This is a genomic window from Gottfriedia acidiceleris (assembly GCF_004138285.1).
Lineage (GTDB): Bacteria > Bacillota > Bacilli > Bacillales > Bacillaceae_G > Gottfriedia > Gottfriedia acidiceleris_A.
Genome location: NZ_SCFN01000007.1, coordinates 230,686 through 288,356 on the forward strand (window position 1 = coordinate 230,686; position 57,671 = coordinate 288,356).

58 protein-coding genes and 2 pseudogenes (2 of these 60 only partly in view) are annotated in these 57,671 nt (G+C 32.3%); 13 read left to right on the forward strand and 47 right to left on the reverse strand.

What is annotated here, in order from left to right:
- From EP747_RS13095 to EP747_RS13115, 5 genes are all read right to left on the reverse strand, one after another.
- On the reverse strand, nucleotides 1–1,463 hold the 5' portion of the coding sequence (locus EP747_RS13095; RefSeq protein WP_129690576.1) for an aldehyde dehydrogenase family protein. 10 nt of this gene lie to the left of the window's left edge; 1,463 of the gene's 1,473 nt are visible here — the first part of the coding sequence; the start codon lies at nucleotides 1,461–1,463; the stop codon falls past the left edge of the window.
- Nucleotides 1,464–1,517: 54 nt separating this feature from the next.
- Complete coding sequence (locus EP747_RS13100; RefSeq protein WP_056471818.1) at nucleotides 1,518–2,246, reverse strand: TenA family transcriptional regulator; 729 nt, start codon at nucleotides 2,244–2,246, stop codon at nucleotides 1,518–1,520.
- 220 nt (nucleotides 2,247–2,466) lie between these two features.
- Nucleotides 2,467–3,921, reverse strand: a complete 1,455-nt coding sequence (locus EP747_RS13105) for a hypothetical protein (protein ID WP_129690577.1) — start codon at nucleotides 3,919–3,921, stop codon at nucleotides 2,467–2,469.
- A gap of 27 nt (nucleotides 3,922–3,948) precedes the next feature.
- Entirely contained in the window at nucleotides 3,949–4,719 is a 771-nt protein-coding gene (locus EP747_RS13110; RefSeq protein ID WP_129690578.1) for a creatininase family protein, read from the reverse strand.
- 112 nt (nucleotides 4,720–4,831) lie between these two features.
- The gene (locus EP747_RS13115) at nucleotides 4,832–5,164 is read right to left on the reverse strand and encodes a 2Fe-2S iron-sulfur cluster-binding protein (protein WP_056471809.1); all 333 of its coding nucleotides are present in this window, start codon (nucleotides 5,162–5,164) and stop codon (nucleotides 4,832–4,834) included.
- Between the two features lie 281 nt (nucleotides 5,165–5,445).
- On the opposite strand from EP747_RS13115, the gene EP747_RS13120 reads away from it, so the two are divergent.
- On the forward strand, nucleotides 5,446–5,781 hold the full coding sequence (locus EP747_RS13120; RefSeq protein ID WP_129690579.1) for a hypothetical protein: 336 nt from the start codon (nucleotides 5,446–5,448) through the stop codon (nucleotides 5,779–5,781).
- A 123-nt stretch (nucleotides 5,782–5,904) separates the two neighbouring features.
- On the opposite strand, the gene EP747_RS13125 is transcribed toward EP747_RS13120, so the two are convergent.
- Nucleotides 5,905–7,281: a hypothetical protein gene (locus tag EP747_RS13125; RefSeq protein WP_129690580.1), complete on the reverse strand. Its 1,377-nt coding sequence runs from the start codon at nucleotides 7,279–7,281 to the stop codon at nucleotides 5,905–5,907.
- 454 nt (nucleotides 7,282–7,735) lie between these two features.
- On the opposite strand from EP747_RS13125, the gene EP747_RS13130 reads away from it, so the two are divergent.
- Complete coding sequence (locus EP747_RS13130; RefSeq protein WP_129690581.1) at nucleotides 7,736–7,891, forward strand: DUF1540 domain-containing protein; 156 nt, start codon at nucleotides 7,736–7,738, stop codon at nucleotides 7,889–7,891.
- Between the two features lie 150 nt (nucleotides 7,892–8,041).
- On the opposite strand, the gene EP747_RS13135 is transcribed toward EP747_RS13130, so the two are convergent.
- From EP747_RS13135 to EP747_RS13185, 11 genes are all read right to left on the reverse strand, one after another.
- Complete coding sequence (locus EP747_RS13135) at nucleotides 8,042–8,368, reverse strand: antibiotic biosynthesis monooxygenase family protein (protein ID WP_129690582.1); 327 nt, start codon at nucleotides 8,366–8,368, stop codon at nucleotides 8,042–8,044.
- Nucleotides 8,369–9,006: 638 nt separating this feature from the next.
- Nucleotides 9,007–9,144, reverse strand: a complete 138-nt coding sequence (locus EP747_RS24245; protein ID WP_165347037.1) for a hypothetical protein — start codon at nucleotides 9,142–9,144, stop codon at nucleotides 9,007–9,009.
- A 124-nt stretch (nucleotides 9,145–9,268) separates the two neighbouring features.
- Nucleotides 9,269–10,429, reverse strand: a complete 1,161-nt coding sequence (locus EP747_RS13145; protein WP_129690584.1) for an MFS transporter — start codon at nucleotides 10,427–10,429, stop codon at nucleotides 9,269–9,271.
- A gap of 126 nt (nucleotides 10,430–10,555) precedes the next feature.
- Nucleotides 10,556–10,927, reverse strand: coding sequence for an ArsR/SmtB family transcription factor (locus EP747_RS13150; RefSeq protein WP_129690585.1), 372 nt, complete (start codon nucleotides 10,925–10,927; stop codon nucleotides 10,556–10,558).
- Nucleotides 10,927–11,352, reverse strand: a complete 426-nt coding sequence (locus tag EP747_RS13155) for an SRPBCC family protein (protein WP_129690586.1) — start codon at nucleotides 11,350–11,352, stop codon at nucleotides 10,927–10,929. The genes EP747_RS13150 and EP747_RS13155 overlap by 1 nt, the downstream gene beginning before the upstream one ends.
- A gap of 340 nt (nucleotides 11,353–11,692) precedes the next feature.
- Complete coding sequence (locus EP747_RS13160; protein WP_129690587.1) at nucleotides 11,693–12,184, reverse strand: GNAT family N-acetyltransferase; 492 nt, start codon at nucleotides 12,182–12,184, stop codon at nucleotides 11,693–11,695.
- Nucleotides 12,185–12,311: 127 nt separating this feature from the next.
- Nucleotides 12,312–12,602 (reverse strand): hypothetical protein, encoded by a 291-nt coding sequence (locus EP747_RS13165; protein WP_129690588.1) that lies wholly within the window; start codon nucleotides 12,600–12,602, stop codon nucleotides 12,312–12,314.
- A gap of 196 nt (nucleotides 12,603–12,798) precedes the next feature.
- Nucleotides 12,799–13,992 (reverse strand): CapA family protein, encoded by a 1,194-nt coding sequence (locus EP747_RS13170; protein ID WP_129690589.1) that lies wholly within the window; start codon nucleotides 13,990–13,992, stop codon nucleotides 12,799–12,801.
- A 328-nt stretch (nucleotides 13,993–14,320) separates the two neighbouring features.
- A complete protein-coding gene (locus EP747_RS13175; protein ID WP_129690590.1) occupies nucleotides 14,321–15,358 on the reverse strand; it encodes a hypothetical protein in 1,038 nt (345 codons plus the stop codon).
- An 88-nt stretch (nucleotides 15,359–15,446) separates the two neighbouring features.
- Nucleotides 15,447–16,904 carry a sensor histidine kinase gene (locus tag EP747_RS13180; RefSeq protein ID WP_129690591.1) on the reverse strand — a complete coding sequence of 486 codons (1,458 nt, stop codon included), beginning with the start codon at nucleotides 16,902–16,904 and terminating at the stop codon, nucleotides 15,447–15,449.
- A complete protein-coding gene (locus EP747_RS13185; protein WP_098861482.1) occupies nucleotides 16,901–17,590 on the reverse strand; it encodes a response regulator transcription factor in 690 nt (229 codons plus the stop codon). Before EP747_RS13185 ends, EP747_RS13180 begins: the two co-directional genes overlap by 4 nt.
- Nucleotides 17,591–17,851: 261 nt before the next feature.
- Here EP747_RS13185 and EP747_RS13190 point away from each other — a divergent pair, with 261 nt between their 5' ends.
- Nucleotides 17,852–18,184 (forward strand): hypothetical protein, encoded by a 333-nt coding sequence (locus EP747_RS13190; protein ID WP_129690592.1) that lies wholly within the window; start codon nucleotides 17,852–17,854, stop codon nucleotides 18,182–18,184.
- Between the two features lie 53 nt (nucleotides 18,185–18,237).
- Here the strand turns inward: EP747_RS13190 and EP747_RS13195 are convergent, their stop codons facing one another.
- On the reverse strand, nucleotides 18,238–19,083 hold the full coding sequence (locus tag EP747_RS13195; RefSeq protein WP_129690593.1) for a methyltransferase domain-containing protein: 846 nt from the start codon (nucleotides 19,081–19,083) through the stop codon (nucleotides 18,238–18,240).
- A 68-nt stretch (nucleotides 19,084–19,151) separates the two neighbouring features.
- Entirely contained in the window at nucleotides 19,152–19,871 is a 720-nt protein-coding gene (locus tag EP747_RS13200; RefSeq protein ID WP_129690594.1) for a toast rack family protein, read from the reverse strand.
- Nucleotides 19,872–20,161: 290 nt separating this feature from the next.
- Between EP747_RS13200 and EP747_RS13205 the strand changes: the two genes are divergently transcribed.
- Complete coding sequence (locus EP747_RS13205) at nucleotides 20,162–21,604, forward strand: flavin monoamine oxidase family protein (protein ID WP_129690595.1); 1,443 nt, start codon at nucleotides 20,162–20,164, stop codon at nucleotides 21,602–21,604.
- 170 nt (nucleotides 21,605–21,774) lie between these two features.
- Here the strand turns inward: EP747_RS13205 and EP747_RS13210 are convergent, their stop codons facing one another.
- The 4 genes from EP747_RS13210 to EP747_RS13225 form a co-directional block, all read right to left on the reverse strand.
- Nucleotides 21,775–22,278, reverse strand: coding sequence for a GNAT family N-acetyltransferase (locus tag EP747_RS13210; RefSeq protein WP_129690596.1), 504 nt, complete (start codon nucleotides 22,276–22,278; stop codon nucleotides 21,775–21,777).
- Nucleotides 22,279–22,301: 23 nt separating this feature from the next.
- Complete coding sequence (locus EP747_RS13215) at nucleotides 22,302–22,871, reverse strand: nucleotidyltransferase domain-containing protein (protein WP_129690597.1); 570 nt, start codon at nucleotides 22,869–22,871, stop codon at nucleotides 22,302–22,304.
- 62 nt (nucleotides 22,872–22,933) lie between these two features.
- Entirely contained in the window at nucleotides 22,934–23,197 is a 264-nt protein-coding gene (locus EP747_RS13220; RefSeq protein WP_129690598.1) for a hypothetical protein, read from the reverse strand.
- Nucleotide 23,198: 1 nt separating this feature from the next.
- Nucleotides 23,199–24,449, reverse strand: a complete 1,251-nt coding sequence (locus tag EP747_RS13225) for a helix-turn-helix domain-containing protein (protein ID WP_129690599.1) — start codon at nucleotides 24,447–24,449, stop codon at nucleotides 23,199–23,201.
- Nucleotides 24,450–24,903: 454 nt separating this feature from the next.
- Here EP747_RS13225 and EP747_RS13230 point away from each other — a divergent pair, with 454 nt between their 5' ends.
- A complete protein-coding gene (locus tag EP747_RS13230; RefSeq protein WP_129690600.1) occupies nucleotides 24,904–25,401 on the forward strand; it encodes a hypothetical protein in 498 nt (165 codons plus the stop codon).
- A 314-nt stretch (nucleotides 25,402–25,715) separates the two neighbouring features.
- On the opposite strand, the gene EP747_RS13235 is transcribed toward EP747_RS13230, so the two are convergent.
- The 4 genes from EP747_RS13235 to EP747_RS13250 all read right to left on the reverse strand — a co-directional run bounded on the left by EP747_RS13235 (nucleotide 25,716) and on the right by EP747_RS13250 (nucleotide 28,127).
- On the reverse strand, nucleotides 25,716–26,177 hold the full coding sequence (locus EP747_RS13235; protein ID WP_129690601.1) for a hypothetical protein: 462 nt from the start codon (nucleotides 26,175–26,177) through the stop codon (nucleotides 25,716–25,718).
- 66 nt (nucleotides 26,178–26,243) lie between these two features.
- Entirely contained in the window at nucleotides 26,244–26,531 is a 288-nt protein-coding gene (locus EP747_RS13240; RefSeq protein WP_129690602.1) for a hypothetical protein, read from the reverse strand.
- A 246-nt stretch (nucleotides 26,532–26,777) separates the two neighbouring features.
- Nucleotides 26,778–27,497, reverse strand: coding sequence for a YebC/PmpR family DNA-binding transcriptional regulator (locus tag EP747_RS13245; protein WP_129690603.1), 720 nt, complete (start codon nucleotides 27,495–27,497; stop codon nucleotides 26,778–26,780).
- A 177-nt stretch (nucleotides 27,498–27,674) separates the two neighbouring features.
- Nucleotides 27,675–28,127, reverse strand: coding sequence for a hypothetical protein (locus EP747_RS13250; RefSeq protein ID WP_129690604.1), 453 nt, complete (start codon nucleotides 28,125–28,127; stop codon nucleotides 27,675–27,677).
- A 241-nt stretch (nucleotides 28,128–28,368) separates the two neighbouring features.
- Here EP747_RS13250 and EP747_RS13255 point away from each other — a divergent pair, with 241 nt between their 5' ends.
- Nucleotides 28,369–28,890 (forward strand): cupin domain-containing protein, encoded by a 522-nt coding sequence (locus EP747_RS13255; protein ID WP_129690687.1) that lies wholly within the window; start codon nucleotides 28,369–28,371, stop codon nucleotides 28,888–28,890.
- A gap of 694 nt (nucleotides 28,891–29,584) precedes the next feature.
- On the opposite strand, the gene EP747_RS13260 is transcribed toward EP747_RS13255, so the two are convergent.
- Complete coding sequence (locus EP747_RS13260) at nucleotides 29,585–30,112, reverse strand: SH3 domain-containing protein (protein WP_129690605.1); 528 nt, start codon at nucleotides 30,110–30,112, stop codon at nucleotides 29,585–29,587.
- A 206-nt stretch (nucleotides 30,113–30,318) separates the two neighbouring features.
- On the opposite strand from EP747_RS13260, the pseudogene EP747_RS13265 reads away from it, so the two are divergent.
- Nucleotides 30,319–31,872 (forward strand): annotated as a pseudogene (locus EP747_RS13265) (catalase); the annotation flags it as partial.
- A gap of 162 nt (nucleotides 31,873–32,034) precedes the next feature.
- Nucleotides 32,035–32,469 carry an SRPBCC domain-containing protein gene (locus EP747_RS13270; protein WP_129690607.1) on the forward strand — a complete coding sequence of 145 codons (435 nt, stop codon included), beginning with the start codon at nucleotides 32,035–32,037 and terminating at the stop codon, nucleotides 32,467–32,469.
- A 197-nt stretch (nucleotides 32,470–32,666) separates the two neighbouring features.
- Here EP747_RS13270 and EP747_RS13275 read toward each other — a convergent pair whose 3' ends face one another.
- Nucleotides 32,667–32,861 carry a hypothetical protein gene (locus EP747_RS13275; protein ID WP_129690608.1) on the reverse strand — a complete coding sequence of 65 codons (195 nt, stop codon included), beginning with the start codon at nucleotides 32,859–32,861 and terminating at the stop codon, nucleotides 32,667–32,669.
- A gap of 162 nt (nucleotides 32,862–33,023) precedes the next feature.
- Nucleotides 33,024–33,929, reverse strand: coding sequence for a phosphotransferase enzyme family protein (locus tag EP747_RS13280; protein ID WP_129690609.1), 906 nt, complete (start codon nucleotides 33,927–33,929; stop codon nucleotides 33,024–33,026).
- 238 nt (nucleotides 33,930–34,167) lie between these two features.
- Between EP747_RS13280 and EP747_RS13285 the strand changes: the two genes are divergently transcribed.
- Nucleotides 34,168–34,410, forward strand: coding sequence for a DUF2584 family protein (locus EP747_RS13285; RefSeq protein WP_129690610.1), 243 nt, complete (start codon nucleotides 34,168–34,170; stop codon nucleotides 34,408–34,410).
- Nucleotides 34,411–34,609: 199 nt separating this feature from the next.
- On the opposite strand, the gene EP747_RS13290 is transcribed toward EP747_RS13285, so the two are convergent.
- From EP747_RS13290 to EP747_RS13300, 3 genes are read right to left on the reverse strand one after another with little or no spacing between them, the layout of a single operon-like run.
- Complete coding sequence (locus EP747_RS13290; protein ID WP_129690611.1) at nucleotides 34,610–35,206, reverse strand: GDSL-type esterase/lipase family protein; 597 nt, start codon at nucleotides 35,204–35,206, stop codon at nucleotides 34,610–34,612.
- 5 nt (nucleotides 35,207–35,211) lie between these two features.
- A complete protein-coding gene (locus tag EP747_RS13295; RefSeq protein ID WP_129690612.1) occupies nucleotides 35,212–36,687 on the reverse strand; it encodes a sodium:solute symporter family protein in 1,476 nt (491 codons plus the stop codon).
- Nucleotides 36,684–36,872, reverse strand: a complete 189-nt coding sequence (locus EP747_RS13300; protein ID WP_129690613.1) for a DUF3311 domain-containing protein — start codon at nucleotides 36,870–36,872, stop codon at nucleotides 36,684–36,686. The genes EP747_RS13295 and EP747_RS13300 overlap by 4 nt, the downstream gene beginning before the upstream one ends.
- A 139-nt stretch (nucleotides 36,873–37,011) precedes the next feature.
- On the opposite strand from EP747_RS13300, the gene EP747_RS13305 reads away from it, so the two are divergent.
- The gene (locus EP747_RS13305) at nucleotides 37,012–38,376 is read left to right on the forward strand and encodes a sigma-54 interaction domain-containing protein (protein ID WP_129690614.1); all 1,365 of its coding nucleotides are present in this window, start codon (nucleotides 37,012–37,014) and stop codon (nucleotides 38,374–38,376) included.
- Between the two features lie 76 nt (nucleotides 38,377–38,452).
- On the opposite strand, the gene EP747_RS13310 is transcribed toward EP747_RS13305, so the two are convergent.
- From EP747_RS13310 to EP747_RS13340, 7 genes are all read right to left on the reverse strand, one after another.
- Nucleotides 38,453–39,547: a tartrate dehydrogenase gene (locus EP747_RS13310; protein ID WP_129690615.1), complete on the reverse strand. Its 1,095-nt coding sequence runs from the start codon at nucleotides 39,545–39,547 to the stop codon at nucleotides 38,453–38,455.
- Between the two features lie 25 nt (nucleotides 39,548–39,572).
- Nucleotides 39,573–41,015, reverse strand: a complete 1,443-nt coding sequence (locus tag EP747_RS13315) for an aldehyde dehydrogenase family protein (RefSeq protein WP_129690616.1) — start codon at nucleotides 41,013–41,015, stop codon at nucleotides 39,573–39,575.
- On the reverse strand, nucleotides 41,015–42,100 hold the full coding sequence (locus EP747_RS13320; protein WP_129690617.1) for an aromatic ring-hydroxylating oxygenase subunit alpha: 1,086 nt from the start codon (nucleotides 42,098–42,100) through the stop codon (nucleotides 41,015–41,017). Before EP747_RS13320 ends, EP747_RS13315 begins: the two co-directional genes overlap by 1 nt.
- A gap of 361 nt (nucleotides 42,101–42,461) precedes the next feature.
- A complete protein-coding gene (locus EP747_RS13325; protein WP_129690618.1) occupies nucleotides 42,462–43,007 on the reverse strand; it encodes a 2'-5' RNA ligase family protein in 546 nt (181 codons plus the stop codon).
- A gap of 22 nt (nucleotides 43,008–43,029) precedes the next feature.
- On the reverse strand, nucleotides 43,030–43,530 hold the full coding sequence (locus EP747_RS13330; protein ID WP_129690619.1) for a GNAT family N-acetyltransferase: 501 nt from the start codon (nucleotides 43,528–43,530) through the stop codon (nucleotides 43,030–43,032).
- A 195-nt stretch (nucleotides 43,531–43,725) separates the two neighbouring features.
- Complete coding sequence (locus tag EP747_RS13335; RefSeq protein WP_129690620.1) at nucleotides 43,726–44,028, reverse strand: hypothetical protein; 303 nt, start codon at nucleotides 44,026–44,028, stop codon at nucleotides 43,726–43,728.
- A gap of 182 nt (nucleotides 44,029–44,210) precedes the next feature.
- Nucleotides 44,211–44,504: a hypothetical protein gene (locus EP747_RS13340; RefSeq protein WP_129690621.1), complete on the reverse strand. Its 294-nt coding sequence runs from the start codon at nucleotides 44,502–44,504 to the stop codon at nucleotides 44,211–44,213.
- Between the two features lie 430 nt (nucleotides 44,505–44,934).
- Between EP747_RS13340 and EP747_RS13345 the strand changes: the two genes are divergently transcribed.
- Nucleotides 44,935–46,215 carry a C40 family peptidase gene (locus EP747_RS13345; protein WP_129690622.1) on the forward strand — a complete coding sequence of 427 codons (1,281 nt, stop codon included), beginning with the start codon at nucleotides 44,935–44,937 and terminating at the stop codon, nucleotides 46,213–46,215.
- Between the two features lie 658 nt (nucleotides 46,216–46,873).
- Here EP747_RS13345 and EP747_RS13350 read toward each other — a convergent pair.
- From EP747_RS13350 to EP747_RS13365, 4 genes are all read right to left on the reverse strand, one after another.
- The gene (locus EP747_RS13350; protein ID WP_129690623.1) at nucleotides 46,874–47,440 is read right to left on the reverse strand and encodes a 5' nucleotidase, NT5C type; all 567 of its coding nucleotides are present in this window, start codon (nucleotides 47,438–47,440) and stop codon (nucleotides 46,874–46,876) included.
- A gap of 15 nt (nucleotides 47,441–47,455) precedes the next feature.
- Nucleotides 47,456–48,553: a bifunctional diaminohydroxyphosphoribosylaminopyrimidine deaminase/5-amino-6-(5-phosphoribosylamino)uracil reductase RibD gene (gene ribD, locus EP747_RS13355; RefSeq protein WP_129690624.1), complete on the reverse strand. Its 1,098-nt coding sequence runs from the start codon at nucleotides 48,551–48,553 to the stop codon at nucleotides 47,456–47,458.
- On the reverse strand, nucleotides 48,546–49,307 hold the full coding sequence (locus tag EP747_RS13360; RefSeq protein ID WP_129690625.1) for a GTP cyclohydrolase II: 762 nt from the start codon (nucleotides 49,305–49,307) through the stop codon (nucleotides 48,546–48,548). The genes ribD and EP747_RS13360 overlap by 8 nt, the downstream gene beginning before the upstream one ends.
- Nucleotides 49,308–49,397: 90 nt before the next feature.
- Nucleotides 49,398–50,492 (reverse strand): FAD-dependent monooxygenase, encoded by a 1,095-nt coding sequence (locus EP747_RS13365; RefSeq protein ID WP_129690626.1) that lies wholly within the window; start codon nucleotides 50,490–50,492, stop codon nucleotides 49,398–49,400.
- Between the two features lie 176 nt (nucleotides 50,493–50,668).
- On the opposite strand from EP747_RS13365, the gene EP747_RS13370 reads away from it, so the two are divergent.
- On the forward strand, nucleotides 50,669–50,983 hold the full coding sequence (locus EP747_RS13370; RefSeq protein WP_025671317.1) for a winged helix-turn-helix transcriptional regulator: 315 nt from the start codon (nucleotides 50,669–50,671) through the stop codon (nucleotides 50,981–50,983).
- A gap of 197 nt (nucleotides 50,984–51,180) precedes the next feature.
- Here the strand turns inward: EP747_RS13370 and EP747_RS13375 are convergent, their stop codons facing one another.
- Nucleotides 51,181–55,323 carry a S8 family serine peptidase gene (locus EP747_RS13375; RefSeq protein ID WP_129690627.1) on the reverse strand — a complete coding sequence of 1,381 codons (4,143 nt, stop codon included), beginning with the start codon at nucleotides 55,321–55,323 and terminating at the stop codon, nucleotides 51,181–51,183.
- Nucleotides 55,324–55,988: 665 nt separating this feature from the next.
- Nucleotides 55,989–56,066: pseudogene (locus EP747_RS25380) on the reverse strand (hypothetical protein); the annotation flags it as partial.
- 436 nt (nucleotides 56,067–56,502) lie between these two features.
- On the opposite strand from EP747_RS25380, the gene EP747_RS13380 reads away from it, so the two are divergent.
- Nucleotides 56,503–57,405: a LysR family transcriptional regulator gene (locus tag EP747_RS13380; RefSeq protein ID WP_129690628.1), complete on the forward strand. Its 903-nt coding sequence runs from the start codon at nucleotides 56,503–56,505 to the stop codon at nucleotides 57,403–57,405.
- Between the two features lie 105 nt (nucleotides 57,406–57,510).
- On the opposite strand, the gene EP747_RS13385 is transcribed toward EP747_RS13380, so the two are convergent.
- A protein-coding gene (locus tag EP747_RS13385) for a DUF916 and DUF3324 domain-containing protein (protein ID WP_129690629.1) crosses the window boundary here: on the reverse strand, nucleotides 57,511–57,671 show its 3' portion. 880 nt of this gene lie beyond the right edge of the window; the window shows 161 of its 1,041 coding nt (coding positions 881–1,041); the start codon falls outside the window, past its right edge — the gene reads right to left on this strand; the stop codon is at nucleotides 57,511–57,513.

The following is a 57,671-nucleotide window of genomic DNA, read 5'->3' on the forward strand; positions in this document are numbered from 1 at the left end:
ATATAGACTGTTTTTATTTGTGTAAAGAATTCAAGTCCAACTCTGCCTGACTCACGGAATGTAGAAGTACTAGAGCGCTTTACTCCACCAAATGGTGCATTCATCAAATTACCTGTCGTTGTACGATTTACTTTAACTGTCCCTGCTTGAACATCTTTAGTAAATTGATGAGCGAGTTTCAAATTATTAGTAACAATCGATGCAGATAATCCATATTCAACATCGTTAGCAATTAACACGGCTTCTTCATAGCTTTCTACTTCAATTACAGCAACTACTGGGCCAAAAATCTCTTCTTTAGCAATGCGCATATCGGGCTTTACATTCGTAAAGATCGCCGGTTCAATATAGTAGCCGTTTTCGTATTTTCCATACGCAAGCTGTCGGCCACCATATTCAAGAGTAGCCCCTTCTTCTTTACCAATTCCTATATACTTCAGCACGTTTTTTAACTGTTTTTCGTTTGCTAGAGGTCCAATAATGACACTTTCGTCAAAGCCGTCGCCAATTTTTAAAGCACTTGTTTTTTCTACTAATTTCTGAACAAATTGTTCCATTACTTCCTTCATAACAATTACACGACTAGTGCCTGTACATGCTTGACCAGTAAGGTGAAAGCCTCCATTCACGGTTAGATTAACTGCCAAATCAACATCTGCGTCATCCATTACAATGAGAGGATTTTTTCCACCAAGCTCCATTTGTGTTCTTGTAGTAAAGGCTGTGTTTTTATGAATATGTTCCCCGGCACTAGTAGACCCAGTGAAAGTAACTCCTCGTATAGCAGGATGTTTAACTAATATATCCCCGATATCGGATGAACTTCCTGTTACAAAATTGATTACTCCTTTTGGTATCCCAGCTTCATGTAGCGCCTCAACGAGTCGAAATGCAATTAAAGGTGTATCAGATGAAGGCTTGAAAACAACTGTATTTCCAGTAATTAATGCTGGGGCAATCTTTCTTGATGGTATGGATAACGGGAAATTCCATGGTGTAATGACTGAAATAACACCAAGAGGCTCCCTTTCTGTTGTGACTCTCATATTTGGATCATCATTCGGGAATGTTTCCCCCGTAAAGCTTTGTCCTTCAATTGCATAATAACGAAGCGTTTCCGCTGAGCGAAGCACCTCCTGTTTGGCCGCGCTTATAACTTTTCCTTCTTCTCGTGTTAATTCTTCTGCTAGTTGTTCCACTTTCTGTTCAAGTATTGCTGCCGCCTTATTTAAAATGGCAGCACGTTTAGAAGGTGCAGTTTGTGCCCACGCAGGAAAAGCCTGGCTTGCTGCATCAATTGCTTGTTTCACGTCTTGTTCTGTCGATGCTTGGAATGTGCCGACAATATCTTCCTTATTAGAAGGGTTAACGCTTTTGAACGTTTTATTATTTACAGACTCAACCCAACTTCCAGATATGTAATTTTTATAAGTTTCTAGTTTAGTAGTTAGCAAATTTATCATCCTTTCTGAACAAGATGGCAGTTCCCTAGACGGAAACTGCCATTTTATTTTCTATTATGCTTGTACTAGAGCACCTAAATCCTTTTCAAGATATTCTCTCCATAAGCCATCCATATACATGCGACGCATTTTTGCACCAGTACGAACTACTTCCAAGCAACGTTGTTGTAACTCAGGAGTATCAGCATGATCAAGTACAATTTTGTATCCACGTTCTCCGTGAATTTCATCTGATACGATGTGTAAGTCGAAGAATTCAATCTCCTCATCTGTAAAATTGTACTTCTCACGTAATGCTGGAGTTTGTTTACGATAAATGTCTGGAACTTGAGATTCAAGTCCTACAACTAATGCTGCAGTTGCTACTACGAAGTTTTCACGTGCTGCTACCGCAAAACACCAGCTTTGTAATCCTAGCGTTGTAGGAGCCATGTTGTTAGGATCTAATACGCGCTCTCGAGTTGTTCCACAAGCTTCAGCAAATCGGATTAATAAGTCTGTATGGCGGTCGCCAGCGATTTCTTCTTCGTACATATTTTGTAATGTGAAATCTTTCGCATCTTCATATTTTGGTAAGTTTGGAGTGTTATGGTAGATATAAGCTAAGTAATCTGCAAAAGGTCCAACATAATGGTAATGATTTTCAGCCCAGCGAGCGAAGTGACTACGCTCTAATTTTCCTTCAGCCCATGCAACAGTAAAAGGTGCTTTTTGGCTGTGGTTCCCTTTAATCGCTTCTTCTAACTCCTTACGAAACTCATCTTTAGATAATAATCTAGTCATCCAAACTCCTCCTCCAATATGTTTATGTAGTTTAATAGTTTAGTTAAACAATCGAAGTATACCAAATAACTTAAAACACCTATAAAAACTACTAAATACCAGCTGTTTATTTGTATTTTGTATTTGGTATACCAACTAACCTTATAGTAACCCATTGTTTTTTGTTTGTAAATACATTTTTATTAAATTTTCTAATTTTTCTAAATTTTAAAAAGGTGCTCTACCATATAATGAGAGCGACAATGGTAGAGACTATTAAGCCTGTAGCAACAGGAAGTAAGTTTTTTCTAGCTAACTCTAAAACATTCACACCACAGAAACTAGCAACCGCTACCAATGATGACCACGCAATTAACGTTCCACCACCTGTCCACACAGATCCCATTTGACCGATTGCTCCTAGCGTACCAGGATCCATACCAACTCCAGGTGCCAATGCTCCTGATAAAGCTCCCACTAGCGGTAATCCAGAAAACCCTGAGCCTTCTAACCCAGTAATCGCTCCAGTAATTAATAGACCAAATGCCGTTAAAACCGAATTATGTGGAATGATCGATTGACCAGCCTGAACTAAATCAACTAAGAACGCTGGCTTTGCTACATTTTCTCCTAAGGAAAAAATGGTACCGCTAAAGTCCGAACTACCTAAGAAGAAGAATGCTGCAATCGGAATAACTGGTCCCATTGCACGAAATGCAAATACGAATCCTTCTGTAATATGCTCACTAATTTTATCAAGAGCTTGTAAACGACGGAACGCTACACATGTTACTACTAACAACATAGTCGCAACACCACCGATAAATGCTGCACCGTCTCCTCCTTCAAAACCACTCATTTTACCATTACCGATTTTCGTTGAAAACATAAATATAATAACTGCTAGTAGTGATAGTGGGACTAATACAGCAAAGATTTTCCCCCATTTTTCACGCTCTCTATTATCCACAGTAGCTTCTGTTGCAGCAGCTATTTCATTTGCGGAAGAGTTATTATTTACAAGTGACTGTAAATTTTGCAATGAAGCTTCACTTTCTGATTTACCGATCGATTTACGTTCAGTAAAATACGTAATCGCGATTGCAACTCCCCCTGTAATTAAAGAGAGAATCATTACCTTACCTGACACAGCTGATGTTTGAATACCTGCTGATTTTGCAGTAAGCATTGGAGCAATCTGCATAATATAGTCAGAAGATAATGCCATACCTTGTCCTGCAATAGAAACAACCATAGCACATGCAATTGGCGACAATCCAGCACGAATAGCCGCAGGTACTAATAACGTACAAATAAGCGGAACCGCAGGCGTTGGCCAGAAGAATAAAGAAATGACGTAAGTGACGACTAATAGAACAGCAAAAGCAATATGTCCGTTTTTCATCACCTTTTGCATCGGAGCAATCATTCGTTCATCTGCACCAGTATCTTTTAAAGAATGTAATAAAGCCACCATAAAAGTAATGATTAAAAAGATAGTAAATAGCTCCTTTGCTGCTACAAGATTTGCGTTGAACAACGCTTGAAATCCTCCAACAACTGATCCTTTATAAGCAACAGAAACAAGAAAGGTTCCAATGATGGTTGGCAATACAACCCCTTTTCGAAACAGCATAGTCACAATTACAACAAGTGTCATGATACCATAAAGCCAGTGAGCAACAGTTAAATCCATAAACCCCACCCTCTCATTTATAGGTACTTACAACTTACATTCTTCTTCTAGATGTAATAGCTTTAGGAGTTCGTTTGAAAGGTTTTCGAGTGCTTCACCTACAATTTTCTCCCCTATTTCAAAACTTGCCTTCGTTGCATCCCCAATGCAACCATTAGTAGTCATCTCTTCGTATCGATAAAACCCTTGAATAGCTTTACCAGGTCGTAGCTGCTTCCATCTACCTTCGTTTTGGATACTTCCTTTAGTAATTTTATTTGGTCTAATTAGATGAGGAGCCAAGTAAAGTGCTTCTGACACTTCTCGTTCACAACTGTGACCGAACAATGGCGAGTGAATAGATTCTGAGATTGAAAGTTTTGCAGATGCTGTCGTTTTAGCATAATAGATTTCTGAACCTAGCTCTTCTGACAACATGGTGCAAGCAACATTTAAAGTTGACTGATTGCCACCGTGAGAGTTTAGTAATAAAAATTTTTGAATACCATGATGTTTAAGAGATACGATCATATCCTTTAAAATTGCTATAAGCGTAGTCGGTTGCAATGAAATGGTTCCTGGAAAGTTTAAATGATGGTGCGAGACACCCATATTGACAGTAGGCGTTACAATTACATGAGGATACATTTTTTCAGCTAATTTTTCAGCCATTTTCTCAGCTAGTACAGCATCACAGCTTTCAACCATGTGAGGGCCATGCTGTTCGTGTGCACCGATTGGAATTATTGCTAGTTTTACAGTATGTAATGCATCCTTTACTTCTTCCCAAGTCATCTCAGTTAACAAATATGATTTCATATTTTCACCCCCTTTCATAGTTGTATCCGCTTACAAAACTTTCTGCTTTCGTCCTATGAATTAAACATTTAAATTAATGAGGTATTTTGTATACCTAGATGATGCAAAAAATTTACTGTGCATTTACTGGCTTTGCAACTTTCGGTATTGGGGCGTTTATATTTTCTTGTGAAATGACAATATCATCTTTGATTGTTAACTGACAGCATAATCGAATGCCTTCTTCAACCTTTTCACCAAGCATTTTCTGCTCTTTCCAGTTTGGCGGATCAAGTTTTTCTGCTCCTTCTAGCACTCTACATGCACATTTTGTACATTTTCCCATCCCGCACCCGTATTTCAGTTTTGGGAATTGACGGATGCCTGCCAACACTACTAAATTCGCGTGATCACGCACTTCTTGCTCAATAATTTCTCCTTCTACATGCAAGCGTACTTTTGGCATATGTATCCCTCCAATATAATTTTCTTAAAATTTCAAAAATTTAATCTGATTATAATTCGAATTTTTTAGAAAGTAAATACTATTATTTATTTGGAAATCTTTAACATTAAATCTCTTATCTATTCCAAAAAACTATTGCTTACAAATGCTCATTGTTTTTATTAAAAATTCAGAAAATTATATTGATTAATATTTTTTTCTGTATTACACTATGAATAGAAATTTGGTATACAAAATACCTTATACTCAAAGCTACATAATTAGATGAGGAGTGTGCAATGATGGGTAAGTATATTGTTTTGACGAATAAAGACACGTTTCAAACTATTGTAGATAACGAGGGTTTAAAGGCAATCGAAACATACCACTTCTACTTTTTTAACGAACTAAAAGCTAAATATACAATTGCCGAAGTGTTAGACGACAATATTAAAATTAAACTTTACGAAAAGTATGAAGGAAAAGAATACGTGAATGAAATTCGCGTAAAGTTCTTTGAGACATTTGAAACGATTGAAGCAGCACATGAAGAGTTATACGAAATTGTAAAAGCTCAAGGAAACAGCGAAGACTCTCAGCATTCCAAATTAGTGAAGTCGGACGTACAAACTGTATAGATTACATAGAAATAGCACTGATCCAGTGCTATTTCTTAATTTTATAGTAATCTTTTAAAATCGAAAGGCTGTTATTGAAAATAAAAAAGACAACAATTTACTGTTGCCTTCCTTTGGATTCCTCTAAATAAGCCACTCTAAACCAAACAAATAAAACATAACAATGAGTAAATAACTAATTGTATATGGAATATTCCAATTCGATACTTTAAAGGAGCTTTCTTTAACGATGCTCGACATTAATCCGATCGTCGCATTATATGGCCCTACTAAAAACGCAGAAATAGCTCCAGCAAGTAATGACACTGTTAAAATATACGGTGAAATTCCTAAGCTTTGTGGATCAAGCGCTTCTGCCATTAACGTCAAGGTTACTGCAGGATGAAGCCCTGTAAATGCAAATGCTAACGGAATTAGTGGTAATAGAATTAAAAATACTTCTGGTCCTACAATATCTTTAAAATGAGTGACTGCTATATTTACTGTTTCATTTATATTCGTACCTTTTAAAACGGAAATAAAAAAACCAGCTGACAAAAAGATAAAAAATTGGTCTTTCATTTTAAAGGAGTAGGAATGAAAATATTCCTTTAAACTATGTAAAAATGCTTTTTGTTGCTTAATGAGAAGAGACCAACCAAGAGCAAACGGAATTACTAGAATTGATACGATAATAACAAATGAATATGAAAAAAGATGTTCCGCAAATGAAATGATGAGATTGAATAGAATAATAGCTATGAAAATATGAAAAACTCTTCCTTGCGTAACCACTCCTTCTAGTGAGGCAGCAGTTTCATCTTTTACTAAATCATTTCTATGTCCTTTCGTAACATTTTTCCGTGAATTCCTTGACGCCAAAAACCAATCTAACACAATCCCCAATATACTTAACGGTAATACATATGGCAAAATTGATACCCACCTTACCCCAGTTACGCCAATTACAATACCTACGATTGGTGTAATAGGAGCCCAAAGTAGAGGCATCGCAAATCCATGGGTAATGGCTCGACTCATAAATCGATCTTCTTTTTTTATAGAAAAAAGACTTAAGGATGGTTGAATAGAATAGTAAGTCATTGGTAGAGTTGCCAAATTCATAAACATACTTAAAAAGTAAGATATTCCTGATGTCATTATGTACAATTGACCGGATGTTTTTACTTTTTTCTGTATGATCGTTTGAATGCCCTTTGCATATCCGCCCAGTTTAACCGGAAAACCTAATATAGGAATTACTGCAAACAAAGTAAGCAAATCCAGCATTGGACCGAATGAAAGGATATATTCTTTTACACTGGCGTTGTTTCTCCAAAGAAGAATGTATCCTATTAGTAAGAAAATACTTCCTATTGTTCTAACGAGCAATTTAACAGCAAACATCGTATAAAGAACAATTAAGAAACATAAAGAAGAAATAAAAAATTGTAAATCCAAATGAAACAAAGAGGAAAATAAATATAAAAAGATTACTAATCCAAACACATACTTCAACATCGTATCACCATCTTCCTCGTAAACGTGGTATACCAAAAGAGATTAATTAGTATATTTTACAAGAAATTATACCATAAATACCTAGTTTTGGTATACAATTTTCTCTTTTTCCGTTTTCACTGAAAAGATAGGTATAAGTTATAGGTGAATACATGTTGAGCTTTGACATTAAAAAGTTATTTTTTTAGTTACTTTAAACTTTATGAAATTAAATAATTGCTTAAAAAGAGGACAATCTTTATATGGTTTTAAATGTTATTATATTCAAATTCCAATGTGTTTAACCAAGTTCAAGAAGTGCAAAATTATAAAAAACCTTACCGCATTTCGATAAGGTTTTTAACTTGCCTTTTAAAGTTTCTCACTTGAATTAATTTACATTAAAAAAAGAGATTATGGATGTATCAATCCCCTTATAAATGTAAATGATAAAAGTTAAGGGAGGTGTCTTATAATGGCAAAAGATGTACTTTGCGAAGTTGATAACTGTAAATATTGGGCTTCTGGAAACAAATGTAGTGCAGATTCCATTTATGTTGTGAGCCATAAAGGGAAACAAGCTAAAAACAATGCTGAAACAGATTGTAATACATTTGAAGCTGGAATGTAATTTTCTAAAAGGGTAGCCTACTTAGAAGGTTGCCCTTTCTTATTTATAGTATTGATAATAACTATCATTTTCATTCAAATTTATTCCAATTATTTTATATTATTTACATCTCAATCTTGGACTGTTTTGATTATAATCATTAATTAATGACTACATTTCAAAAAAATTATCCCTCTCAACTTTACACACTCTTAATGCGAAGGACTCATACCAGTCTTTTTTCCCACGATCTTGAGCAACTTTGTGAGCTGCGTGCTCTTTCCAGGTCTTAATAGCATCCAATGACTCCCAATATGAAACCGTTATACCCATTCCTTGATCACGAGCACTTTCAACTCCTAGAAAACCTTCTTGACACGATGCTAGTTCAACCATTTTTTCAGACATCTTATTATAACCATTATCCCCATCTGTTCTAGTAGAACAAAATATTACAGCATAATATGGAGGATTAGGGGTTTTTGCAAATGAACTCATTTTTATCCCTCCTTTTTCTATTAATCATATTTGATTTAAGTGTTAAATAACATAGACAAATTCAAAAAAATGTAAATAAAAAAGCGATACACAGGTATCGCTTTCAGAGTGTTGAAATATATTGTAGTCAATATTGAAAAATAAAAACATTAAATGAATATCTATGAAAAAATAGTCTATTTATTATTTTATTATCTGTCATCTTATTGATAAACAAGTGATTTTGGTTGATTTATAAATGCTTTAACTAACTTGCAAAAATTAAAATATCTTCTTTTTTGACGATCAATATTTGTAAAGATGTGTAAGTCCTCATCATAAGTTAATAAGTTACAATTTGATTAATAAAGGGTAATTCATTTGTTCACTTGACTATTCTATTGTTTTTAAGATTATTATTTTTTTATAAAGAACTTGATTGGAACGAAAGGGTGCTCGACTCCTATGGGAGAAGCGGGAAGGCTGAGACCCCGCAGGCGGCGCCGAGGAGGCTCAGGTCTCGCCCCATGGAAAGCGAGCACCCTGTAGTGGAAATCAATATCACACAACTTACTTATCAATAATCAATCCAACAATTTAATTGACAAATTCTTTTTTCAACAGCATGAAAGCGATACTCAAGGTATCGCTTTCAAATATTACTCAAAAATATATGGATTTCCACTGATGTTATTTCTCATTTCTTGTGTTACTTGAAAATCCTCTTGTTGAAAATTTTGTTCAAAAATTTCTTCATTAATTCCGCTGCCATCATAATGTGTTAGATTATTTTCCATAAAAATCACCCTCTAATTAATATTAGTTTTATGCCGTAAAACTTCATTATTAGAATGTCCAATTCTGTAAAATAAATTATAAAAAACGATGCGATAGAAATCGCATCGTTTCCCACTTTTTTTATTAGTTTGTACTTGCTTTCACTTTATTTGTTAGAACAAAAGAATAAATCGCAGATAGTAAAGCAAAAATAACAATAATTCCTCCTACTAATGCATTCATTGTAACAGGAAACTGAGAAATTAAGATCCCACCTAAACTTGAACCTAAAGCAATTCCTGTATGAGAAAAAGAGTTGTTTAATCCAACTTGTATATCAGCCGAATCTTTTGCCACTTTCGCCAGACTATCTTGAACAGCAGGACTAATTGACCAAGACACAGTACCCCAAAGAACAACTATAATAAATAAAGTAATGATTGAACTAGGAGCGAATGTTAACGTTAATATCGAAATGGCTAATAATCCTAAATTAAACACTATTGTTTTACTTCCACCAAATTTATCAGTAGACCAACCACCTAACCATCCACCTAAAATTCCTGCCATACCAAATACAAGTAAAACAATACTGATTAGGTTAGTAGATAATCCCATCGTTTTCATTAAGTATGGTGTAAAGTAAGTATAAATTGTAAAATGTCCTGTTAATTGTAAAAAGGAAATTAGTTGAATCGATAAAATACTTTTATTTTTAAGTGTTGCTACTTGCTTAATCAATGGAATTGTTGGCTGACCTTTTACTTTCGGTAAGAATTTATAAATCCCTAACATAGCCAATAAGCTTAATAAACCGACTAAAACGAATGTCATTCTCCAGCCGAAATTTTCTCCGATAACTGTACCTAATGGAACACCAAAAACTAGAGAAGAACTGATCCCCATAAAAATAACTCCAATTGCTCTACCTCTAATTTCAGATGAAACGATGTTTGCCGCAGTCGTAATTGAAACAACAATTACAACTGAACAACTTGCTGCAAGTATAATACGAGCGATTAATAATACAGCGAAATTCGGACTAATGATGGAAAGCATATTTCCAAAGATAAATACTGTTAATGCGATTAATAGCAATTTTTTACGTTCCATTTTTGAGGTAATCGCTATAAAAATAGGAGCCCCAAATGCAAATACTACTGAAAAAATTGAAACAAGTTGACCAACCGCGCCAACTGAAACATGTAAATCCCCTGCAATCATTGATAGTAAACCGGTAATTATAAACTCAACGGTTCCTGCGACAAATGTTGCAATAGCTAAAATATATATACCCTTATGCATTACTTAACTCCTCAAGTATGATACTCATTTATAATAATTTTTTTGCCACATTAGTTTATTATATAGATATAACGAAAAATGTCTATGCCAAAAAAAAAACGAACCTACTTAAGATTCGTTTCGAAATTACTCTTCATTATTGTCTTTATTTGATTTAACTAGTTTTATACTTTGGTCTTCTTTATTTTCAACTAGATGCTGTAAGATGGATAATTTATTTGCCCAAAATTGCTCATAATATGATAACCATTGTTTAATCTCTAAAAATGCTTCTGGTTGTAGTCTGTATCTTCTTTCTCTACCAACCTTTCTTCCACTAATTAATTCAGCTTCAGAAAGAATATGGAGATGTTTTGCAATTGCTGTTCGACTCATTGGAAAATTACTTGATATCTCTGAAATCGGCAATTCATTATTAGCTAATAATTTAAGCACTTCTCTTCTAGTAGGATCAGCTATCGCTTGGAAAACGTCATATTTTTGTGCAGAACTGGACACTAGTTTTCAACAACCTTTTTAAGCTTCTGAACAATACCAGCCCAACCACCATTCATATTATCACGGACAATACCACTTTTTTGGTTTGGTTTTGGAAGAATTTCGTCAGCTGTTTTCCACCCACTATGGATTACCGTAAATTCAGTTTGATCCCCTAAATCCTTTAAATTAAATGATACTACCCATCCATCAACATCCCAAGTAAACGATACTCGATTTGGTTCATCAATTTCTAAAACTTTACAAGGTGATGGACCGAATGGACCTTGCAAATGAAACTCGTGACCTACGACTGGTTTAAAGTCATTTGGCATGAACCATGCAGATATACCTTCCGATGTTGATACGACCTCCCAGACTTTTTGAATTGGTGCATCGTATATAAGAGTTTGTTTAATGTCTTCAACTTGGTTTTGTACGCCCATTTTAATCCTTCTTTCTAGTTAATATAAAACCTTTTAGTTATATTTGAAATTATATACAACCATTTGGTTTCATGTCAATCTAATTTTGCGTACTTATTTTTTCCTTAAGTTTTTAAATTATGATTAAAACGTATTTTTACTATCCATACATAAAAATACTAATGAAATAATCATTTTGAGGAATTCACCTAATTGTTTCAAACCACATTTTTGATAAAATATCTTTAGTTTATCCTTCCCAGCCCATCAGTCTTAATAGTGGGAAAAAACCTCAGATTTAGAATTACGAATAGCAATTTATTCCTTTCCTATGTAAGTCAAGCGTAACGTCAATGTACATCTAAATTTGTAATCTAATTTTTTCTTCTCTTACCATCGTTAAAAATTCAGCACGCTCAGCACAAAACTCATTCTCCTCTTTAAATCCAAAATTTTTATAAAGCTGAATCGCCCTTTTATTAAACTTAGCAACTGTTAATCTATATGTGGAAAGATTAGTCATCCCTTGAATTTCTCCAAGAATATATTTGAAAAATTCACGACCAAATCCTTTCCCCGTTAAATCTGGCCTAACTCCTAATCCAATATCGACCATCCTTTTTTCATAAACACCAAACTCATTCCCTTTTGGTACTTGAGCTGACTGACCAATACAATAAAAGCCAATTAAGTTCTCATCTTGGTCAATAACCGCTAAATACTGATTATTTAATAATTCATCTAGTCCTTCTTGACTTAATTCATTATTATAAAAATCGTAAGGGGGATCATAACTCCAAGTAAGAATTTCAGTAGCGTAAGACTCTGTCATTTTACTAATGTATAATTCCATGATTTCTCCTCATTTTTCTACTTGTTAAAACTGCAAAAATAAAAAGCATTACTCATTTAAAATAGAGTAATGCTAGATTTAAATTAAGGTCTATCTAAATTTAACAACCTGATCGAGCATAATAAATTTACGAAACTACCCTATTTCTAACAAAAAAGAATACTCCGATATTAATTAATAAAATTCCTAAAAATGCTGCTAATAATAACTGAACCCCTGAAATCACACTCGCGTTATCACTAGCATTAAGGATCCACCAAATACTCGCAATGCCTAAGATGAATAGGTTAATATTAAATGCAATCGACATTGTAGCTAATACATTGTGTGTTTTATTTTGCACTTTAACTTCTAACCAAACAGATAAAATCAAGGATACGAAAATAATACTAAGGAATTCAATAAACTGTAGATTCATTCTTATTCCTCCTAAATTTTATTTGGCAATCAACTTACTATTAGGTTATTCTTTTGATTCGTTATAAAAGAAGAAATTCCTTCCAAAAAATAGCATTATCATTTCAAATAAGGACTTGTACCTATAACTTTTGGTCTAAAAATCCATCGTTTACTAAAAAAAGCAACCCTTTATCGGATTGCTCTCTCTTATCTTTTTATTTTTCATATTGAGTCCAACTAGATCCATGAATTTTATTTGAAACATTAATTATTTTTTTCTTAACTCTTTGTTCTTCAGAACCTTTTAAAAATAAAGGTTGATAATTGTTTCGGCTAGATACTGAAGAAATTGAAAATGGAACAACTCTTATTTCTTTTTGATTTGTGAGTACCCCATTATTTAGATGAAAAGTTTGTTGGAAAACAAATGTATCTTTATCTTTTGGATTTTTATTTCCGCCGAACATAAAATTCCCTAAACTATATACAATAAATTTTCCTTTATACTCTTCAATTCCCTGAACAACATGCGGGTGATGACCAACTATCAAATCCGCTCCATGGTCGATTGCATAATGCGCTAAATTTTTTTGAGTACTATTCGGTACATAGTCTCGCTCGATTCCCCAATGGAAATGGATTAGAATAATTTTCACACCACTTTTTCGTAAATTTTGTATATCATTATTAATTTTAATCCTTAAGTCAGGTGAATCATTCCAGCCTTCATAACCTAGTGCAGCAACTTTAATGCCTTTAATCATTGTTACATATTGGTCGTTATAGCCAAAATAACCTATTTTTTCTTTTTTCAAATTGTTAATCGTATCTTCAAAACCTTTTTGCAAGTAATCATGACTATGGTTATTTGCTAGATTGACCGCTTCAATACCACTTAAAGTTAATATTTTGGCATAAGAAGGATTACCTTTAAAACGAAATGTTTTAGTTGCCCTTATTTTTGCATTCGTTAATGTCGTTTCTAAATTAACAGTTGATAAATCATCTTGTTTAAAGATATTATTTAGCCCTTTTGTAAAATAAGCTAATCCATTTTTATTTGCTTCTGCTGGAAAAGAATTAATATATTGAAAATCCTCATCTGATCCAAGTGTAAAATCGCCAGCTGCACTAATTTTAATAGTCGTTTCTATATTTTCTGGTTTTGCTGTATTGTTATTATCTGGCTTTTGAACTGGTGGCTTTATAGCAGGCTTTTTAATCGGTTTTGGTTTATCTACTACTTTATTTTTAGTCTCGTTTTTTACTAAATTGCTTTCTTCATAAACTTTCTTATAAACAAAATAACTAAATCCTGATATACAGCCAAATAGAACTAATATCATAATCCATATTAATATTTTTTTACTATTTCTTTTTTCAGTATTTTTATCCTTCCGACTCCTCATATGTTTTTATTTCTCCTTTTAATATCTTTGCTAGAAATATATTTTCGATTATTAGTTAAATAAAAAAATTCTATTTCTCTTTAGTATGGATACCTGAGCCTCCCCTACTACATTTAGACAAAGATTTTACATAAAATCGCTAAAAATATTGATAAAGAAAACTCGTCAACTGACGAGCCTTTTAGGCGTAGTTGCACTTTTACTTTATTCCTAAAATTGGCTACGGCACCTTAGTACGAATCCTCGCAGCCAATTTATACTTTCTTAAAGTGAAAAAAGAGAAAGTGAGCTTTTCTCTCACTTTCTATAGAAGAAACTATTTCGTTTCTTAATTTTTCAACGTTAATACATATGCCACAAATTCATTTAGATTATCTTTTAACATCACTTTAGAAACCAATATTTTTTTACCGGATGGACTCCAAGTAATTGGCCCAGCAATCTCGTCTAAATCAGTCGATAATTGTGTTATCTTTCTAGATTTGACATCGATCACGAATAATCCTCTTTCTCCCTTATCTTCCGAAATTACGGAAAAAGCTAATGTTTTAGAGTTTGGCGACCAACCTGCACCGAAAATTTGAGTTCCAGTAGCTAAAGATACGGTCTTTCTTCCATTTTCATCGGTAATAAACAACTCTCTTTTGGTTGCTGAAATTTTTCTAACAATAGCGAATTGCTTTTGATTTGGAGATGGAATAACCCATTCAACTTTTTGCTCGTTGTATTTTTTTCTTATTAAATTAACTTTATCAGTGTTAGCATCAATCTTTTTTACTTGCCCATTTAGATCAGCCGAATACATTTGTTGAAATAATGTTGAATAAATGATTGTATGATTGTCGATCCATCGTCCTTCTGTCGGAAATGCATAAATGGTATCCGGCTCTGACACTTTAACCTTCCCAGTTCCATCAGAATTTATAATATAACCTGTACCAGAATTTCCATCCTCTGTTTGCTTATAGAAAATATGCTTTTTATCAGGTGAAATTACGGCCCCTACTTGGTCATGCTCCTCACTTGCTAATACTTCTGATTTGTTCGTGTTTAGATCATATGAAAATAAATTAATGTGATAAGTATAATCACCATTATCTGTCATAACTGATTTTGGTAATTTCGTATTTTTTTGTTCAGTTAAAATCGTATGATCATCCAGCCAATCCGTCCCACGAATACCCTCATAACGATCTATTTTCTCAAGGGCTAACTCGTTTGTTACAACCTCTTCATTTCCTGTTAATACGGTAATTTTTTTATGTTTTTTTTCAATTACGATATCTTCATTTTGACTTTGACATCCAGTTATTAATAGAAATGTACTAACTAGAAAAAAAACTTTAATCATACACTTATTAAACATCACATCACTCTCCTACATTCGTACAAATTTTATGATACGTTTAGGATGTTTCAGTTTTTAACATATCATGTTTCCAATTTGTAAACTTTTACTTCTCTAACGGAAATGTAATGATAAAATTTGATCCACTACCTTCTATCGATTCAACACGAATCGTACCATTTTGCTTTTCAATTAAATCCTTTGTTAATGCAAGCCCTAAACCCGATCCTCCAGATTGACGAGAACGATCCTTATTTACGGTAAAAAATGGTTCAAATATTTTATCCACTAATTCCGAAGAAATACCAATACCCGTATCTGATATATTAATAACTAAACGATTATTTTCAATCCTATTTGAAACGTTAATCTCTCCATTTGTTTTATTATATTTAATGGCATTATCTAATAAATTCATAATGATTAATGTAAAGCTTTCTTTATCAATAAGAATCGTTGCATGCTCAAAACTTGTACGGATAGATAAACCAAACTTAGTCAATTTCCCTTTCATTCTTAAACAGATATCTTCTAAAAGGGAATATACATCGACTTTTTCTTTTACAATTTCAAAGTCATATTTCTCAAGTTCTGCTAGCTTTAATATTTTTTCAACCATATCGTAAAGTCGAAGTGATTCTTTTCCTATATTACTAATTGCTTCTTCTAATAATTTTGGATCATCCGAATACATGTCTAATAAATCAATATAAGCCCTAATTACAGTCAGTGGGGTTTTAAACTCATGAGTAATCGATCCAATAAATTGCTTTTGTTGTTTTTCTAATACTTTAAGCTTTTCAACAGCTAATTGCAGATTTTCTTTTTCTAGTTGAATGCCTTTTATATTATGTTGAATTTCATTACTCATGTAGAAGATTGCTTGGCTTAAATAACCCAACTCATCTTTTCGACTTAAAGTAGAACGGTCTGGATAGTTTCCTAATTTAATTTCCTCCGTTACCTTTCTAAGTTTTAAAATACTCATAACCAGAGAATTAAAAAAGAAATATCCAATAATAAAACTAAGAATTGTAGTTATTAAACCAATTTTAATAAACAGTTTAATTGTATTATCATAAAACTTCTGATTATTAATTAATGAATAATCGAACTGAACAACCCCAATTTGATTATTAGCATTATAAATTGGTGCAAAATAAGATAATGTTTCACCGCTCTCCTGATATGCAATTTTACCTTTTAACGCATAACTTAAAGTATCCCCTACATCTCTTGTAGATTCTAAAGGAAGAGAATCTCCTGCAACTTTTCCAGACATATTAAAAATTGTGACATGAAGACTACTAATAATCCCAATCTGTCTGGCAATTTCCCGACCATATCGTTTAAAAAAATCTTGAGGATTTTCTGTTGTTTGACTTAAATAAACTTGCTTTACATATACATTTGCTAATTTACTTTGCCTAGCAAGTGTTTCTTCTGTTTGTTTTTGCTGGTTTTGTTTGATACCTTGTAAGACTAATATACTTAATACAATGACAGTTCCGATTAATAGCATGGCTAAAAATAAGCTCGACTTAACTTTAATACTCAGTTTCATTTATTTTCACTAGATATCTTATATCCGACTCCAAAAACAGTTTGAATTAAATGTTGATAAGAATTACCTAACTTTTTACGTAAACGTTGAATATGAATATCGACTGTTCTCGTTCCACCGATATACTCCATTCCCCACACTAAGTCTAATAATTCATCTCTGCTAAAAATTCGATCCATATTTGAAATTAATAATACAAGAAGGTCGAATTCTTTAGGGGTTAATTCTATATTTGTTCCATCAACTGTAACTTTTCTTTGAGCAGGGATTACTTGTAGCTTATTAATTGAAATGCTCTTTTTTTCATCAGGGGTTGATTGTTTTTTTAATCTTCGGAGTAAAGATCTAGTTCTAGCAAGTAATTCCCTAATATCAAACGGTTTTGTTATATAATCGTCGGCACCAAACTCTAATCCTAAAACCCGATCAATAATATCATCCTTAGCTGTAAGTAAAATAATGCCAAGTCCTTCTTTATTTCCTATTTGTTTACATAAGTCTAAACCGTTCATTACAGGCATCATAATATCCGATATTAAAATATCTGGATTAAAATCTGGGATCTTATCTAATGCTTCTTTTCCATTAAATGCGTTTTCTACGATAAATCCTTCTCTACGAAATGCGTAAGTTAATGGATCTACAATACTTTTTTCATCATCTACAATTAATACTTTTCCTTGCAATTACCTCACCTAAATTCATAATTTATGTTTTTACTTTTATTTACTTAAACTTTATTTTCGGATTATTTCCTTAGGAAAAATTATAGATGGCTCAGTACTGAATTACTAAACGTTTTTTATATAAATGCAAAAAATTTACATCTTAGAAACATCTTGTTCTTTTTTTAATTCTTTGTTCTTATCATTAATTAGTTTGGACAATATTCTAGTGCTTTATCTGAAATCATACATTTAGTAATGAGTAAAAATGGGAGGGATTCCATGGAAAGTTACCATATTCGAAATATGCAAGATAAATGTAAAAAATATAAACTCTGCCATGTAGTATTTCAAACTTCTGAAAGAGCTTTATTAGAAGGGGTTTTATTAGATAACAATTCGAGTAGCGCAGACTTACTCGTCCCAGAAGACCTCGCCACACCTGAATCGCGTTATTTTGAAGTAAGACAAAATGGCGGCGAAACTTTTCGCTCTAGGTACCGAGTATATAAAAAGGTCACTGTACCATTTTCTTCAGTTGTAGCAATATACTTGTATCCGTATTACTACCCAAGTTACCCATATATTTATCAAAGAAATTATCATCCTCAATAATAAAAAAAGCATCTAGTAAAAATAGATGCTTTTTCATTTTAGTTTTTGAAGTTTTATTCCGCTACAAATGCAAGTATCGATAATGGTTTGATTTCATTAGAAGTAATAGATTCTTTTAACATTTTTACTTCTGATCGAATCAGTCCATTTAATTTACTTGGCATATTCTCAATATTATTGAGTTCAATATCGATATCTACTAAAGTCTTATTAACTTCCCATCTACCATCTTGTAATTTTGGAGAGAATATAGTTGTTTCATTTATTACGGTCCATCCTGAAACTTCACAAATATTTTTAATATCATTTGGAGTAAAAAGGGTGCGAATGTTTGATTCACTATTTTGTTTTAATGACTCATATTGAGCCTGAATTAAAATAGATAATAAATGCGGGTATTGCTCAATTGAGCTAATTCTTGTATCCCATTCGGCAAAGCATAATTTTTTACCCCATTTTTTAATCTTTTTTAAAACCGCAATAAATTCTTCATGTGATTTTAAGTACCAGGAACAGTGAGACATAACAATATAATCGAACTCATTTTCATGAAAATCAACAGTTGGTGATAAAATATCAATTTCAAACTCCATCTTTAATTGTTTCCCTAAATTCGATTGTAATAGGAAGTCTGCAGAATCTCCTAATGAAATTGGACTACCGTATGTTGGTGGGCCAATATCGATTCCATGAACAAATCCATTTTCGCCAACAATATATGCTAAAACGGCAGTCGTATCTCCTTGGCCGCAGCCTATTTCTAATACTTTACTTCCCTTTTCTATATTCCAAAACTCAACTAATTTAAAACGATGTTCTGTTTGAATTCTTTGTATATCAGACATCCCTTCACCTGAAGCCATACAATCAATAACTGATTCAACTGCATTTTTTAGCATTGAATTCCTCCTTAGAGATAAAAGTTTTTATGAAACTATTTTTCTATTACTTTCAAATTGATTTTTTATTAATCTAATTTAAAGTTTACTTCTCCTACACCTAAATCCACATTTATTGTTAATTTAACATCAGCGTTTTCGTACGCTTCATTAACATAAACACCATTTCCTTTCGAAATTAAATCGCTTATATTTGCCTTGCCAATCCCCTTACTTAAATTTATCTTTACACCAACATCAGAAGGTAACACGATTGTCGTTTTTCCAACACCTGTTTCAATATTTGCTTCGAAGCTTTTATCCCATCCTCCACCTAAATTAACATTAAGCTCTCCGACTCCGGCCTCGATCTCTAATTCATTTAAATTCAGGCCACGTAAATCAAGATTTGTTTTTGCTGCGCCAGTATTAACATCTAAAGCAATCGGAATTTTATTCGAAAGCTTCAAATTCCATTCATTCTTTAATTTACCAATTTTCACTTTTGGAAAATGCTTTTTAGATTGGTCAATTCTTACTTCTCCCGTGGAATCTTTAAGCTTATATGATACATCAGGATTAAAATATTTATTGTTATATTCGATCGTTCCGTCTACCCAATTTTTTGTACCTTTTGAAACGTTCATTACTCCGGCACCTAAATCAAAACTAACATCCAATTTTTTAGCTTGATCTTTATGAATAGAAACAGTTTCTTCTTTTACCTTTTCATTGTTAAAAATTGAACAACTAGCAAGAACGAATACCGAGGTAATCATTAATAAAGCAGAAATAATAAATTTTTTCATTTTTTTAACCTCCAATTAAAAACTTCTAATAATCACATTTTATGGAAATTAAAAAATCTAGATAACATCCTGCAGTATCAATCCGTCTACGACTAAAGTATGAAAGTAAATAAAGTACGAGATATCCATTAATAATTATTAGATTTTTTGACAGAATTCTCCTTTAATTGTTAAAAAAAAGATTAGTAATTCCAACTGAAACTAGCTATTCCTTCAAATTCAAATCAATTACATACGTTTTATTGAATACGAATAAACTGTAATGAAGGAATTGTAAAGGAGGAGAATCTATGACGAGTTCTCCACTAACAACTGATCAAATGATTTCAATCATTCAAAACGGCCTTAGAAAAACTGAATTCTCAAAAAAAGTAGTTATTGTAGGAGCTGGAATGGCCGGTTTGAGCGCAGCTTCATTATTAAAGGATGCAGGACACCATGTCACAATTATCGAGGCAAATGATCGAGTTGGAGGTCGTGCTTATACTTTGCGTGCACCGTTTAGTGATGGGCTATATTTAAATGCTGGTCCATTACGAATCCCAAATGTCCATCATTTAACTTTAGAATATATTAGAAAATTCAATTTGCCTGTAAATGAATTTATTAATGAAACCCCAAACGATATCATTTATGCAAATGGAATAAAAACTAATCAAGCTAACTATAAAAACAATCCCGACTTATTAAATTATCCAGTAGCACCAAACGAAAAAGGAAAAACTTCAGATGTGTTATTGGACCAAGCATTGCAGCCATTTATCAATTTTATTAATCAAAATCCATTAACTAATTGGGAAATAGTCGAAAAAAGGTATGGTAATATTTCATTTGGTTCTTTTTTAAATTCGTACTTTTCAGTTGGTGCAGTCGATATGATTGGTGTGCTCCTAGATTTTGAAGCATTTATGGGAATGTCCTTTTTAGAAGTATTAAGGGAACAAGTCGCTTTTAAATCAGCAACGAAATTTTATGAAATAACAGGAGGAATGGACCTATTACCAAAAGCATTTCTTCCTCAATTAAAGGATAATATACTATTAAATCAAAAACTGACTAAAATTATTCAAAATGGTAATTCCCTAACAATCCAAACAACTGAAAATAAAACTTCAAACCAATATATTATGAACGCAGAACTTGCCATCATAGCTATACCATTTTCACTCTTAAGATTTGTGGAAATTGAGCCATTCCATTCGATTTCTTATTACAAGCGAAAAGCAATTCGCGAAATAAACTACATGTCTGCAACAAAAATTGGAATTGAGTTTAAAAGTAGATTTTGGGAGAAATATGGTCAATTCGGTGGTATGTCTACAACCGATTTGCCTAGCAGACTTGCAATCTATCCTAGTATTGGCATTGGCACCCAAGGTCACGCTGTTGTGAATGCAAGCTATACGTGGGCAGATGAGGCGCTAACTCTGAGTAGTTTAACTGAAGAAGAGCGTATACAATATGCTTTACGGGACTTGTCTAAGATTTGGGGGAACCAAGTTTATTCTGAATATGTAACTGGAAAGTCCTTTAACTGGAGTCAAAATCCGTTTTCTATTGGTGCCTTTACATTTTTTGAACCGGGGCAAGAGGAAGAACTGAATTCATATATTTCTAGTCCTGAAGGTAGACTGCACTTTGCAGGGGAGCATACTTCTCGTTCCCATGCTTGGATACAGGGTGCTATTGAATCTGGGATACGGGCTGCAAATGAGGTTAATAGCATATACTAAACTACTTAAAAGCTAGAAAGACCGGGTAATCACCGCCCGGTCCAATTTTAATCAAACAAATATTTTTCAGATTATACTTCATTTAAATTATTCATCTAATGAATTAGTTCACTTAAGGTCTGTTCAACTTGCCCCAAACGAAACCTGATTTCGGCAATTACAAACTATTATTATTGAATCTGACCACTTGGCCTAAATCGACACATCATAATTTCATCTACAAATCGGCCATTTGCTTTAATATTCCCTTTCTTAACTCCCTCGACCCTAAATCCAAACTTTTCATATAACGCTTGTGCCTTAGGATTTGTCTCCAATACTCCTAGCTCAACTCTTTCTAGCATTAACCAATGATCTGCCAAATCTAATACTTTCGTAAGCAAAGCTTTTCCAATCCCCTTATTATGATGATTACCATCAGTTGCTATAAATAAATCTCCTACATGAGACCTGCGACCTGTTCTTTGCACTAAACCAACTAACCCTACCACTTCTCCATTATATTCTGCGACAAATTCAAATTCGTTTGCTTGTAAGTTTCTAATTCTATTTTCCATCATATCTATTCGCATACTAGGCAAAAATATCATATATGGAAAAACAGTATCTTGGGTGCATATACGATGAAGTGCCTTAGCATCATTTATTTCTACCGGTCTAATCAATACTTCCATCTATGCTCACTCCTACAACTTTTTTATATTAAATCTTCAAGCCATTCATGATTAGGATGATGTATCAAGATTGCTTTACTTAACCATGCTTTTTGTGAAAGGTTCAAATAATCTTTCACGTTTTTAAAGTCTTGATGATCCTTTTCTCTTGTATTTCTAACCTTATATATGAGCACTATTTCTGGATTCAAGTAAGGAATCCCTTCATTTGTAACACTATAAAATGAGTCAAGCTTACAAGTAATCGATTCATCTCTTCTAAACTTCCAATCATTTAACTCGATTTCATTTAATAAAACTTCTAATTCATCTTTTGACTTATCATTTTTGCCATGAATTTCATGAATAGGTAGTTTTAAATATTCATTCTCCCAAATTGATAATTTTCCTTTAATGACTTTATTAAACGTCCAGTTATGTAAATACTCTTTAAAATATAGTTGATCCTTGCGCGCAATGGCGATTTCAATATCATGATGATTTCTCGTTTGTTTTTCTAAGAAAAGGTCAATCGCCCATCCACCAGCTATATACCATCCTTTATTAAAATCCTTCATTTGTTTATTTATTTTATAGCATTGTTCAAAAGACATTGCTTTCCTACCTCCTAATTAAAAAAAGTACCACACTAAATGTATGATACTTATTAATTGATTTATTTAGTTCTAATAAATAATAATTTTTCTACTTTTGGATGAATTGGCTCATCTACATAAGAACGATTTGATCGATCATATGGCTGAAACCCTTCATCTGTAGATCCACTTGGATCAATATCATCCGAAAAAAGTTGTGTTCCTGAGTCATCTGAAACAGTTGAAGTCTCAAAGCCATCAGAAACTAAATTAGGACCATAGTTAATAGATAGAACAGTGAACAAACACAATATTGTTATAATGTTGGATAGTCTTTTCATCATGTTATTTCCTACTTTCGATAATTTTTAATAGAGTGCTATTGTATTCTTTATATAACATGTTTTGTTTTTCTAACGATTCTTGTTTTTCATAGTAATCTGTAACAACATCATAGTATTTAATTAGTTTTTCATGATCATTGGTTTGAACCCATAATGGCAATCCAACTTCACGTAAATATGGAACTAAATTTGCTTCGTCCTTTTTTGCTTCTAGTAATAAAACCTTCATTCGAATATAGGATGCACTATTTTTATCTTTTATTTTGGAGAGATTCTTACATAACAGCTTAGTAGCGGTCTCGTAATCATTTATGATCATCATATTATTCGCTATATTTGAAATGACTAAAAAATACTCTTCAGTACCCTCCTGTATATTAGATAAATAGTCTTGATAATACTTTATAGCTTTTTTATGTTGATTAGAATGATAGTATAAATAGCCTAAATTATGTAAAGCACTCATATGTATTGTTTTATCACTTAACATGACAGAAGAATCTAGTATTTCAATTAGAAATTGCTCGGCTCGATCTAAAAACTTGCTCTTTATTAATTGAAGTGAAAGTAACATTTTTGCATCAAGAATTCGTTTTATATTATTATTTTGTAGAAAAATAGGAATTGCCTTATTACAAAAATACATAGATAAGGAAGTCTGATTTATAAAGCTATATACTAAAGCTCTATAGAAGCAATATTCCTGGAAATCTATCTCAAGGTTTGGCGTAATTTCTTGTACTTCATCCATTACTAGAAGAGAGTCATTATATCTTTTTTCTTTTATGTAATATATTGATAGTGTAAACAAATATTTTATCGTTTCATATTGGGAAAATTTCTTCTTTTTTGCCTCAAGTTGTTTCCATTTTTTCTTTGCCATTTTAAGATCTTCAATAAAAATATAATATCTCCAAATTGTAATACAAAAATCATTTGATATATTAGTATAATTTATACTTTCCTCTTTACCAATCAATTCTTCAAACAGCATTTTACTAGAATCATAGTCAGCTCGTTCTATTGAATTCCATAATCGTTTAAGTTGACCAGTTACTTCATCTATAATATCATTTTCATCTATTACAACTCGCATCTTTTTTAAAAGCAATTCAATCGTTTCTATACCAGCCTCTTTTGTACCGTTTTCAATTTTACTTAAATGCGAAACAGAGCATATTCCTTCACATAATTTCTCCTGGGTCCATCCTAATTTCTTTCGATGATGAAAGATCATCATGCCATAATCCATAATAAAATCTCCTGTTCACCTTTATTTAAAATAGATATATTTATATGACTAGTAACTATTAATTTCCTATATTAATATTTTTAATTTTCTCTTAATAATTAAATTTTATTAGATTTTCCGACACATTAATATACTTTTTCGATTTTTTTCAGACAAATTATATTCAAAAAATTTTCCCAATACAAAAAAGTCAAACAGAATGGTATGATTTTAGTACAAGCAATTAAACGATACTAACGACAAATAACTTCATTAGTATTTTTTAAATGCACCCCCATTTAATAACCAGTTTTAAAGCAAGATGTAATCATTACATCTTGCGATTTTTTTGATTAAAGTCCTTTTTATTTCTTTAAATAATTTAAATATAGTTTTAAGTTTTCAAATCACTAAGTAATTTAATAAATTCAACCTAGTAATCTTCCAAATTAATTTATAATTGTAGAGGTCCCATATGACTAAAAAACCACTTACTTTATATTTGGTAATTTTTGGAATAACCGTCATTATTATATTAACATTAAACCTATCTATTGAAAAAGAAAAACAGAAGAGATTGGACGATGAAGCGTCTACAGAATTAATTATTGAACAAAATGTTCAAAATTCTGTAAGAAACTACATTACGGCTTTAAAGTGGAAAGATGTTGAGATTTATAACTCTGTTGTAGTTGATTCATTAAAAATCAGCAATCACTCTTACTACTTTACTAAGATAATGTCTAACGTACTTGATGCAAAATTCATCGGTGATAATTTATCTGTCATTCATTTAAATAAGAAAGATCATAAAACAACTGTACATATAAAATACGAAATAACATTTGTTGACGGGATAAAAACTGAAGGAAATTATAAAAACGGTAGAAATATATGTAATGTAACAATGGATCTTGTTAAATTAAAAAACAAATGGGTCATTTCAAGTATTTATGATTTAAAAGTTATCTAAATAAAAAAATGTTCTCAATAAAGACCGTGATAAATGAAAAAAGTCCACTAGGTGATTAATTTTCCTTGTGGGTTTTTTATGTATTTAATCCTTTTCCCCGCCTTGATCTATGCCTTTCCATTCATGAGCGATTCTACCCATAATGTATCAAAAGTACTACTATATAAAAAAGTTCACATCTTTCTTAAACCATTTTAGCAAAAATTAATACAAAAAAAGGGGGCCTCAAAAGTACTCTGACTTTGAGACCTCCTTTTTAAGTCATCTGTAGTTTCTTCCCAAATCAATTAGCCTAATTACTATAACAAAACTGATTAAATTGTATCTAAATCTTTCAGCAACAACTCTTTACTTTCTTCAAACTTTACATCTTTTACATATTCATACGCTTTAGTTTTAGCAGCTAAGCTTTCAGGAGACTGATTTAGTTTTGCATACGCTCTTGATAAAGCCTCATATGCATATGCTATGTAGAACGGCTCTACCTCTTTTTCTAAACTAATCTTGACACATTTTTTTGCGTAATCTAAAGCCGTTTCTCCTTGCCCTATAACAGCATACACTCGTGATAATTGCCAATAGCCAATCGATATGTTTCTTGGTGTATGGCTCTCAACTTTTGTCCAATGCCAAAAAGAGCTATGACATAAATGAACCATTTCTTCTGTTTCACTTTGAGATCTATTTTCTAATTCAAGTAGATCCCACACTTTATTAAAACATGAAGCAGCAAGCTCCCTATGAGTGAAGCTATTTTGTTTAATCGTCTCTTCCATAATTTACTCCTCCATAAATAAAATCAAGAATATGTATTACCTCAAATCTAGGTTTGCATAATAATTTTATTCACATACCGAGTTTGAGTCAGCATCACAGGTAGATACGGATTCAAAGCCTGTTGAACTATTTTTAATTTGAATAACTGCATTTCTTCGTTGCTCTTCTAACTTCAATCCTTTTTCACCAACGGATTGTTCATAATAGTTTATTTCTTGTTCTTGTCGCTCATCAGCATTAGCATTAAAGCTCATTAAAATACCTACTGGAGTTGCTAAAACTAACAAAAATACACCAATTCTAAGGGCCGCGTACTTAAATGCTTTGTACCCGTTTTTTAATAATTTATCCATATATATAGATCTCCTCAAATTGAATATAATATTCGAAAATTCTTTAGCAAATCTTGACTAACAATACTTATTCTCTGTAATATTCATATTCTCCTGTCTGCCACTTATGGATCATAAAAATTCTATGAGCGATCCTTACCAAAAGCTTAATTCAAAAAACAAAAAACGCGTTCATACAGATGAAAATTAATTCACCTATATGAACGCGTTTATCTTAATTCATTGTGTTTTTTTATTGCTAAGTTTCTATTCACCTAAGTCCACATTGTGGTAAACTCGTTGAACATCTTCTAAGTCTTCAAGAACATCTAGCATTTTTTCGAATTTAGCTAGTCCGTCTTCTGGTAGAGTTATATCACTTTGCGCTAGCATTGTTAATTCAGCTACTGTAAATTCTGTAATACCAGCGTTTTTAAATGCTTCTTGCATTGCATAGAACTGGTCTTGTTCAGCGTAAACAATTACAGCATCATCTTCTTCTAAAATATCGCGAACATCAACATCCGCTTCCATTAAGATTTCAAGAACTTCATCAGAAGTTTTACCTTCAAGTCCAATTACAGCCGTTGCATCGAACATATATGAAACTGAACCTGTTACCCCAAGGTTACCACCGTTTTTGCTAAATGCAGCACGAACCTCTGCAGCTGTACGGTTTACATTATTAGTAAGCGCGTCAACAATTACCATTGATCCATTTGGTCCGAAACCTTCGTAACGAAGTTCATCAAAGCTTTCTTCAGAACCACCTTTTGCTTTTTCAATCGCACGATCAACAATATGCTTTGGTACACTATAAGTTTTCGCACGCTCTAGTACTACTTTTAAAGCTTGGTTTGATTCTGGATCCGGCTCACCTTGCTTCGCTGCTACATATATTTCACGTCCAAACTTTGCATAAATACGACTAGTATTTGCATCTTTTGAAGCTTTCTTCTCTTTAATATTATTCCATTTACGACCCATCTTGTTCCACTCTCTTTCAACTTTAAATCTACGATTAATTTACTATGTATTTGACTTTCGCCAAACATTTATCATTTAATATTATACCTCATTTACACTTTTTTTCGAAATGAATCGTTACTAAAAATTAGTGGAAATAAAAAACATTACTTCTAGTTTTGAAGTAATGCTTTATTTTTATATAACCTTTACTTTTATCAAATAAGTAAAATAATTATTCCCCTTCCAAATACCTTTAACTTCATATATTCTTTCCCCTTTTTTTGGTCCAATTTGGAAAGAGTAACTTCCGTAATTATCTAAATTTTGGTCATAAATATATGATTTTTTAGTCCCAGTGTGCTCTAATATTTCAACATTTTCGGGTTGTTCTGAAAAATAAATCTTTAAGAACTCTCCTTCGAGTACTGGAATAGCTACTTCTTCTTTAATATTTTTATATGTAACATTTATTGATTTATCTCTATCTAATAATTTTCCCCAAGAATAATTTGCGATTTTATAAGGAATTGTTTTATCGGCTAACTCAAATTTAACTTCCGGTTTTTCATCTTTAGACAAAATAGTTTGGTTAATAATGATCGAAATCGTAAAGATTGCCACTAAATATAAGATCCCTTTTTTAAACATCGAACTTCCGCTCCATATTTTTTCATTTAATAAGTTTAATGTAATCTATTTTCATTAAATTGTATATTGGGAAAATTCTGTTGATTTCCACAAATCCTATCAATCAATTCTGAGTATTCATTTTATTCCAAAAATATATCTTTTAACATATTTTTCTAAATAAGTTAACAAACTAATAAAAAAATTAAGGTAATATGATATGAGTAGTCATAAGTATTTATATTTAGAAAGGATTGAAGAAATGTTTAATAATAATCCTGAATATTGGATTTCTAAACTTAAATTAGAAGCACATCCTGAAGGTGGGTATTACAAATCTACGTATCAATCAAAGGAACAAATAACTGATCGGGAATTATCGGTGAATTTTAATGATCATAGATTGCTTTATACTAGTATTTATTTTTTACTACAATCACATGATATTTCGCATTTTCATAGATTAATGTCTGATGAATTATGGTATTTCCATGCAGGCAGTTCATTAACGATTCATGTTATCCATGAGGATGGTCATTACGAAGAAATTAAATTAGGTCTAGATCTAGAAAACGGAGAAGTTCCTCAATATTTAGTACCGAAAAATTCAATTTTCGGTTCATCAGTTATGGAAGAAAATACTTTTTCATTAGTAGGCTGTATGGTTTCACCTGGATTCGATTTTAAAGACTTTGAATTATTTACTCAAGAGCAATTACATAATAAATACCCTGAACATAAAGAGATTATTAATAAGTTAGCTTATAAGGTACTTCCTTATTAGGTCTAAATAAAGAAAGTGAGCTTTTAGCTCACTTTCTTTATTGCTGTTTAAAAAAAGAATTTGTCAATTAAATTGTTGGATTGATCATTGATAAGTAAGTTGTGTGATATTGATTTCCACTACAGGGTGCTCGCTTTCCATGGGGCGAGACCTGAGCCTCCTCGGCGCCGCCTGTGGGGTCTTTAGCCTTCCCGCTTCTCCCATAGGAGTCGAGCACCCTTTCGTTCCAATCAAGTTCTTTATAAAAAAATAATAATCTTAAAAACAATAGAATAGCCAATTGAACGAATGAATTATCCTTTATTAATCAAATTGTAACTTATGTTGACGATTTACACATCTTTACAAATATTGATCGTCAAAAATGAAGATATTTTAATTTTTGCAAGTTAGTTAAAACACTTATGTATCAACCAAAATCACTTGTTTATCAATAAGAGACAGATAAAACAATAATAAATATACTATTTTTTCATAGAAATTCATTTAATGTTTGTATTTTTCAATATTGACTATAATTATTTCAACACTCTGAAAGAAAGTGAGCTTTTAGCTCACTTTCTTTTTTGGGGGAATAGAGAAATGAAACAACTAACTCAGAGTTAAAGTAATCTTTATTGATCGTAAATCACTGGATTTTCCGTTACGATTTCGTCATTTTGAATTTTTTAATTTTAGTTCTAGCCATTTGTGATTACTTCATATTTAAATAACTAGTACTCACAAATCCTTTTTTACCATTGTAAGAAACAATTGCCCAATTATAGTCGATTTGAGTTTTACCTTCAGTCTGATAGCCAAGGAAGCTGACTTTTGCTCCTTTAGGAATTACCGTAAGAATTTTATTTTTTGTACTAGGGCCACTACGTAAATTTAAATTAGCTTTTGTTGTAACAATAGTTGGTACTTTTTGTAAGTATTTAGTACTTACATAAGCTATACCATTTTTAGTAGTTGTTGTTTTAATTTGTGCCCAGCTAGCATTATAGAATTTTACAATCTCAATTTGATCTTTCTTTCTTAAAGTGTCTACTACTTTTGAACTTGTATTTGGAGCACTTCGTACGTTTAATACACTTGCAGTTACCTCATATACACTAATCGGAGCATTTAAAACCGCTGCACTAACATGTGTCGGCCCGGCTACTATCCCATTAGAAAATAATAATGCACCAGATAAGGCCATAGTTGATACAAATGCTTTTAATAATTTTTTCTTCATTTTAAATTCCTCCTCTCACTTTACATCTCAATAATATTGAATCAATGTTTCAAAATTAGTCATGAAATGTATCCAAATTGTAAACTTTTCAATTGTACTGATCCGATACATCTTACAGGAAAAATTTGCATATCGTTCCAAATTTGTGGACATTCTATATTTTGTATTTGTATGAATGGAGGCAAATTATGGATAATCAAGCGAACAATGAAGAAATATTGACGAATCGACAAGGCCATCCAGTAACTGATAATCAAAATGTAAGAACTGTTGGTAATCGAGGGCCAACTACTTTAGAAAACTATGACTTTCTTGAAAAAATCTCTCATTTTGATCGTGAACGAATTCCAGAACGTGTTGTGCATGCTCGTGGAGCCGGAGCACAAGGATATTTCGAAGCCTATGGAAAAGTAGGTGATCACGCAATTTCTAAATATACTAGAGCGAAATTATTCCAAGAGAAGGGGAAAAAAACACCTGTGTATGTTCGATTTTCCACAGTTGTAGGTGGTGGACATTCTCCTGAAACTTTACGTGATCCACGTGGTTTCGCTACAAAGTTTTATACTGAAGATGGAAATTGGGATTTAGTCGGTAATAATTTAAAAATCTTTTTTATTCGTGATCCTTTGAAATTTCCAGATATGGTTCACTCTTTTAAACCAGATCCAGTAACAAACCTTCCTGATCCCGAAAGAATGTTTGACTTTCTTCATCTAACACCAGAATCCACTCATATGGTAACTTTTCTCTTTTCACCATGGGGAATTCCAGCTAACTATCGACAAATGCAAGGGTCAGGTGTTAATACATATAAGTGGGTAAACAAAGATGGCGAGGCAGTTCTTATTAAATACCACTGGGAACCGCTAAAACAAGGAATAAAAAATTTATCACAACAGGACGCAAATGAAATCCAATCTACTAATTATAATCATGCAACTCAAGACCTTTACGAAGCTATTGAGATAGGTGATTATCCAGAATGGGAATTATGTGTACAAATAATGAGTGATGATGAGCATCCAGAGCTTGATTTTGATCCACTTGATCCTACAAAATTATGGGATCCAGAAAAGTTTCCTTTTTTACCAGTTGGAAAAATGGTGCTAAACAAAAATCCAGAAAACTATTTTGCAGAAGTGGAACAAATTGCATTTGGGACAGGTGTATTAGTTGATGGACTTGATTTTTCTGATGATAAATTACTTCAAGGTCGTACTTTTTCGTACTCAGATACACAACGATATCGAGTTGGAACAAATTACTTACAACTACCAGTTAATTCACCAAAAAATCATGTAGCAACAAATCAACGTGATGGACAAATGGAATATAAAGTGGACGTGGCGCCAGGTCAGAACCCACATGTGAACTACGAACCTTCATCATTAGGTGGATTAAAAGAAGCACCAAAGAATGGAACAGATCATGAACCTGCGTACAATAATAAGTTAGTACGACAAAAAATTGACCGACCTAACGACTTTATCCAAGCTGGTAATACTTACCGTGCTTTCGACGAAACTGAAAAAAGTGAACTAATTTCAAATTTAGTAGATGCACTAAAAGTATGTAAGCCTCATATTCAAGAAACGATGATTGGTTATTTTACAAAAGCTGATGAAGAATATGGACGCAGAGTGCGCGAAGGTTTAGAAAAAGCGAATAGTAATCGAACTGAACACACTAGTACTGAAGCAGCTGATGTCGCGTCTGACAAAGCCAAAAATATGGGGCATGAATCGGATCGATATTAAAAGTTTAAATTGGGATAGGCAGAGACCTATCTTTTTTTCGCAATAGTTTATTAACTGAATATTACGACTCAATATTCACAATTAAAAGATATCAGTTTAAAATATGATTGTAAGGATATTGATGATACATATGAAACTAATTGAGAGTGGGCTGATACTTAAATGAATAATGTGACTAAGTTTAATATTTTCAAACCAGCAAAAGACATATTCGAGGCATTTGTTGATCCAACTAAAATAGGTAACTTTTGGTTTTCTTCTAGCTCTGAACGATGGGAAGAAGGAAAAGTCATTACTTTAAAATACGATCTTTACAACGCAGAAGGTAAAATAAAAATTATCGAAGTTGAGGAAAATAAGAAGATTGTGTTTGCTTGGGGACCTACAGAAGAAGGAAATATCGTAACGATTACATTAAACGAACAAGATCAAAATAACACAATTATTGAAGTGGTGGAAGAAGGCTTTAGTGAAAGCAACCCAGAATATGTTCATCATTTAATCGATAATAAAGAAGGCTGGGTATTTATGCTTAGCTGTTTAAAATGTTACTTAGAATTTGGTGTAACTAAGTTAAGAGGCGGATTAGTAAAATAATTTTATAATACGATAGTCTATGGGGCTGTCTCATAAGTTAGGTTTACTGACTCTTGGGTGCCCCCTTTTTAATTTTATATAGAATGTACGAACACTTGGATTAATACTGCACAAATTAATTTTTAATTTTTCAAAATTGTTCTCCAATATCTATCCAAAAAAAAGAACCCTAAAACATTATGGGTTCAAAAAACTTTTTATCTTCGCTGATTCGAACCACTTACATAAAGGATAATAATCGCAAAGATAATCATTCCACAAACAATAAAAGGCATTAAGCCTGAACTATAAACCATATATACTCGAATATGACGTAATGCATTTACAACAATAAAAATCATCATAGATAACCATAGTATAACAATAAGAGCCGCATTTTTGTTTCTTCGCATAAACATCAGCCCCTTCCAAAAAGCAATTACAAAAAATACCGTTTATTTTATTATATAGTCGAATCACTGAATCAATGACCATACGTTTTTGTATCTATGTAAGAGATTAAGGATTGTCAGCTTGCTAATGGGAAAATGTATTCTATTGTTGCAAGGCTTCCATTATTGATAAATCGAAAAATCTGTTATACCAGCATATGGTATTTCTTTAATAATTTTATTTTGTAAATCAGTTAGTGTATATTTTTGCCATTCCTCTAATTTGTTCAAATCCCATTTTTGAGCAAATAAATGGTACAAAAATATTTCTCTCAATTTAAGAAAGATCGGGATTTGTTTTACAATGTCTTTATCTAATAAGTTTTCTAGTTTATATCCTTTAAAAAAGTACGGCATAAAAGTCTCAATAAACTGTTCATTCATTTGGTTAAAAGAATTCTGTTGCCAATACGCATGATAAAAAGCTGTAGCAAAATCGTGTGCGAACCAATTAAATGCACAATCATCAAAATCGATTGTAAAGATAGTATTACCGACTAAAATTATATTCCCTTGATGAAAATCATTATGAATTATCCCAAATGCATCGGATGTCACTTGAAATTCTAAGAGCTTTTCCATTTGTTTATCATAAAACACTTTCATATAAGGTACTAACTGATCTCTAATCCCAAAAACGTCAAAGTTTTCAGGTGACCAGACCGGGCGATGAACTTCACTTAATTTATAACTCTTAGCTAAAGAATGCATCTTCCCCAATTTTTTACCCCATTGTTCAAACAGGTATATATTCCATTGATTAGGATTTGTAACATCAATTTGCTCGCCATCAATATACTCAAAATAAGTTATGACCCTTCCATCTTCTTCTCCTAAATTACGATCCACTCTTGGGACATTTACCCCTTGCATATATAAAAAATTAATAAATTCAATTTCCTGTAACACCATTTCTTTTGTTTTTCCTAATTTAGACTGCCTAACCACCCTATTATAATCTTCATCATAAAATACATCGTTTTGAAAACCGCCGCTTAAACGGACTTGATTACTATTCTTCTTATTCATTTAGAGTCCCTACTTATCATAAAGAATTTCATACATCCTTAATCATTATTTCATTCGACAGAAAAATTAGGCTTACCTTTTTAATAAAAAAGGTGAGTTTCACTTCTCATCCAAAATTCATTATCACTTTCCTAAAACCTTTTTTGTGTTCAGAACAAAAATATATTAAGATATTTTTATGTGTTAGAATCTTTTTTATTAAATATAATCTATATTCAATTTAAGGAGTTTCCAAAATATGAGTATGCCTTTTGAATTTAATTGGTTAATTGTAACGAATGAGAACGCCATCAGACAAGAGAACAATCTATTCACTTTAGAACTTACCGGGTACCATTTATTTCCTATTGATACACCAATTAATGTCTCCCGAAAGAATGATGAAAAACCTTTTGGAGTAGCGATTATACAGAAAATCGAATGGAGAAATAAGAATACTTATATGCTTTATGAACTAAAAGCAATTGATACAGTTAATTAAAAAATACAGGGACGTATATTAGAACCTAAAAGGATTGTCAAAAAAAGACAGTCCTTTTTTAATTTAAAATAAAAAAAATTTGCATAAACAGTGTAGAAAAAACTTGTTGCTCGCATTCGTTTGCGCAACTTTGTAGTTTGCTTGTTAGGTTTAATAAAAACGGATAGCTTAACATTGCTATCCGTTCATTTGAAACTTATTAACAATCATTACTTAACCCTATAATCGTTTGATATGCCTGCTTTGCTAAAGCACTGTGACCAAGTTCGTTTGGATGTACTCCATCAGTGCCTTCAAAAAACTCTGATTTTACATTCTGATAATGTTGAAATGGAATTCGAAAATTAATATGTTTAAATTGATTCACTTTTACCATTTGCTCGATTCGATTAGCTAACTCCTTTGCCTTCAACACGAATGTTTCAAAACCAGAAATCGGTTCCCATACTTCTTCATGATTGATATGATCTATGTGAATTGGTGGATGGATTGCTACAATAGGTTGAATACCATTGTGAATTGCTTGTTTTACCATTGAATAAATGTTTGAAAGTGTATAATTTATTTCAACATCCCACCATAAATCATTTCCACCTGCACAAATAATAACATGTGATGGATTGTTTAATACGACATCATGATAGAATCGTGACAGCATTCCAGTACTTGTATCACCTGAAATCCCTTTATTAATAATCTCAACTGATAATTCGTTTTGTAGAATGGTTGGCCATGCATCTACTTTTGAAACTCCTAAACCTTCTGTAAGACTATCACCAATACATACAATTTTCATCCTTCTCACCATTGTTCCTTTATAGCTTTTTGACTTACTCTTGGTCTTATTTTTACTAAATAAGTAATTCCACTAACAGCAAACATAAAGACAATATTAATCGTGAATGCAATAAATCCTGAATCTAAATCTTTTAAAAATTGAGGGGCATGAGGGAATAATGTCCCAAAGGTTGTATTTTTTATTGTTACGTATGCTACTGTAATAAGTCCGGATAGTATTCCAGCTACTGCTCCAGTTTTAGTGACAGGATTACGTTTTAAGAACGTAACAATTAATGCAGGGAACAATTGTAAGACAAAGCTATAAGCCATTAATAATAGAGAGAGCATCGTCTTTCCACCATAAAATGTAAAAAGTAACGCGATTAAAGCTATGATCGGAACTAAGATTCTTGTAAGCCCTGCTAACTTCGCTTCACTTGTATCTGGTTTTATTACTTTATAAATATTTTTTGAAAGTAATGTTGAAGCCGTTAATAATAACAACGAACTAGGAACTAACGCTGCTAGTAGACCAGCTGAGCCAATTACACCAATAAACCACGGTGGCAGTGTCGCTTTAGCAATTTCGAATAAAATTAAATCAGTCCGTCCACCTGGGATATGTGGCATTTGTAAAAGTGCAGTAAAACCAATAAAAAGAATGAAGACCATTAGAATTTGATATAGAGGTATAAGTGCTGCATTTTTACGTAATGTTTTTGAATCTTTTGATGATAAACTCGCACCGAAAACATGAGGCCACATATATTGACCTAGCGCAATAATTAAACAAACTGATACATACCAAGAAATACTATAACCAGATTTAGGTAGTAATAGGAAACCTGGCTTAGCAGCATCTAAGGTTCTAAACATCGGTTCAACTCCACCATAGTAATGAAAAGGTAAATAAATCCCTAAAAACAAAATCGTTATAAGCATCAAAATATCTTTTAATATAGCCGTGAATGCTGAACCATGAATTCCAGAAATATAAACAAAGATTGTCACAACAATTACACCAATCCATACTGCTAAATTTGGAGAAATAGCGCCGTAAGAAGCCTCAGATACGATAATTTTTATACCATTTAATTGAAGGACCATATACGGAATAATGGAAATTACTCCTACTATTGCAACAATTAGTCCTAAAGATTTACTATTATATTTTTTGACAAAGAAATCCGGCTGAGTTAATAAATTATGCTTTTTCGCATAGCGCCAAATATGAGGTAAAATCCAAAATGGAATAATATAAGTAACAGCACAGAAAATATATATTACTGGACCACCCATTGAATAAGATGCACTACTAGCACCTAGGAAGATAAACGTTGTAAACATTTCACCAGCCATTAGAACGAACATGACAATACTTCCAAAATTCCGATCTCCTACTACCCATGATTCCAATTTCATTTCTCTTCCTCTTCGGGCACGTATACCTAAAAAAAGTGCTAATAGAAACGTAATTCCAATTAATAAAATGCTCATTGATTTTCCTCCTGCTTCTCTAAAATTGAATTACTAATAAACAGGCAGACAGATGTGATGACTAACCAACTCGCTGACCAAAATACTATAAACGGTAATCCTAATATGTAAGGCTCCACTCGATTTACAACAGTTAAGGATCCTATAAAAGCAAAAATAGTCAAAAAAATCGCGAAGTATTTCAATTTATTTCCCCCTTACCTTCTAATAAGTTGATTATTTTTAAAATTCCGTTAATAATTTATAGACTTATGTTAAACTCGTTTTATAAAATAGTAAAATACTAGTCTCTTATTGTAAGCGCTTAAAAAAGGAGCATACACTATGAAAAATTATTCTAATCTTTCCGAAATACTAGAGTTCGACAAAGAAGTGTTGTTAAATATTTTAAACTATTCTTCTGATGAAATTTATATTTTGAATCGAAATCTTGAAATTATTTATGTTAATAAAATGTGTGAACAACATTATGGTTTACGACAAAACGAGATTATAGGAAAACATAATGATATTTTTTTGGAAAAAGGATATTGGACCCCTTCAATCATTCCAATTGTTTTAGAGAAAAATAATACAGTCACAATTAATCAAACCACACATACAGGTAAAGAATTAGTCACAACAGCCATTCCGATTTTCAATCCAATTAATAAAAAATTGGATTTCATTTTCATTACATCTCGCGAAAAAAATTATATTTCTATTATTCATAATAACACTCATGAAATGCCTGATTCGAAAGAACAATTTAATTCGCATGGATTTTTAACAATTGATGAAGAAATGACCAATATCATTGAATTTTGTAAAAAGATTGCCCCTGTTGATACAAATATTTTAATTCAAGGCGAATCTGGCACCGGAAAAGGTGTACTTGCTAAATATATTCATGATTTAAGTAACCGGAAAAACGGTCCTTTTCTTGCCATTAATTGTGCTGCAATCCCAGAAGATTTATTGGAATCTGAGCTATTCGGTTATGCTACTGGTGCATTCACAGGAGCCTTAAAGAATGGAAAAATCGGCTTACTCGAAACTGCAAATAAAGGTACAATTTTCTTAGACGAAATCGGGGAGATTTCCTTAAAATTTCAAGCTAAATTACTCCAAGTATTACAGGATCGTAGCTTTTTTTCAGTGGGAGGCAGAGAATTAAAAAAAGCAGACGTTCGTATAATAACAGCAACAAACCGTAATCTTTTGGAAATGGTAAAATCAAAACAGTTTAGAGAAGATCTATTTTACCGTTTAAATGTAATTGATATTCAAATTCCTCCGCTTCGAAAAAGAAAAAAAGATATTCCTTTATTAGCGAATCATTTCTTAATTAGGTTCAATCATAAATACAAAGTTAACCGTTCATTTTCATCAAATGTAAAAAATGCTTTTGAAGCTTTTCAATGGCCAGGTAATATTAGGCAGCTTGAAAATATTATTGAGAGACTTGTAATAACCAGCGAATCAGTCATCCGATTATCTGACTTGCCGTCACAATTAATTCCTGATGATGATGATCCAATCACACTCCAAGAGGAAAGCTCATTGGAAAATATTTTAGAAGAAACTGAGAAAAAAATGATTATCGAATCTTACGAGATTCATAAGAGCTCTCGAAAAGTTGCAAAGGATCTTGGTTTAAGTCAAACAAAAGCGAACAACTTAATCCGAAAGTATTGTAAAAGCGAGTAAATATAGAATAATTAAATTAAAAGGGAGATACTTCTGTAGTATTTCCCTTTTGATTACTAAACCCTATTACCATTCGTTAATTCTTGTGTGTCTGTAATACATTTAGTTTAGAAGCTATCAATTCGACGATACGATTCCCTACTTCTGATGTTGATGATTCCCCACCTAAATCAGGTGTTAAGAATTTTTTTTCAATTAATATTTCTTCAATTGCAGTAAGAATTACCTTACCATATTGTTCATAGCCTAAATAATCAAGCAATTGGCTAGCAGACCAAATTGCTGCAAGTGGATTCGAAATCTGTTTTCCTGATATATCTGGTGCAGACCCATGAATCGGTTCAAACATTGATGGATACGTTCTTTCAGGATTTATGTTTGCTCCTGCTGCAAGACCCAACCCTCCTGCGATGGCCGCACCTAAATCGGTTAAAATATCACCAAATAAATTAGAAGTCACTACTACCTCAAACCGTTTCGGATCCTTAATCATAAGCATAGCAGCTGCATCAACGAGATAAGAGTATGTTTTTACTGAAGGATATTCTTTACTCACTTCTTCAAATATTTGATCCCAAAATACCATAGAATAGTTTAAAGCATTACCTTTACTAATACTTGTTAATGTTTTTCCTTGTTTAAGGGCAACTTCAAATGCATAACGTATGATGCGCTCAGTACCTTTGCGGGAGAAAACACTATTTTGTAAAACTACTTCATGTTCTTTTCCTTTATATAGCCAATCACCTGCTCCTGCATATTCACCTTCTGTATTCTCTCGAATAAATAACATATTTACATCTTCTGCTTCGATATTACCTAGAGGGCAAGGTGCTCCTTTTAATAGAGTTACAGGACGTATATTTACGTACTGATCAAAGCTTTTACGAATTTTTAATAGCAAGTCCCACAATGAGATATGATCAGGAACACCAGGAAATCCGACCGCTCCCAAATAAATTGCTTCAAACTCTTTTAATCTTTCAATTCCATCATCATCCATCATTTTTCCGTAGTGTGCATAGTATTCACATCCCCAAGGGAAAGACGTAAATTCGAATTTAAAGGAATCATCAAAACTAGCTATTTTATTTAAAACTTTCACACCTTCATTAATTACTTCCGGTCCTATTCCATCCCCTGGAATCACTGCTATTTGATGCGTTTTCATATCAGATCACCTACCTTAAATTACTTTAGTCTTGATTCCAGACAATTAACTTTAACTCGGTCATTTCTTCTACAGCAAACTTTATTCCTTCTCTTCCAGTCCCACTTTCCTTGACACCGCCGTATGGCATATTATCAACGCGAAACGTTGGAACATCATTAATGATTACCGCACCTACATGAAGTTCATTTGAAGCAAGTAATGCATTCGATACACTATCTGTATAAATTCCAGCCTGTAGTCCATAGTGTGAATTGTTTACGTGTGAGATGGCTTCATAGATTGATTTCACCTTATTAACCGTTACAATTGGAGCAAATACTTCCTGACAGGAAACTTTTAGATCAGATGTACAATTAGCAATAATTGTAGGTTCTAAAATATTCCCTTGGGCTTTACCACCTGTAAGAATAGTAGCATTGCTTTGTTTCGCTTCTTCAATCCAACTTAACGTTCGTTTTAATTCATCATGTGAAATTAATGAAGAAAGATAGGTATCATGGTCAAATGGATTACCAAGTTTTAACTTTTTAGTTGCCTCTACGAACTTATTAGTAAACTCTTCGTAAATCTCTTCAAGTACAAAAATTCTCTGCAATGAAATACATACTTGACCTTGATTTGAAAAGGCACCCATTATACAACTATCAATAATTTTATCAACATTTATATTTTTATCAATAATAACAGCAGCGTTTGATCCAAGTTCAAGCGTTGTTTTCTTCAACTTCGCTTTATTTCTTATGTTAATCCCTACACTAGTACTGCCAGTAAATGTAATCATGTTTACTCGTTCATCTTCTACAATCGTGTCTCCAACGTTACGCCCTGGTCCCGTTACAACATTTAATACACCGTCTGGTAAGCCAGCCTCCTTGAATAGCTTAGCAATAAATAGAGCCGAGAGTGGTGTTTGTGATGCCGGCTTTAAAACAACTGTATTCCCCGACGCAATAGCTGGACCAACTTTATGAGCCACTAGATTCATAGGAAAATTAAACGGAGTAATCGCTCCAATTACACCAATCGGATTTCTCACTGTATATCCCACTCTACCTATTCCACCAGAAGCAGAATCAAACGGAATTGTTTCTCCATGAATCCGTTTTGCTTCTTCTGCAGCAAATTTATATGTTTCAATGGTTCGTGTAACTTCCCCCATTGAAAACGTGATTGGTTTAGCTGTTTCCCTTGTAATAGTTTCAGCTGCTTCATTAAAATTATCTTTTAATAACTGAACAACATTTTCAAGAATTTGTGCCCTTTCAAATGCTGGCATTCTAGCGAAATTGTCTTTTGAATGATATGCTGCTTCAATCGCCTGTTTTGTTTGTTCTTTTGTTGCAACGGCAACCTCTGAAATTACTTCTCTAGTGTAAGGAGAATACAAGTTTGTATATTCTGTTGTTTGTACTTCTTCTCCGTTAATAAATAAATATTTTTTTGTCGGACTTACTTTATTTATCATCATTTCTCCTCCAGTGCTTTTAGGACAGTCTCATGGAACTGAACAATTGCTTGCTCTGAAGATGAATAAAAGCCTGTATTAAATGCTCGTGAACGGAATCCAACTTGTTCTAATTCAACCAGTTCAACATCTTCATTTCGTACTACTTCTGCAAATTCAACCAAGTCTTTTTCTTCCTGAGTTAAATTTTCATCTCTAAAGTAGTAAGTGTAGATTCCAAGTGTTGTCTCGTGATCGATTGGGATCATTTGGATCGTAGCGATATTTCCTGGGCCAGGATAAATAGTCATCATTAAATTTGGCCATAGCCAATAGAAAGTACCCCCTTGCATTTCTACTTCGTTAAAGTCTAATGAACCCATTTTCTTATTCGCTTTCACAACCGACCCTTGAACTGAATAATTTTGACAAGTTATAATTTGATAATCTTTCATATCCAGTGTAGCGACAAAACTCGGATGCGCTACATGACAATGATCACATTCTAAATAATTATCAATAAAGGCTTTCCAATTTGCTTTAATTATTCTAGATTTACTGCTTGTTCTTTTTAGTTCACTTAAAAAAGGAAATTTACTTAGCTTTTCAAAAAAATCTCCATACGTCTGAATTAATGGCGTAGCATGATCATCTAAATTAACAAAAATAAACGACTCGGCAATTTCCATCCTTACAGATCGTAAACAAGCATTTGATACACAGGCTAAATCTTCACCTCTAAAATTAGGTGCTTTATTTAATTTACCATCTAATTGAAAAGTCCATCCATGGTAAGCACATTGAAGAATTTTTTTGTTTCCACTTTCATTTTTCTCTAACTTTGTAGCTCGATGTGGGCAAACATTATAAAAAGCTTGAATAACTTCATTCTTATCACGTGTTACAATAATAGGTTCACCAGCTACTTCTGCTGTAAAAAAATCTCCTATATTTTCTAACTGACTAACATGTCCAACTAACTGCCAAGTCTTTGAAAAAATCTTTTCCTGTTCTTGCTCTAAAACCTTTGGATCAGTGTATAAATCATAAGTTAGCGTTCTTTCGAAAATTTCAGTTGTTGCATTTTGTACTTTGTTAAAAGTCATTTGTTTTAACCCCTCTCATTGCCCTATTTTCTACCCCTGTATCCTTTATTTTGCAATATCCATGCCAAAATTAAAAAACACCTATAAATCAACATTTACTGATTCAAAGCGACTCGAGCTAATAAAATAAGCGAACTGAAAACAACTCGAATGAGTTGTTTCCAGTTCGCTTATTTGAGTTTTTATCACTCACTCGTCGAACGATCTCATGGTCTAACATTTCAAATTGATGAGTAAGACTATTTAAAAATAAGTATCTGTTGTCGTTAATAGTTGATTTTCGGGCAAAATATAACCACTCTTATAAAGGTGTTAAAGAGCCAAAAATAAAAAACTCGTTATTTTTTACGAGTTTTTCAGCTTATCTTATTGGGTTTAAAGACTTCGAAAAAATGATTGGCGCATTATTATTACTAACCATCTCAATAATACCAATCTCCTGTATTTTTCCTACAATCGTATCATTTCGATATAAACAATAATTATACGCTTCTACTAGTTTATCCAGTGATAATCTATTAGCTAAAGTACAATGTGGTACCCACTTTTCAGGAAGATATACAGACTCTGGATTATCATTAAAATGTTTAAACTGAATATGAAAATTCTCATGAAACTCAATCAAATTTTTTGTAACATTTGGTGAAAAATACAATATGCCAGTATTTAAAAACGATCCAATTGAATTAAATCTAATATCTATTTCCAGCTTATTCTCATAAAAATCATCTAATTGTTCAATGAATTTTGTTAAATCTAAATTATGATAACTTGCTAAAGTAATATGGGGTTTTCGATCTACTATTTCATCAGCATAGAAAGAAATCGATTTTTCTCTTAACTCTGTCCAAATATCCTTAATGATTTGTTCGGTTTTTGCATCAAATAACGCTACAACTCCGTACATCATATCTTCCTTCTTTCTAAACTTATACTAGATCCATATGCATAATAAAGAGCTCACCTTTTCTCCCCATTACTCTAATTCCTTTATCAATAAATCCGCTTTTTAAATAAACATGCTGTGCAGCAATATTTTTATGATTCACACCCAAAATAATTTCATCTCGTTCAGGGAAATTCGCTTTTACAAAAGAAGGCAATAAATTTAAAGATTGTTTAGCAATCCCTTTTCCTTGAAAATTTGTATCAACAGAATAAGCCCTTAATAGAATTGCATTTTTATTATCACTATATTGACTAACTCCATCCCAACCATGCAAAACAAAAAAACCTGCAACATCATTATTACTCAAAATTAAAATCGCATGACGATCAGCCTCTATTACACATTTTTCTATATTATCAATAGGTAGACCAGTAAATTTCAGATGCTCATCAGCCAGAAAATAGTTTTTTAATTGATCATCATATTGATCATTATAAAATTGTAAGGAAATAGTATTTGTCGGCAATAAAGAATTTAACATAAAAATATCCTCCAATAAAAATAGAATTATAAGAATAGTACAACAATTACCATCGTATTTCCACAGTGTTTTTTTTACTAGATCATTACAATTCTTAAATTCATGGAGGGATAAATACCAATATGTACTCGTTTTATAAACAAAAAACCACCTCTTTAGTGGTTTTTCCTCGACAGTTTTCTTTAAATAATAAACCTATATTTGCTCAAATGGTTCTGGATACTTTTGCTGAAAATACGATAATAAATCGCTTTTCTTAAGAAGAAGATTCAAACAAATTTGCTGGCTTATCGCAGATTTAAATACAAGTTTATTGCAAAACTGACACTTTTCCTTTTCAATAAATGCATGTTTAATAGACAAAGGAAAAATCGTCTTTTGTTTTCCAGCTAATAATATGTAACCTTGATGATTAACAGAAAAGCTTATTTTATAACCGTCGTATCCTCCAAGCTTACTAATTACCACGTTTTGAATATCTAAGTCTTGAATCACCATATGAAATAGCACCTCCGTTTTCAACAAAATATATGACGAAATGCTATTTTTATGTCTCATTATCGTTAAATATTTTCATAAAAAAATAAAAACTACCCAAAAAGTAGTTTTTTATCACGATTTCTTTATTAATTTATTATTTTACTTTGGTCGACGATTGTCAAAAGCCATTTTATATCTGATTAAAATTGTTCAGAATAATGTTCTTGGAAATAAGCCAATAATTCTTTTCTTCTATTAAATAATGTTGGACAAACTTGTTGACTAATATTTGATGGAAAAACTAGTTTATTGCAAAGCTGGCATGTTCCTTTTTCATTAAAGGTGTGAATTAGAGACAAAGGAAATAATATATTTGTTTTACCGACTAAAAGTACATACTGCTGTTGATTAATCGAAAATCTAATTTTATAACCTTTATAATCCGTATGTTGTGCAATTTGTATGTTTTGAATATCAAGTTCAAGCTTTGTCACTTTGACTAGCACCTCCGATAAAAAGGGTAGGATTAAGATTTTAATAGACTTTTTTACGCTTGTATTTTCTGATAACTTATATAATCTATATTATTAGTTTACTTAACAAAACTTTCATAAAGCAATAATCTTATCTGTATTTACTGAAATAAAAAAACTATTTTTCACTTTATTGGATAATGAGAGTTTTAAGTTTCTTCTTTGTTTTTTTTTTAGTAAATTTTGAACTAAATTTACTTTACCGGAAAAATTTGACACTAAATAAGTGAAGAGACCCATGTTTTTATGTTAGAATTTATACTTAATGTGATCTCACATTCTAAATAATTTAATTACCAAATTCATGTAATCTAAGATTTGCCCTTACTATCAAATGAGGTAAGGGATTTTTCTTTGTTATTTCAGTTATTGGTTAGAGGGAAGGTTAGTAATGAAATCAAAATCAGCAAGTACCTTAATTAAGTTAAATTTGAAAGGAGAAAGAAATAAAAAGCGAGCATTAAACTCAATGGCATTAGTTGGACTTGCATCAACATTAACAATTCAAATTCCATATAATACTACTGCAGCTGCAGCCTCTATTGATTCCAAGAAAACTCTGCGATCTAGTAAACTTTATTCAAATAATAATATTAGTACATATAAATCAATCGGTAATGGTGTCCGTGTAAGATCTGGAGCTGGTACCTCTTATCAGATTTTAGGTAGTGTTAATAAAAATCAAAAACTAGATGTAATTTCATTGTCTAATGGTTGGTATAAGATAAAATTTAATGGGTCAACAGGATATATTAGTGCATCTTATGTTGGAAAAGTTACCGAATCGAATAATAGTAATAATAATCAAGTGGTCAGTTCAGGAAATTACATTTCTACTGGTAATGGTGTCCTCATAAGATCTGGGGCTGGAACTTCTTATCAGATTTTAGGTAGTGTTAATAAAAATCAAAGACTAGATGTAATCTCAGTTTCAAATGGTTGGTATAAAATAAAATATAATGGGGTAACTGGATATATTAGTGCATCTTATGTTGGAAAAGTTACCGAATCAAATAATAGTAATAATAACCAAGTGGTTAGTACAGGAAACTACATTTCTACTGGTAATGGTGTCCGTATCAGGTCTGGAGCTGGAACTTCTTATCAGATTTTAGGTAGTGTTAATAAAAATCAAAGACTAGATGTAATCTCATTATCTAGTGGATGGTATAAGGTAAAATATAATGGGAAAACAGGGTATATTAGTGCATCTTATGTTGGAAAAGAGACGGGTTCAAATAAGACAGATTCAAGTAAGACAGATTCAAATAAAGTAGATTCAAATAAACCTCAATCATTTGATGTACAATCTTTAATCACTTTATCAAAAAAGTATTCAGGTGTACCTTATATTTGGGGTGGAGAAACTCCATCTGGCTTTGACTGTAGTGGATTTATTTCTTATGTATTTAAAGAATCTGGAATGTCACTTCCTAGAACAAACGTTGCGGGTTATTGGTATAATAATTCAAATTTAAAAACCGTAGATGAATTTCAACCTGGAGATTTAATCTTTTTCCAAAACACTTATACTTATGGACCGTCCCACATGGGTATAGTGATTAATAGTAATGAGTTTATCCATGCAAGTAGCAGTTCAGGGGTAACTATTTCTAAAATAAACAATTCATATTGGAACCAACATTTTTTAGGTTATAAGAGATTTAAGTAGATTTTGCAAACATCATACTGAAAAAAGAATTTGTCAATTGATTGTTGGATTTATCAATGATAAGTAAGTTGTGTGATATTGATTTCCACTACAGGGCGCTCGCTTTCCATGGGGCGAGACCTGAGCCTCCTCGGCGAGCCTGCGGGGTCTCAGCCTTCCCGCATTTCCCATAGGAGTCGAGCACCCTTTCGTTCCAATCAAATTCTATATAAAAAAAGAATAAGCTTAAAAACAATCAATTAAACGAATGAATTGCCGTTTATTAAGCAAATTGTAAGTGATTTATGATCGACGACTTACACATCTCTACAAATAATGCTCCTAAAAATATATTTGTAATTATATTGACATTAATTATATTGAATTTTTGTAAGTTACTTAAAACAAAGCTATATCAACAAAAATCACTTGTCTATCAATAAGTTGACAGATAGATCAATGCTAAATATACTATTTTTTTATCGGAAATCATTTAATGTTCGTATTTTTTTGGCTCATCGGTAAGTAAAAAAGCAAAATGTTGATAAATACATACTCATGACTAGTTTATGAGTAAGTATAATTGACAGGTTGTAGTGGAAATCCACCACAACCAACTACTAATTGACCTACTCATTTTTCACCACACAAAAAAACACCTATCACAGGTGTTTTTTTATTAATTACCCACTATAATATCTTTTAACTCAGACCAACACGTAATACGTGGGATGTCCAAGCCTCGATTATATGAAGTATCTTTCACATATGCTTTTAAAGTTAATTCTGAGAGTGTATTCAATATTTCTGGTTTATCATCAAAATAGTAATCTAAAGCTAATTCTTTTATAATATGAATTTTTTCAGAATCCTTCATTCCACAATAAAAGCGATCTTGATGAACTGGAAATCCATTCTTTATTAACCATTCTTTTGTTCGTTCACCATATTCTTTATTTCTAGCTGTCACATAATAAATTTCGTGTCCTTGCTTTTCTAATTCTTGTAATGTTTCAACTGCATATGGAAATGGAGGACAAGTAGTAAAGTATGTCTCTTCTAGATTACTCTTCCACATTTTGCTTCCTTCTTCTGCTGTTAAGCCAAAAGGTTCATGTATTTCAACAGTTTTCAATTCATTGTAAGCTTCTATAGGGATATTTTTATTTAATTTTTTATTATAAATGTGAAAAGCATGCTGTCTTAAATCAATTAAAGTATCGTCAATATCGAATCCGAATTTCATTCTAAAAGTCCTTCCTCATGAAGTAATATATTTTGGATAGCCTATGAATTTATAATCAGGACCAATCTTCGTTAATTCAATCTCTTCAAGTTCAATCGCTTGTCCCATTTTATCAAGCCCAGTACCTTCTAAAAATGTAGGTGCATTTTTTCCACCTATTAATTTTGGAGCTAAATAGACAATCACTTTATCAACTAAATTTTGATTGATAAAGGAAGCATTGACCTCTCCGCCACCTTCAACTAATAATGAAGATATTGAATGTTCGCCTAGAATTTTTAGCATTTCGTTTAAATCAACTCGATTTACATCGTTCGTAACAAATACTTTTACACCTAAGTTTTCCAATTCTATTTTTTTCTGTTCAGAGTGGTTTAGACTTGTGAATACCCAAGTTTTGGCTTGTTGGTCGGTTACAACTTTTGAATCTAAAGGAATTTTTAAAGTTGAATCTAGTATCACTCTAACTGGATTACGTCCGTTTGGAATTCTAGTTGTTAATTCTGGATTATCTTTTAATACTGTGTTAACGCCAACTAATATCGCACCAATTTCATTTCTTAATTGATGAACATCATTTCGAGCTTCCGCTGAAGTTATCCATTTACTATCAGAAGAATGAGTAGCAATTTTCCCATCTAATGTAGATGCTGATTTCATTACGACAAAAGGAATATTTTTAACAATATATTTGTTAAATACTTCATTCATTTTTATCGACTGCTCTTCACAAACTCCGATGATTACTTCAATTCCAGCATCTTGAAGAATTTTCACTCCTCTTCCTGCCACTAAAGGATTCGGGTCAAGTGTTGCGACGACAACTTTTTTCAAGCCTGCTCGTACAATAGCTTCTGCACATGGACCAGTTCGTCCATGATGAGAGCATGGCTCAAGAGTTACATAAATTGTTCCACCCTTAGCTTTATCTCCTGCCATTCTAAGTGCATTAATTTCAGCATGCGGCTCACCAGCTTTTAAGTGAGCACCAATTCCAACAATCCGATTATCATTTACAATAACAGACCCTACTAATGGGTTTGGATCGGTTTGTCCTTTCGTAGCCATGGCATTTTGTAAGCTTAAATTCATATAAAATTCATGATTACTCACTTGTACGTCCTCCTTTAAAATGACCAGAACGAACAATTTTAGTCTCTAAATACTTTTCGTTATACTTTGATTTGTCTCCCCATAATTGAATTCTTCCAGATACATTAGCTCCCGATTTTTGAAGAGCATCCAATTTTCTTGGGTTGTTTGTAATTAAAGTAACCGGTTTTGAGCGAAGTGTTTTTAATACTCGAATAGCATCATCATAGTTTCGTGCATCATCTACAAAACCAAGCTCTTCATTAGCTTCAACAGTATCAAATCCTTGCTCTTGGAGAACATATGCCATTGCTTTACTAAATAAACCGATTCCTCTTCCTTCATGATTTGCTAAATAAAATAATGCACCTGATTCATTAGAAGAAATCATTTTCATTGCTTCTTTTAATTGGAATCCACAATCACAACGTTTACTTCCAAAAATATCACCCGTATGACAAATACTATGCATTCGAATAAGAGCATCCTCTGAATTTTCAAAGTCACCATAAACTAATACGCTTGATTGTTGCATTTCTGCTAGATTTGAGGAAGCTAATTTACTAATAATTTTTTCAGTGTTGTATGAACCATCGCTACAAAAATCTCCTTCAATATCCTCACAGCGTAGCCAACAATACCATTGAAAAATGACTGTTTCACCATCTAGATTTACTGGTAGTTTAATTGGTCCAACTAAATAAATTGATTTATCGTTATTTTTTATTACATTAATTTTCTCTTTTAATAAAGATACTACTTTTTCGTTGATCATGAGGCTTCCTCCTGTTTTCTTACACTATTTCCTATTGTTATAATATATCTTAATTTTTACTTGTCCATTTTTAAAAGGTTCTTAGCATTCTTATATAGTCACATCAAAGTGGTGTTTGAAAGTACTTTCCTGTGTTAGTTGTTGCTCTTGTAAGCCCTCAACTTCTCTTCGTCTAGCATATTCAAATTTCTTTAACATTATTGTACTAGTATCTTTGTTATGAATAGCATCTTGAAGAATTTCTGCTAAAATATCTGCATCTTTCATTGCAATATTTACACCAAGCGCAGCAGTTGGACTCATCGTGTGTGCCGCATCACCCATTATTATTAAGCCGTCCTTTACCCATGTTTTGCTACGGCTACTTTGAACATTTAATAATACAAAATCGTTCCAAGATTTTATATTTTTTTGAACAGTTTCAGTCAGTTCTGGAAATGCTTCGATTAGCTGATTTACAAAAGGATTGAAAGATTTACTTCTTAAGTTCGGAAAAGAACCTTCATCTATGTTCCATCCAATTTGAATAAACCCGCCTGCTTGAGTAAAAAAAGCCAATTGCTGTTTATCAATCAATGTTAATCTAACTGTTGGATCCCAACTTGCTGGTCTTGGTACTTTAGCCCAAAGTAAATCGTATCCATGTTTTATAATATCTGTTGGTATATTTGCTAATTTACGGATTGTTGAAAATCGACCGTCGGCACCAATTATAACCGAACTATTAATTGTTATTTCAGTACCATCTCTTAATGCTTTTACACCAATACAATGACCATTTTCATCTTCAATTAATTCCGACACACGTGTGCCCATTAAAAGCTTGAAGTTATCAAATTTATTTGCTTCTTTTAAAATAACATTTAATAAATGATTTTGTGGAACATGAATACCAACGTGTTTTGAACCTTGTGATGGGAAAATACTTTTTATTATTTTATTATCACTCCAATATTCAACACGATCCATTAGCAGGAGTCCGTATTCTTTAACTTTTTCATAAAGATGATGCTTTTTTAATATTTGTTCACCTTCAGAATTTAGATGCTCCCCCCTAAATTCTTTATCAATTCCATTATGACGTTCCACAAGAACTGTCGAAATATTATTTTTTGCAAGCAAATATGCTAATAGTGCACCACCCGGTCCTGCACCTACAATACATACATCTGTATTCATATTCATGTTATTTGCCACCTATTAATAGACATTTATTATTTTTCTAAAAAAATTACTTAGTTACTTTATGTAAGTAAGTTTAATTTAGTAATAAACTTACGTCAAGTAATAAATTTATGTATGGTAATCTTGTTATTAATTCAAATTTAGTTATAATATGGATATAGGTGAGGTGGTTTTAAATGGATTTTTCTTTATTATGCCCTCGGTTTGAAAAAAGCGTAGAACTAATTAGTAAACGTTGGGCAATTCTTATAATTTTTCAACTTCTTTCTGGATCACAACGATTTTGTACAATCGAATCAACTTTACCAATTAGCGGGCGCGTCCTTTCAGAAAGATTAAAGGATTTAGAACAAGCTGGTATTGTAAAACGAGATGTATACCCAGAAACTCCAGTTCGAATCGAATACTCATTGACGGAAAAAGGACTGGCTTTAGAACCAGTTATTAAGGAATTAATGAAATGGTCGCAAGATTGGACAACAATCGATTAATAAAAGTATTTATTTTTTGCTTCGCCTTTTAATTATTTAGAATTCAATTGCAAATAAAAGGGATGTCTCATAAAATTCTAGCTATGAGACATCCTTTTTTATTACAATAAAAAGGCTGCCTCAAAAGTACTCTGACTAATGAGACAACCCTTATTAACAGTTAATTAAATTTCATACTCTATTCGAAACTTGCTCGTTTATTGAATGCCTAACTCACTCTTAATCGTATCAATTGTCTTACCTTTTGATTTTTTCACTGGTTTTGGTGCATTGTCTACAGCCGGGTTTTGCATTAAGTAGTTTTTTTCTACATAAGCAAAGTCCTTCGCATCAACTGTCCCGTCAAAATTGATATCAACTGAGCGTTTGTTTGTTCCCCAGAATGTTTCAATTGCTAATGCGTCATTTATGTCGATTACATTATCTTTATTGATATCTCCAGCAGTAGCGTCATCAATTGTTTCTACACCGATTCGCTTACCAATACCATACATAAATCCATCTATCGTATTGTATAATCTGTCAAATTTACCATACGTATTAAAGTGTCCAGGAATATCTGTGATGACTGTAAATTTATCTTTTGTAATCGGTAATCCCGTAATATAAAACTGTCCAATATTATCCATTGTACCTGTATAAGATTTTCCTTTGCTATCCACAATCGTTACAGTTGCTCCAATTTTCGTATAATCCGTCTTTTTCAGCGTTCCATCTGCATTTTCGAAGCTTTCAGGGTGAATATAACTAATTACACTAGAGAAATTTGGCAAAATATTAATTGGTATGATATAAGTAATTGGTTTCGTTACTGTATTGTCAACACTAGTAAAAGTAGATGTCACTGTTCTAAAACTTGAAGTAGAAAGAACATCATTCATTTCTGGAATTTTAATTGTAACGTCAACCATTGGAATATCACCCGATACTTCCGCAGAACCATCAAACGTTACATTCACATCAGATTTAACGGTCGTACTAGATGGATTTGTCGTTGTCACATTTAATTGTCCACCAAGTTTTTTAGCTGCAGGGTTTAGTGCTATATTTACAATATTTGTATCAGCAATTTTAGTTGTAAAACTGTATCCCGCTTGCTTTAGTTTGTTCACATTGTTAGCAGTAAGTGTAATTGTATGTGTTTCACCAATTTGTGTTATTAGTTTGTTTAATCTTGTTTTAGAGTTTGGTTGACCGTATACATATTGAGTACCTTCTTTAACGAAGTAGTATTGCTTGTCACCAAACAAGTTTGAAGCTTGGTCGCCTGCAACGAAACGAAGAGAAGATGCTGCAATACTCGGTACCATTTCAATTTCATCTTTCGCTGCATTTCCATTTTTGTCTAATTCAAGTTTGCCACCTAGGAATGGACTGTTAAAATAATATCCAATCGTATTTTGAGACTGATCTGCATTGATCCCTGCGGCGTTCAGTTTCTCAACTGACTTGTCATTAATCGTCGCAGTGTATGGAAGTGATTTTTGATCTTCTTTATATTCGATAAATGGATTTCCTTCTTTTTCGCCTTCTACTTGAATATCAAATTTATTTGGCATCGTATTATCAACTAATAAATCTTGTGATATTGTATATGGCTTACCAGCATCATCATAACCAATTAGTTTTACTTTATAAAATCCTTCATTTGGTAGAACCGCTTTTGAACTAATTGGATTTTTTTCATCATTTGTAAAAGGATAGTAGACTCCTATTCCTGCTGAGATTTGATATTGTACACCTTCATCAAATCTAACTCCATCGAATGTGTTCAGGATACCTAAATCTTGTCCTGTCACTGCGTCAGTTAGAATTACATCGATATATCTCATGTGTGACTTTAACGAGAATTTAGCGAATAAATATGGGTCAAACAATGGATTACTTAAATTATTACGATCTGTTGAAAAAGCCTGGCGTGTAAGACTAAAATCTTGGAATCCTTTTTCTACATAATGTACACCAAATGGTACTCGATAAGTTTCAGATGGGTTGTCTTTGTTTGTATAAACTACATAACCTTCATAAATTCCTTTTTCAGCTGTTTTTGGAATATTTAACGTTACAGATGTTTGCTTTTGGCTAATTCCCTTTAACGTAACTGACGAAGGAGCTTGAACAGTAACACCGTTTGCTACTGCATCTTTTGAACCGCGTAGATTTGATTGGAAATTAACTTTCACATCAAACGTTTTCGTCTTTTCTCCTCTGTTCATTAAAGTAACAGAACGTGAATCTGAGAAGTCTCTTCCGTCATAAGCTACATTACCAAAGCTTAGCGCTCCAGTATCCTCGTTTATTTGTTTTTCTTTACCATTAATTATCATTGGTGTTTTTTCTTGTACTTTAATTTCAATTGTGGAATGAATTGCATTATACGGATCAATTCGTCCTGCACCTTGTTCAAACACACTATATGGTTTGCTTAATGAATCTGCTGAATTCATTAAAATCGCTTTTATATCTTCTGGTTGTAAGCTATGGTTAGCTTGTTTTAATAATGCTGCAACCCCCGTTGTAAATGGAGTAGCCATTGATGTACCCGACATACGCTGATACGCATTTTTATAATCTGTAGGATTGTCTGGATTGTTAATAAATCCTGGTACTGTTGAAAGTACACTTACACCAGGGGCTGTAATTTCTGGTTTAATATCGTATGTCAATCTTGCAGGTCCTCTTGAGCTGAAGTCTGCTAATGTATCTCCTTGTGTTTTCACTTCTCCCATATCAGTAAATGTAAAGCTAGCAGTGCCTGATTGTAGTTTTTGTTTTAATGCAAGTCCTTCTGCATTTGATAAAGAAAAAGATGGAATAAAGTTTACTCCTTCTCCTAAATAACTTGGAATAAATCCTTCAGTTGGATTATCATTGTACATTAGAACTGCAACTGCACCTTGTTGCTTAGCTACAGCTATTTTAGAATCCAACGTATAAGTTCCACGGCTCATTAAGACAATTTTACCTTTAACATCTTTTCCCGTATATGCTTCTCCTAAATTCACATCTACTACTGGTAATGTTTGTCCTTTTAGTTTTGTAATATCATCACCGTAACCGCTTGCCATTAATCGTAAATCCGCTGACACATTGTCCATTGAGCCTTTAGCAGACATTGTTGTAATTGGCACATCACTTGCTCCAACTGTTAACGCTAAAGCCGCAGTTCCTGGTGATCCTAATGTATACATTTTATTCCCTGAATTTCCAGCTGCAACAACTGCCGTTACTCCATTTAGTACGGCATTGTTAATCGCAATACTTTCAGCAATAAGTGGATCATTATAATTCGCACCTAATGAAAGGTTCATTACGTCAATTCCATCAGCTACTGCTTTGTCAATTCCTGCGATAATGTCTTCAGTTGAACCACTTCCACCTGGTCCTAATACACGATACACATAAAGATCAGCATCTGGTGCAATACCAGTTGTTGCATATTCACTTTCATTTTCCCCTTGACCTACTATTGTGCCTGATACGTGAGTTCCATGTTCTGTTACATAACTTGCTGCTCCAGAAGTTCCCCCTGGTTTACCAGCTTTTTCCCAGTCAGCCATTGTTGTTTCCATTGGATCATTGTCATTATCTACGAAATCGTAACCACCTTTAAATGCTGCTTTAATGTCTGGATGGTTATAGGCAACTCCTGTATCAAGAACGGCAACCTTTACACCTTTTCCTGTAAATCCTTCTTCATGTAATTTATCAATTTGAAGATAAGTACGCTCATCCGCCATTCCTTTACCTGTTGAAGTTGTAGAAGATTTTTTATCTACTACCGGAAGTTCAGATTTTACAGTAACGTCGCTATAAATAGCTTGTACAGCCGATGATTTCATTAATTCTTGGAGTTTATTTGCAGGGACTTCTATAGCTACTCCATTAAAAGCATGTTTATATTCACGTTTGATTTTATATGCCCCTTCAGACTTCTTTTTAAATAAAGAACTTAAATCCGATTTAAAAGTTGAATGATCAGCATTAACATTACTTTTCGCTTCTTCATTTGATAATTCTTTGCCCTTTAAAGCTGCTTCTAATACAGCGATTTTTTGAGGCTTTTGTTTAAATGAAACGATGACAGAAACTGTTTCATTACTATCCAAGTTCACATTTGAATCGACAAGTAACCCCGATTGTTCTTCTGAAGTTGAAAGCTTTTGTAGAGCTTCTCTTTGCTGTGGTGTTAATTTAGCTAAAATTGATTCTGCAGTTGAAGCATTTTCGGCTTTCGTTACATTCGATACATGCCCTAATGAACCTAAAACAAAACTAGATGATAAAACTGCAACTGATAGGCTTTTTACTAGTTTACTATTACCCGTTCTTTTTAACATACTCTTCCCCCAAATATTCTAATTATCAAATGAATTTTCTAATGTCAGAGTTATATGAATCTAAAATGATATTATTTTATATTCGAATATCGCTCTTCATTAAATCATTCCTTTGTAAAACTAATTATCTAGAATATTCTTATAATTCACAATCGGGTTATTACATGCCAATAAAATCAATACTTTTACAATTCAGGGCACTTTTTCGACAATTTCCTACTAAAAATATGCCTAAAATTTGGCATTTTATTACCTTTTATTTATTTAATCTAAAGCACAATTGATTTTTAGAAAAATATTTTTGCACTTTTCTATAAAAAAAGACGATTTGACAGTTCCACTTCTGACTCCATCTTTTGTGTAAATTAGGAATCTATGTAACTATTTTTTTAATAGAAAATACACATTTGGTGAACTATTTATAAAAATCTATAGAGAAAAAGGAATCTATAAAAAAACTTGAGAAAGGAACTATTGGAGATCAACTTAAAAGGCCAAACAGTAAAAGTAAAAAGCCTGTCCCAAAAATAAGAACAGGCTTTTACATATTATTGTAATCCTAATTGACTCTTAATTGATTCTAATGTACTTCCTTTATAATTTTTAACTGGTTTTGGTGGTGCTGTAACCCAAGGATTTTGCATTAAGTAATTCTTTTCAACGAATGTAAGGTCTTTCGCGTCAACCGTTCCATCGAAGTTGATATCTGCACTACGTTTATTTGTTCCCCAATATGTTTGGATTGCTAATGCATCCTTTACATCGTATACGCTTTACCACAAATTCCTTCACCCAATTTAGATTGACTCATCCCTTTTTTCTCTCGATAATATTTGATGATTTCACCAACTAACATATTTAGCCCCCTCTATATTAGGCAACGTTCAAATTGAACAAAAAAGTATCATTTATTGTAAATTTTTCTAAATATAAGAAAGCACTTGATAATTCTAATGTTTTGATTCAACATTAGAACGTATTATTTTTCAATTACATTAGACTCAATAAAAAAAATAGAATAATACTAATAGTTAAACCCAATTCTATATTCGCAAAATGATTAAGTAAATTTACAATTTTTAAATATAACTTCACGATTTGTAATATAAAAACTGAAATAAAAATTCTATATTGGAAAAGTTTTATTTCGTGTATGAAAGCATAAAGGTGGTCAATGTAATGCATTTAGAAAAACTAGAGATTTTAGTAGAAGTCGCTAAAACGGGGTCAATTTCCATCGCTGCAGAAAATCTTCATGTTAGTCAATCTGGAATAAGTCAAGCGATTACTAAAATAGAAGAAGAGCTAGGAATAAAAATCTTCAATCGATCTAGATTAGGCGCTAGATTAACAGTGGATGGGGTACAAATCGTGGGAAAATCAAAAGAAGTACTCTTAAAATACGCAGAATTAAAAGAAATAGCACAGAAAAGTAAAGATACCAAAATCAGTGAACTTAGAGTTTCAATGGTACCTGCATTTGTTAATTATTTATTAACACCATTAGTTGAATTTAAAAACCTACATTCAAATTTGCATATAGACATTTTAGAAAGTACTACTGAGCGTACTATTGAAATAGTAAAAAAAAATCAAGTAGACATAGGAATCATCTGTCTTTATGAAGGAATTATGAAAGAACTAGAAGAATTTCATTATGAAGGATTAGTAGATGGAAAGATGAAAGTATATGCAAAAAAGGATTCCCCTTTTGCCATCTCGAAAAAAATAACACCTGAAGAAATTCTTCAGCAAAAATTCGTCCTATATAACGGTGATTATATAAGATGGTTTACAAATAACTTCCAACGTACTATTGGAAATATAAATATTTTATTCTCATCCAACCATATTGAAGAGCTTTTACGTGCAATTTTAAATGGCAGTGCGATAACTTGGGGACCAAATTTTTCTTTAAAAAATCATCCATATTTATTGAATGGTGAACTTGTTGAAATTGATATCGAAAATTACGAACCTGTCAACTCAAAACTTGGAGTAATCACTTCAAAAAAGAAAATATTATCGAAAGTTGAGAAACAATTTATCAATTTCTTGAGAAATGAAATCATTTCAAATTAATAAAAAAGGCAACATTTCAAATAAAGAAATGAGCCTTTTTTATTTTACCAATATATCATTCACCTTAAGAATAATTACGTAAGACAACCAATCAATACTATTCAATCATTCATTATTATTCGATTGTGTCTTTTCCTTCTTTCTTTTTTTGAAGAAAATTAAGCCAATTATTCCTATTAAAAGTAATAATCCGCCTCCGATATAAATCCAATAATGATTATTTTTTATTTCCACTGCCTTATTATTCAATTCTTTTGCTTCTTTTC

Excerpts from the sequence above, each read along its gene's own strand:
- EP747_RS13100 (WP_056471818.1), bottom strand. The coding sequence starts at position 2,246 with ATGACTAGATTATTATCTAAAGATGAGTTTCGTAAGGAGTTAGAAGAA.
- EP747_RS13105 (WP_129690577.1), bottom strand. The coding sequence starts at position 3,921 with ATGGATTTAACTGTTGCTCACTGGCTTTATGGTATCATGACACTTGTT.
- EP747_RS13110 (WP_129690578.1), bottom strand. The coding sequence starts at position 4,719 with ATGAAATCATATTTGTTAACTGAGATGACTTGGGAAGAAGTAAAGGAT.
- EP747_RS13115 (WP_056471809.1), bottom strand. The coding sequence starts at position 5,164 with ATGCCAAAAGTACGCTTGCATGTAGAAGGAGAAATTATTGAGCAAGAA.
- EP747_RS13120 (WP_129690579.1), top strand. The coding sequence starts at position 5,446 with ATGGGTAAGTATATTGTTTTGACGAATAAAGACACGTTTCAAACTATT.
- EP747_RS13125 (WP_129690580.1), bottom strand. The coding sequence starts at position 7,281 with ATGTTGAAGTATGTGTTTGGATTAGTAATCTTTTTATATTTATTTTCC.
- EP747_RS13130 (WP_129690581.1), top strand. The coding sequence starts at position 7,736 with ATGGCAAAAGATGTACTTTGCGAAGTTGATAACTGTAAATATTGGGCT.
- EP747_RS13135 (WP_129690582.1), bottom strand. The coding sequence starts at position 8,368 with ATGAGTTCATTTGCAAAAACCCCTAATCCTCCATATTATGCTGTAATA.
- EP747_RS24245 (WP_165347037.1), bottom strand. The coding sequence starts at position 9,144 with ATGGAAAATAATCTAACACATTATGATGGCAGCGGAATTAATGAAGAA.
- EP747_RS13145 (WP_129690584.1), bottom strand. The coding sequence starts at position 10,429 with ATGCATAAGGGTATATATATTTTAGCTATTGCAACATTTGTCGCAGGA.
- EP747_RS13155 (WP_129690586.1), bottom strand. The coding sequence starts at position 11,352 with ATGGGCGTACAAAACCAAGTTGAAGACATTAAACAAACTCTTATATAC.
- EP747_RS13160 (WP_129690587.1), bottom strand. The coding sequence starts at position 12,184 with ATGGAATTATACATTAGTAAAATGACAGAGTCTTACGCTACTGAAATT.
- EP747_RS13165 (WP_129690588.1), bottom strand. The coding sequence starts at position 12,602 with ATGAATCTACAGTTTATTGAATTCCTTAGTATTATTTTCGTATCCTTG.
- EP747_RS13170 (WP_129690589.1), bottom strand. The coding sequence starts at position 13,992 with ATGAGGAGTCGGAAGGATAAAAATACTGAAAAAAGAAATAGTAAAAAA.
- EP747_RS13175 (WP_129690590.1), bottom strand. The coding sequence starts at position 15,358 with ATGTTTAATAAGTGTATGATTAAAGTTTTTTTTCTAGTTAGTACATTT.
- EP747_RS13180 (WP_129690591.1), bottom strand. The coding sequence starts at position 16,904 with ATGAAACTGAGTATTAAAGTTAAGTCGAGCTTATTTTTAGCCATGCTA.
- EP747_RS13190 (WP_129690592.1), top strand. The coding sequence starts at position 17,852 with ATGGAAAGTTACCATATTCGAAATATGCAAGATAAATGTAAAAAATAT.
- EP747_RS13195 (WP_129690593.1), bottom strand. The coding sequence starts at position 19,083 with ATGCTAAAAAATGCAGTTGAATCAGTTATTGATTGTATGGCTTCAGGT.
- EP747_RS13200 (WP_129690594.1), bottom strand. The coding sequence starts at position 19,871 with ATGAAAAAATTTATTATTTCTGCTTTATTAATGATTACCTCGGTATTC.
- EP747_RS13205 (WP_129690595.1), top strand. The coding sequence starts at position 20,162 with ATGACGAGTTCTCCACTAACAACTGATCAAATGATTTCAATCATTCAA.
- EP747_RS13210 (WP_129690596.1), bottom strand. The coding sequence starts at position 22,278 with ATGGAAGTATTGATTAGACCGGTAGAAATAAATGATGCTAAGGCACTT.
- EP747_RS13215 (WP_129690597.1), bottom strand. The coding sequence starts at position 22,871 with ATGTCTTTTGAACAATGCTATAAAATAAATAAACAAATGAAGGATTTT.
- EP747_RS13220 (WP_129690598.1), bottom strand. The coding sequence starts at position 23,197 with ATGATGAAAAGACTATCCAACATTATAACAATATTGTGTTTGTTCACT.
- EP747_RS13225 (WP_129690599.1), bottom strand. The coding sequence starts at position 24,449 with ATGGATTATGGCATGATGATCTTTCATCATCGAAAGAAATTAGGATGG.
- EP747_RS13230 (WP_129690600.1), top strand. The coding sequence starts at position 24,904 with ATGACTAAAAAACCACTTACTTTATATTTGGTAATTTTTGGAATAACC.
- EP747_RS13235 (WP_129690601.1), bottom strand. The coding sequence starts at position 26,177 with ATGGAAGAGACGATTAAACAAAATAGCTTCACTCATAGGGAGCTTGCT.
- EP747_RS13240 (WP_129690602.1), bottom strand. The coding sequence starts at position 26,531 with ATGGATAAATTATTAAAAAACGGGTACAAAGCATTTAAGTACGCGGCC.
- EP747_RS13245 (WP_129690603.1), bottom strand. The coding sequence starts at position 27,497 with ATGGGTCGTAAATGGAATAATATTAAAGAGAAGAAAGCTTCAAAAGAT.
- EP747_RS13250 (WP_129690604.1), bottom strand. The coding sequence starts at position 28,127 with ATGTTTAAAAAAGGGATCTTATATTTAGTGGCAATCTTTACGATTTCG.
- EP747_RS13255 (WP_129690687.1), top strand. The coding sequence starts at position 28,369 with ATGTTTAATAATAATCCTGAATATTGGATTTCTAAACTTAAATTAGAA.
- EP747_RS13260 (WP_129690605.1), bottom strand. The coding sequence starts at position 30,112 with ATGAAGAAAAAATTATTAAAAGCATTTGTATCAACTATGGCCTTATCT.
- EP747_RS13270 (WP_129690607.1), top strand. The coding sequence starts at position 32,035 with ATGAATAATGTGACTAAGTTTAATATTTTCAAACCAGCAAAAGACATA.
- EP747_RS13275 (WP_129690608.1), bottom strand. The coding sequence starts at position 32,861 with ATGCGAAGAAACAAAAATGCGGCTCTTATTGTTATACTATGGTTATCT.
- EP747_RS13280 (WP_129690609.1), bottom strand. The coding sequence starts at position 33,929 with ATGAATAAGAAGAATAGTAATCAAGTCCGTTTAAGCGGCGGTTTTCAA.
- EP747_RS13285 (WP_129690610.1), top strand. The coding sequence starts at position 34,168 with ATGAGTATGCCTTTTGAATTTAATTGGTTAATTGTAACGAATGAGAAC.
- EP747_RS13290 (WP_129690611.1), bottom strand. The coding sequence starts at position 35,206 with ATGAAAATTGTATGTATTGGTGATAGTCTTACAGAAGGTTTAGGAGTT.
- EP747_RS13295 (WP_129690612.1), bottom strand. The coding sequence starts at position 36,687 with ATGAGCATTTTATTAATTGGAATTACGTTTCTATTAGCACTTTTTTTA.
- EP747_RS13305 (WP_129690614.1), top strand. The coding sequence starts at position 37,012 with ATGAAAAATTATTCTAATCTTTCCGAAATACTAGAGTTCGACAAAGAA.
- EP747_RS13310 (WP_129690615.1), bottom strand. The coding sequence starts at position 39,547 with ATGAAAACGCATCAAATAGCAGTGATTCCAGGGGATGGAATAGGACCG.
- EP747_RS13315 (WP_129690616.1), bottom strand. The coding sequence starts at position 41,015 with ATGATAAATAAAGTAAGTCCGACAAAAAAATATTTATTTATTAACGGA.
- EP747_RS13320 (WP_129690617.1), bottom strand. The coding sequence starts at position 42,100 with ATGACTTTTAACAAAGTACAAAATGCAACAACTGAAATTTTCGAAAGA.
- EP747_RS13325 (WP_129690618.1), bottom strand. The coding sequence starts at position 43,007 with ATGTACGGAGTTGTAGCGTTATTTGATGCAAAAACCGAACAAATCATT.
- EP747_RS13330 (WP_129690619.1), bottom strand. The coding sequence starts at position 43,530 with ATGTTAAATTCTTTATTGCCGACAAATACTATTTCCTTACAATTTTAT.
- EP747_RS13335 (WP_129690620.1), bottom strand. The coding sequence starts at position 44,028 with ATGGTGATTCAAGACTTAGATATTCAAAACGTGGTAATTAGTAAGCTT.
- EP747_RS13345 (WP_129690622.1), top strand. The coding sequence starts at position 44,935 with ATGAAATCAAAATCAGCAAGTACCTTAATTAAGTTAAATTTGAAAGGA.
- EP747_RS13350 (WP_129690623.1), bottom strand. The coding sequence starts at position 47,440 with ATGAAATTCGGATTCGATATTGACGATACTTTAATTGATTTAAGACAG.
- EP747_RS13360 (WP_129690625.1), bottom strand. The coding sequence starts at position 49,307 with ATGATCAACGAAAAAGTAGTATCTTTATTAAAAGAGAAAATTAATGTA.
- EP747_RS13365 (WP_129690626.1), bottom strand. The coding sequence starts at position 50,492 with ATGAATATGAATACAGATGTATGTATTGTAGGTGCAGGACCGGGTGGT.
- EP747_RS13370 (WP_025671317.1), top strand. The coding sequence starts at position 50,669 with ATGGATTTTTCTTTATTATGCCCTCGGTTTGAAAAAAGCGTAGAACTA.
- EP747_RS13375 (WP_129690627.1), bottom strand. The coding sequence starts at position 55,323 with ATGTTAAAAAGAACGGGTAATAGTAAACTAGTAAAAAGCCTATCAGTT.
- EP747_RS13380 (WP_129690628.1), top strand. The coding sequence starts at position 56,503 with ATGCATTTAGAAAAACTAGAGATTTTAGTAGAAGTCGCTAAAACGGGG.